This is a genomic window from Thermostichus sp. MS-CIW-23, assembly GCF_054059455.1.
The window spans coordinates 1-46,712 of record NZ_JBSSCC010000024.1; the positions used below are offsets into that span (position 1 = coordinate 1).

Genomic DNA, 46,712 nt, shown 5'->3' on the forward strand with positions numbered 1-46,712 from the left:
ACAGAAAGATCAACTGGTAGTAATCCGTACTGAACATATTATACATTATTTTCAGTATAGTTGAGCTTATTATTGACTAGAGTCATGCTCTGTTCTCTAAAAGGCTAAGGGATCCCTGGGCCTCGCGATCTGGAGTAGCAGCGGGCTATCCTTCAACTGCTTACAAAGCAGTGAAGAAATCTGGCCTAAATGGGATGTGGCCCATCCGAAGCCCTGGGATTGCCGTTGGGATCCCGTTCACCCCTGGGGATGACATCCCCCCTGGCAGGATAGGAACTCCAGAGCAGGGGATGTATGATGCCTAGCACGGCTTTTTCGGAGCAATCGCAGAGAAAGCTGTACCGACAGGTTGTCCTGGGGATCAGCCAGGGCATGTAAAGGGGAAAGTCCGGTGCAAATCCGGCGCTGTGCCGCAACTGTGATGGGCTTGGGCTAGACCTATGCCCTCAGTCAGGATGCCCGCCTGCGGTTTTGGCTCGCATTTCTTCCGCGTCGCACGGAATCAGGAGCTTCAAGAAAGAAAATGAATCCCATTCTAGGTCTCAGCCTGGCGCTGGGGGGTCTTGTTTTGGGGATCCCAGCGTGGGCGCAGCCGGCAGCTTCCCCGCCCTCAGCTCAAGAGGTGTTGGAAACCGGCGTTAGCGCCGAGATTTTAAATCAACCCGTCACCACACCTTTTCGCCGTCCTGGTTTGCTGCGGGATTCTTCCCGCCCGGTTTACGTCATTACCCGCCAGCAAATTCGAGAGCAAGGGGCAAGAACGGTTCAGGAGGCCCTGCGCTACCTGCCCGGGATCCTCAGCGACGGCACGGCAGGAACCCAGTTGGGAGCCCTTAGCTCCCAGTTTATGCGGGGAGGACGAACGGCCCAGGTGTTGGTGCTCTTGGATGGCCGCCCCATTAACGACCTGGGCTTTTTTGGCGGGTTCGATCTGTCTCAGATCACTACAGATGTGGTCGAGCGTATTGAGATCTCTCCAGGTGGGGGCTCCACCTTATACGGCTCCGATGCCGTTGGCGGGGTCATCAACATCGTGACGCTGGATCCAAAGCCGAGATCCGAGACCGTGCTGGAAGCGGCTATCGGCAGCTACGGCCTCAACGAGCAAGGGATCCAGAACCGCGGCCAGGTGCAGGATCTGGGCTGGGTGGTCAGCTATCGCCGTCTGCAGAGCAACAACGACTTTCCTTTTGAAATTAGGCGTTTGGGCAAAGCCGGCAGGCGGGAGAACTCGGCAGTGGAGTACCACAACCTACAAGCCAAACTCACCTGGCAACTGGCAGAAGGCCAAGTCCTAACCGGAAATGCCCTTTATCTCAATAAAGCGTTTCAGGTGCCCGGCAGCACCGAGTTTCCCTCCCCCGATGCAGTGCAAAACACCAACGACCTGCTGTTAGATCTCAGTTGGCTATGGGATCAAGAGAGGGGATCCCTGCAAGCTAGGGTATTTTTTGACGACCTCAACTATCGCTTCAGCGCCCCACAAAGCCAGGGATCCCGGGATGAGATCCTGCGAACGGGGTGGGGATCCCAACTGCAATACACCTGGAAGGCTGCTGAAAACCTGGAGCTTACTCTAGGAGCAGACTACCGATCCATTTCAGCTCGCAACACCACCTTCTCCTTTGCCAGGGGATCCACCAATGTCAACTACGACAATACCGTGAACCAAGGGGCCCTCTTTGCCCGCCTGGATTACAAGCCACAGCCCAACTTTTATCTCAACTTAGGTGTTCGCCAAGATTCGAGCAATCTGGTCAACGGTTCGGCCACCTCTCCTGCCGCAGGGATCCGCTGGGTTTTGGCAGAAAGCACCACCCTGAGGGCCAATTATGCCGGCAGCTTTCGCACCCCCTTGATCTCAAACTTATTCTTTCGTTTGCGGGGCTTTTTTGAGGTAGATGGGAACCCCAATTTGCGCCCGGAGCGGGGAGAGAGTTTTGACATTGGCCTGGATCAGGCTTTGGGAGATTTTGGCCTACTGCGCTTGACCTTTGCCCATAACCGCATCCGCGATGGCATCACCTTTGTCAGCACCGGCCCGCGCAGGGGAACCTACGAAAACATTGAGCTCGTGGAATACACGGGCTTGGAAGCAGCCCTGGATTTGCGATTGGGGGAAAACTGGACTCTTTTTGCCAACTACACCCTGAACGATCCCATCATCCGCTCGGCGCTGGATCCCAAAGCGGTTGGCAAACAGCTAGCCTTCGTGGGAGCAGACAGCTTCAACCTGGGCCTGAGCTACCGCGATGCAGAGGATCGGTATGCCTCAGTTTTCCTGCATCACATTGGCACTTTCTTTACCAACAACGCCAATACCCAATCTCTGCCCGGCTACACCAACCTGGCTCTGCGGGGAGGGATCCCAGTAGCAGAAAATCTCGCTCTAGAAGTGGGGGTTGATAACCTGCTGGATGAGCAATATGAGGTTTTCCCCGGCTACCCAGGAGTGGGTCGCACCGTTCGGCTCAATCTGAGAGGCCAATTTTAAAGGCTTAGCCATTTCGCTCACTGCTTGACCACTCGCTTAGATATTGAGATCATTTCCCCTTCTTCATCGCGCCCTTTACAGTCAAGTCTGGATTGCAAGTTATGCCGGTATCAAGCAGCTCTGTGTCTCAATCAACTTCCCAGTTGCCAGTTCAAGCTGGCAGCGCTGCCCAGCAACCCAGCAGCCATTGTCTTTGGGTTTGTGTCACTTGCGGATCTCGGTGGGTTAACGGCCAAAAAGAAGGGACTAGCAAGGGAGAAATGCTGCTGTCTGCCCTGCAATCCCAAACCCTCCACCCCCAACTAACTCTAAAACCAGTTGCCTGTATGAGCGCCTGCAGCCATGCTTGCGTTGTTGCGTTGGCAGCACCTCAAAAGATGACCTATGTTTTTGGAGATCTGGATCCAAAAGATGTGGAGCTGATTCTGCAGACAGCAGAGCTCTACCTAACCAAGTTGGATGGGATCCTACCCTGGGCCGAGCGCCCTCTCAAAAAAGGGGTGATTGCTCGTATTCCACCACTGCACTGAGGAGCTCTCTCATGGCCGCTTTCACGCCCTGGATAACCCCCCTCCATCAAGCTTGGCAGGAAGTTTCTCTGACGGGTTGGACAACCCTTTATGAAGGGATCCCTGCCCATATTGACTGCTTGGGGCCGTTGCTCTACGAGCTGTTTCAAGAGCACTGGGCCGAGATCCAGGTGGGCCATGTGGCGGAAGGCGGGGTGCTGGAGCTGGCTTTTAAGAAACCTCCAGCTTTGTGCGTGCTCTACGATGGCTATCTAACCGTTGCCACCGAAACTTGGCACCTGCATTTGTGCCTGGAGGAGCACCAAGGCGGCCCCCATCGCAAGACCCCACCCGAGCTGCGCCGCAAAAGGTTGGTTAGCCGTGCTGCTCTCTACCGGCGCCTCAATCCCCAAGGTCAGCCCCGCATGTGGGGGATCCAATTCTGGAATGGAGCAGAAGAACCTTTGCTGCAGATTTTTCTGCCCAGCCCCTTTTTGGGGCCAGAGGAAGACTACCTGCCGGAAGGCAAAGCTGACTACCAAAAGCTTTCTCTTTACGAGCGCATCCGCGCCATCTATGTGCAGGGGAAAGAGCGGATCCCCTATGAGGATAACCCTCTTAAACGTCCCTACCTTGCCGTCTGTCGTTCCAGCCGTTGTTATCCTTCCCGCAACTACCAACCGGTTGTGGAAGCTCTGGAATCGGCTCTTCGAGAAGCCAACCTGGACGTACAGGTTATCACCTCAGGCTGCTTGGAAGTTTGCCAACAGGGGCCCGTGGTTTTTTACTCTGGGGATCGCACCTGGTACAAGCGGGTTACTCCCCAAGTAGCTCGGCAAATTGTTTTTGAGCATTTGCTTAATAGCTGTCCTCTGAAAGACCACCTTTTTCCAGGAGATTAAAGCATGATTGGCCTGCAATCGAGTGCTCAACCTATCCCCAGATCTTGCCGCTTGATCTCAGCCCCACTTTGGATACAAGCTACTCAAGATTTGGCCCAAGGCTGGTTCTGGCCCAGCTTGTTTACCACCGTCGGCTGTCTCAGCAATATTGCTTATACATGTACCCTTCCTTTTGTAACTGTTGGTATTGTTGCAGGCACAACTTTAACCCGCCAAAGGGCAGCCATTAGTGCTTTGATGATTTGGCTGGCCAACCAAATCTTTGGCTACACCTGGCACAACTATCCCCGCACTCCCGATTCGTTTGCCTGGGGGTTGGTGCTGGGGATCGGCACGGTGGGGGTTGCTCTTGCTGCCAGCTATCGCCCTTTGTTTTTCCAGTCCAAGACCCTTCGGCCAAGGCAACTGCTGCTGAACTATCTCTGGATCCCGGCCATGCTCATCTTGGGGTTTCTGGCTTTTGAAGGGCTGATTTTGGCAGCCGGCCTGGTTTTGGGGGGAACGGAGGGCCTGACCCTGCCCATTCTGGGCAAAATCTGGTTGCACAACTGGCTGTGGACAGGACTTTGGATTGGGATCCACACCCTGCTGGTGTGGGACAGAGGACGTCGCCGGGTGTGGCTGGGAGAGGAGAAACTGCGGTGAGCTGCTCCCGTACAAGCTCTTCCCATCCCGTCAGCGGTGCGGAGCACTTTTGCAGTGATCTGGAACATCCCCAAGAGGGATCCAGGCCAAAATAGGGGCGACCTATGTGGGAGGGGATCCCTTTGCAACTCAGTCGCGTTAACAGTGAGGAGCATTCCTGCCATCCTCTGCTCTTGGCTTCCCAACGCCTCTTGCTGTTCAGCGGCAAGGGAGGAGTGGGCAAAACAACCTTGACCTGCGCGCTGGCTCGCCAACTGGCCCAGGTGGATCCCCAGCGCCGTCTGCTCCTGATGTCCACAGATCCCGCCCACTCGTTGGGGGACGTGCTGCAAATCTCGGTTACGGATGTGGCCCAACCCCTGCCGGATCGCCCCAATTTACAGGTGCGGGCTTTGCAAGCGGAGATTTTGTTGCAATCTTTTCGGCAAACCTATGGGCCGGCCCTGGAGCTCATTGCCGAGCGGGGCAGTTGGTTTGGCCGAGAGGATCTGCTGCCGATCTGGGATTTGGCGTGGCCGGGGGTGGATGAGCTGATGGCCATTCTGGAGGTCAACCGGCTGCTGGCTGGGGAGGAGGTGGATACGGTCATCCTGGATACGGCCCCCACCGGGCACACCCTGCGGCTGTTGGAGCTGCCCGACTTTTTGGATAATCTGCTGGCTGTGTTTGCCACCTTTCAGGCCAAGCATCGGGAGATCGCCCAAGCCCTGACAGGCACCTATCGACCGGATGAGGCGGATGCGTTTTTGGCCCAGTTGCAGAGGGAACTTGAGGGGGGCAAAGCCCGCTTGACCACTCCGGAGAGCACTTCTGCTTGGCTGGTGATGATCCCGGAGCAGTTGAGCGTGGCGGAAACCCGCCGCTTTTGTCAGCAACTGCAAAACCGCCGCGTGCCCATCGGCGGTCTTCTGGTCAATCAGGTGCTGCTTGCAAGAGAGAATAACAGCCAACCTTCGCTGCCCGCTGCTCTCTCCTCTCCTCTCTACTCGGCGCGGCAACAGGAACAGCGGCGCGTGCTCAAAGCCCTACAGGAGGAGCTGCCCGGATACTCTATCTGGGTCTGTCCTTATCAACTGCAGGAGCCGGTTGGGTTGGCGGCCCTAGATGGGCTGGTGCAGCAGCTTCGCCCCTTGCCAGAGGTGCTGCTGGAGTTGGAAGGGATCCCAGAGCAGAGAGCGGAGAGAGAGTCTCCCTTCTCTACCCTCTTCCCTTCCTTCAGGGGGATCCCGTCCCTACCGGATTTTTTGGCCCAAGGGATCCGACTGGTGTTGGTGGGGGGCAAAGGGGGTGTGGGCAAGACGACGGTGGCCGGGGCCCTGGCTTGGAACTTGGCCAAGCGCCATCCCGACAAGCAGCTGTTGCTGGTCTCCATCGATCCGGCTCACTCGCTGGGGGATCTGTTTCAGACGAAACTGGGTCAGGATCCCATCCCCCTGCTGCCCAACCTGCTGGGGCAGGAGGTCGATGCGGCGGCGGTGCTGGAGCAATTCCGGCAGGATTATCTGGAGGAGGTGGCGGCCATCTTGGCGGGGGAGGGGACGGCAGGGGTGGAAGTCCAATACGACCCACAGGCGTGGCGGCAACTGCTGCAGATGCCCCCACCCGGCTTGGATGAGGTGATGGCCCTGTTGAGTGTTCTCCGACAGGAGACGAGCGGGCAGTTTGACCTGGTGGTGCTGGACACGGCTCCCACAGGCCATCTCTTGCGGTTTCTGCAGATGCCCCAGGCTCTGGAAGGTTGGGTGAGCTTGGCCCTGAAGCTGTGGCTGAAATATCGGGATGTGGTGGGCAGGTCGGAATGGGCGCAGCGGATGCGGGAGCTCTTGGCCCAGGTGCGACAGCTCCGGCAGCAGCTCCAGGATCCCCAGTTTGTTACCTTTATCCCCGTCTTTAACCCCGAGCAAGCAGTTCTGGCGGAAACCGAGCGTCTCTTGGCGGAACTGGATGCTTTGGGGATCCCTCATCCCTACGCCGTTCTCAATCGGGTGTGGTTGGAGGATTCTACCCCCTTTGGAGAGGCCCTCCGCCGTCGTCACCAGACTCTTCTGGCCCAGCTCCCCCAGCCATTTTCCCAGCAGGCCATCTTGACCATCCCCTTCCTACATCCTCCCAGCTTGGAGAATATCGGCTCCTACTTGTTCGCTCCTCAGGAGCCCTAACCTAGGGGTAGACCTTGCTCACCCAAGGAGTTATGGATCCCCATCTGGAAGAACGCGCCCGCGAGCTGCGCACCCTGCTGCAGAAGGCCAGCATTGCCTACTATGTCCACGATGCTCCCATCCTGGAAGACAGCGTTTACGACCGCCTCTACCGCGAGCTGCAAGAGCTGGAGCGGGCTTACCCTGAACTGGTCACCCCCGATAGCCCTACTCAGCGGGTGGGAGAAAAACCTGCAGAGCATTTTCCCACCGTCTTCCACCGCATCCCCCTCTACAGCTTGGAAAACGCTTTCAACCCAGAAGAACTGGAGGAGTGGCAAGAGCGCCTGCTGCGAGTTTTGGGCCGTGCCCCTGTTCCCGACAGCGGGACAGAGGGAGAGCTGGAATATGTATGTGAGCTGAAGATTGATGGCGCCGCCTTGGCCCTAACCTACATCAATGGTCTTTTGGAGCGGGGTGCTACTCGGGGGGACGGACAGGCCGGAGAGGACATCACCCCCAACGTGCGCGCCATTCGTTCGATTCCCCTGCGGCTGGCGACAGCAGATCCGCCTCCCGTTTTGGAGGTGCGGGGGGAAGTCTATCTGGCCCTAGCCGAGTTTGAACGGATCAACCAAGAGCGTCGTTCCGCTGGGGATCCCCCCTTTGCCAACCCGCGCAACTGTGCTGCCGGTACCCTGCGGCAGTTGGATAGCCGCGTTGTGGCCGCCCGCAAGCTCAGCTTCTTCGCCTACGCCCTCCACTGGCCGGAGGGATGGCCCGCCGGGGATCCCCCGCAAACCCAGTGGCAGTGTCTGCAGCAGCTCAAGGAATTGGGATTTCCAGTCAACCCCCTTTCCCAGGTCTGTCGGGGCTTGGGAGAAGTGATCCAATTTTATGAGCGATGGCGGGGTGCCCAGCTCCCCTACGCCAGCGACGGGGTGGTGGTGAAATTGAACTCCTTGCAGCTGCAGGAGGAGGCCGGCTTTACGCAAAAATTTCCCCGCTGGGCCATTGCCCTCAAATACCCTGCCCAGGAAGTCCCCACCCGCATCCGCGCCATCGTGGCCAGCGTGGGCCGTACCGGCGCCGTCACTCCAGTGGCAGAGCTGGAGCCGGTTCCTTTGGCCGGCACCCTTGTCAGCCGCGCCAGCCTGCACAATGCCGATCGCCTGCGGGAGCTGGACGTGCACATCGGCGATACTGCCATCGTGCGCAAAGCCGGGGAGATCATCCCGGAGGTGGTCGGGATCCTGAAGGAATTGCGCCCTGCCGACGCTGTTCCCTACAGCCTGCCCAGCCAGTGCCCCGAATGCCACGCCCCTTTGGTTCGTCCCCCCGGCGAAGCCGTGACCCGCTGCCCCAACCCCGAGTGCCCGGCTAAGTTGCGCGGCCAATTGCAGCACTGGGCCAGCCGCGATGCTTTGGATATCGAAGGCTTGGGGGAAAAGCGGGCAGCCCAATTGGTGGAGAACTTGGGAGTGCGCACCGTAGCCGATCTCTACCGCCTCACCCCAGAGCAGTTGCAGGGCTTGGAGGGGATGGGATCCCGCTCCAGCCAAAAGCTGGTGCAAGCCATTCAGCGCTCTCGCCAGCAGCCCTGGGAACGGGTGCTCTACGGGCTGGGGATCCCCCATGTGGGGGTGGTCACTGCCCAGATTTTGGCTGGCCATTTTCCCACCCCTGAGCTTTTGGCCCAAGCCAGCGCAGAAACCATCGCCCAGATCTACGGGATAGGCGCGGAAGTGGCCGAAGCGGTGGTGGCCTGGTTTGCCGATCCCGCCCACCGGCGGCTGCTGCAGGAGTTGCAGGCGCTAGGGATCCCCGCTCTTCCTCAGCAGGAGAACCCTGCCGTCTCCCAGATCCTGGCCGGGAAAAAATTCGTAATCACCGGCACCTTGCCCACCCTCTCCCGCCAGCAGGCCAAGGCTTGGATTGAGAGTCGGGGGGGCAAAGTCACCGCCAGCGTCAGCCGCCAAACCGACTACGTGGTGGTGGGCTCTGACCCCGGCTCCAAGCTGGAGCAAGCCCAACAACTGGGGATCCCCCTGCTGACCGAAGCGGAGCTGTTGGCGCTGGATCCCACCGTGGAATCCGGTGATCTGCATCCTTGACAGGGTGGATCCCCGAAAAACTTGGGTAGGGTGGGTTGTCTTAGCGGCAGGGATAATTTATGATTCACCTGTAGTGAGGAGTGGACGCCAATAGGGGGAAGCGAACGAAACACGGACAGTTCCTTCCCCTTTTTGGTTACAAAAAGGCGCGGCCACACCTCCAAAAAGTATCCAACTTAACTGAAGGATTCCTTTGCCAGTGCCAGATAAGTTCAACTATGATGGGATCAGCGGAGACGCATGTTTCCGTTCACTCCTCACACCATCTTCCGCTCGGCGTCAAGTCGGGCGGTTTTTCTATAAATCCGTCCAAAGGATGTATGACCATTCCCGGTAGCAGCGAAACGGCTCACCCCTTCCATTTCCAGTTTTCCTCCTTGTAAGACACTTGGGGAGAACCGAGGCTGTGGCGTTTGCACGGGTAGCGCAGAGCGCTGGAGAAGCTTATGGTCACTTTGAAGCAAGAATGAAACACCTCCGTTGCATTGCTTCCCAGCTCCCTTTTGAAGAGTGGGTGGTCGCGGAAGCGGCACGGAGCGCTTGGGAAGTGTCTCAATCCAGTTTGAAATGACTATATCTCCAGTCTTTCCAGTTGATCCCCATGGGAATCTCTTGGCACCCTGCCCCCTTGGGGATCCGGAAACAAGCCCTACGAGCCCAGTGGAGATGCTAGACTAGTAGGTCAGTGAGATTCCACCAACTTCGGCCTCCTTACGCTTTCGCAGCCAATTTGCGACTGGATTGGAAGGTTTAGTTTTCTTCTGGCTTTTGCCGGATTAGGATAGCCAAGAGCAAGCAGCAACGAGGATCCCATGGCCAAATATGACTCCCATCTAAAGTGCTCCTTCTGCAACAAGTCACAGGATCAGGTGCGTAAGTTGATTGCGGGGCCGGGGGTCTACATCTGTGACGAGTGCGTGGAGCTCTGCAACGAGATTTTGGATGAGGAACTCTACGACGGCAACACTCCTCCTGCTGCCGCCCCTGCCGGCGGCCGGCGTGAAGCTCCTAAAAAATCCTCCCGCAGCCTGCCTTCTTTGGCGCAGTTGCCCAAGCCGCAGGAGATCATGCGCTATCTCGACCAATATGTGATTGGCCAAGAAAAAGCTAAGAAGGTTTTGTCGGTGGCGGTTTACAACCACTACAAGCGTCTGGCTGCCAAGGCCAACCCCGGTAGCGTCGGAGTTTCGGAACTGGATGAGGTGGAGCTACAGAAGTCCAACATTTTGATCATTGGCCCCACTGGCTCCGGCAAAACCCTGCTGGCGGAAACCCTGGCTCGCATGTTGGATGTGCCTTTTGCGGTTGCAGATGCTACCACCCTTACGGAAGCTGGCTATGTGGGCGAGGATGTGGAAAACATCCTGTTGCGCCTGCTGCAGGTGGCGGACATGGACGTAGAAGAGGCCCAGCGCGGCATCATCTACATCGACGAAATCGACAAAATTGCCCGCAAAAGCGAGAACCCCTCCATTACCCGCGATGTCTCCGGCGAGGGGGTGCAGCAGGCTTTGTTGAAGATGCTGGAAGGGACAATAGCCAACGTGCCTCCCCAGGGAGGGCGCAAGCACCCCTATCAAGACTGCATTCAAATCGACACTTCCAACATCCTCTTCATTTGCGGGGGGGCTTTTGTTGGCCTGGAAAAAGTAATCGAGCAGCGCATCGGCAAGAAATCGATGGGCTTTATCAAGCCAGGGGAGCAATTGTCGGTTACCCGCGAGCAACGTATGGCCAATGCCCTCAAGGCTTTGGAGCCTGAAGACTTGATCAAGTACGGCATGATTCCCGAATTCACGGGGCGGCTCCCGGTAGTGGCGACTTTGGATCCGCTGGATGAGAAGGCGCTGGAGGCGATCCTGACGCAGCCCAAAAACGCCATTCTCAAGCAGGCGCAGAAGCTGTTGCGCATGGACGGGGTGGAACTGGAGTTTGAACCTGCCGCCATTGCTGCCATTGCCAAAGAGGCTTATCGCCGCAAGACCGGGGCTCGCGCCCTGCGGGCCATTGTGGAAGAGCTAATGCTGGATGTGATGTACGAGGCACCCTCCCGCCGCGACCTAAAGCACATCCGCATCACCGCAGAGATGGTGGAGCGCCGTTCCACCCGCGAGCTGATTCCTCACCCCTCTACGCTGCCCAAGCCTGAGTCGGCCTAGAGTCGCGGCCCTTCCGATCCCTGCTGGATGAACTTATGATCTGTTCTTGAAAGAGGGGGCAGGAGATCCTATGGCAGGGACTGCGTTCCGCTGGCGCGAACGACAGCGGGTGGATCGTGAATATGCGGTAATTGGTCTGGGGCGCTTTGGTTCTAGCTTGGCTCTCACCTTGATGGAGCGAGGGCACAATGTCTTGGGGATCGACCGCAGCCGTGAGATCGTGCAGCGCCTGGCGGATCAGCTGACGCAGGTGGTGGCACTCGATTCCAGCGATGAAGATGCGCTGCGAGCGGTGGATATCCTCTCCTTCGACACGGTGGTGGTGGCCATTGGCAGCGATTTTGAGAGCAATTTGCTGACGACGGTGGCCCTGAAAAGTCTGGGGGTGCGCAATGTGGTCTGTAAGGCGTCGACCGAGCGGCAACGCTCTATTCTCCTGCGAGTGGGGGCAGATCGGGTGGTGTTGCCGGAGCAAGAGGCAGGGCGCCGTTTGGCTCAGGTGTTGACAGCACCGGGGATCCTAGATCAGCTAGAGCTGGAGCCGGGCTACAGTATTACGGAATTACAGGTGCCGGAGGCGTTGGTGGGCCATACGCTGGCGGAGTCGGATCTGCGTCGCCGCTTCGGCATCACGGTGCTGGTGGTGAAGCGAAAGCAATCGCTGGTGGTCTCTCCCCCCGCAGACTACCTGCTGGAAAAGGGGGATTTGCTGGTGGTTCTGGGGGCCAATACCAACATCTCGCGGCTGAATGAAATGTAGGGAGGGCTCCGATGAGAGAGGGCTCCGTCCCGCTTCCGCCAGAGGAGGGCTCTGAGCGCTTGGTTCCACCGGTACCATCCCGCGCCCGCTACCTGCCGACACCGGGCTCGGCATTGTCTCAGTCCTCTAGGGCCTTTGGGAATCGTCTGCAGTGGTTTTTCGGGGGGGACAGGCGTCGCCCTCTGCCACCGCCATTGCGCCTGGTTGTAGGGTTGGGGCTCTTGGCAGTGGTGGGAACTTTGGTGCTCATGTTGCCGGGGATCGGGCGCGGGGATCCCTTGAGCTGGAATGAGGCGCTGTTTACGGCCATGTCGGCCCTGAGCGTGACGGGGCTCTCGACGATTGTGGCGGCGGAGGATCTCACCCTGTTGGGCCAGATTGTGCTGCTGATCCTGATTCAGATTGGCGGGGTGGGCTTCATGGTGTTGGCGGTGGTGGTGTTTCAACTGATCGGGCGGCGCATTTCCCTCCTCAATCGCTTGGCGCTGTGCAATTCGCTGGGTCTAATCGATCCGGGGGCGATCTTGGAATTGACTCGGCGGGTGCTGCTGGGGGTCACCCTCATTGAGTTGGGGGGGGCTTTGCTGCTCTGGGTGCATTGGCGGGATCTCTATGGGCCGGAGCGGGCGGTTTTTCTGGCTATTTTTCACGCGGTGTCCGCCTTTTGTAATGCAGGATTTGACCTGTTTGGCCGGGAAGGGATCCCTACAGACGGTCTGTCGCTGGCGATTTTGGCCGGTCTGATTTTTATCGGCGGTTTGGGCATCCCGGTTTTGTCGGATTTGTTAACCTGGCCGCGGGGCCACCGCCCCTCTCTGCACACCCGGATTACCCTGGGCGTGGTGGTGGTTTTGCTCTGCACGGGCGGCATTGGTTTGTTTTTGGGAGAGAGCTTGCCCGGTGGATCCCTGCTGGAGGTGAGCTGGCCCCACCGCTTGGGCCTGACGTTTTTTCAGTCGGTTTCTGCCCGAACGGCTGGGTTTGCCGGGATCCCCATTGAGGATTTGACCCCGGCAAGCCAGTTGCTGCTGATGGCTCTCATGTTTATTGGGGCAGCCCCAGCTTCTATGGGGGGCGGCATGACCACCGGCACCTTGGCGGTGTTGGTGTTGGCCCTCTGGGGCTATGCCCGCGGTTTGCCCAGCGCTCAGATTGCCGGGCGCAGCTTGGATCCCTCCATGGTGCGCAAGGCGGCAGCGGTGTTAACGGTTTCTCTGTTTGTGGTATTGTTGGCGGCTTGGTTGATTTTGCTGACCCACAGTAACAGTAGGTTGGATCCGGTGTTGTTTGAGGTGATCTCCGCCTTTGCCACCTGCGGCCTCTCGACGGGCTTTACCGGGGAGCTCAACTGGTTTGGCCAACTGATCATTGTGCTGGTGATGTTCTGGGGCCGGTTGGGGGCATTGACGATTGTCTTGGCCTTGGCTCAACAACAGCCCCGCCCGTTGGTAACCTACCCTGAAGAGTCGATCCTAATCGGTTAGTCCAGAACTGAGGAGAGAGCAGCCTCCGTTAGACTGAGTAAGGGATCCCTTCGTCCCTCTCGTTACCGGGAGCCATCCGTGTCCAAGTTCCTTTTAATTGGTTCTACTGAGCCCTTCAGCGGTAAGTCGGCTGCCATCTTGGGTTTGGCCAAGCATCTGCAGCAGCAAGGGATAAAAGTCACCTATGGGAAGCCCATCGGTTCTTGCGAGCGGGAAGATTGCTCGCTGGAAGGGGGCGATCCGGATATGCGCTTTGTGGCGGAGTCTCTGCGGCTGACGATGGATCAAATGCCGCCGATGCTGCTCCGGCTCAACGAAGAGGCTTTGCTGGCTCAAATGAAGCGAGCTCCCGGGGATCCAGCTCCAGAGTGCCCGGTTGCCCCTCTGTTGGAGTTTGTCCAGCGCTCCCCTGCCGATTTGGTGCTGCTGGAAGGCCCAGCCGATCTTTACGAGGGGGAATTGTTTGGCCTGTCGCTGGCCAAGATGGCCCAAGCCCTGGATGCTCCGGTACTGCTGATCAGTCGCTACCATTCCTCCTTGGCTGTTGATTCTCTTCTCTTTGTCCATCGTCAACTGGGATCCCGCTTGGCAGGCGTGCTGCTGAACGATGTGCCACCTGACCAAATGCAACCGGCAAAAACGATCATTCGGCCTTTTTTGGAGGGACACGGGATCCCGGTGCTGGGGATTTTGCCCTCCCATCGCATTTTGCGCAGCATCAGCGTTGGGGAGTTGGTGCGGCAACTGGATGCCGAGGTGCTCTGCTGTCCAGATCGGATGGACCTGATGGTTGAAGACATTGCGGTAGGGGCGATGAACGTCAACTCGGCCTTGAAGTACTTCCGTAAGCTGGATCACAAGGCGGTGATCACCGGCGGAGACCGCACCGATATTCAACTGGCCGCCCTAGAAACTTCCACCCTCTGCCTGATCTTGACCGGCAAGCTCCCTCTGGATCCCCGCATTCAGTCTCGAGCAGAAGAGCTGGAAGTGCCGATCCTCTCGGTGGATCTGGACACCTTCACCACCATCAACCGCATCGAACGGGTTTTTGGGCAGATTCGCCTACACGAGGAGGTGAAAGTCCGCTGCATCCAAGAGCTAATGTCAGCGAATTTTGACTTTTCCCGTCTCTATGCCCATTTGGGCTTAACACAACCCCTAGTGTCGGCGGCAGGTGCGTAGGATAAAGTCATTAAGGCTTCTCTACATCTGGTGTCTAAATAGGTAGTTCTCCGAGAGCGAGCACTATACCTGATCAAGATGAAATAAGCTCAGTTTTGACGCGCTGGTCTCTAGTGTCTGATGCTTTCCAGTATCTGCAATGATTTCTGCAAAAAAACGCAGGGATCTATCGCCGGTTTGGCCTACTCACCGAATTCGAGAGATATCATGCGAGTATTCATCACCTCAACACACCACTCCTCCCCCAGATTTTCTGGGGGTTTTTGTTCGCGCCGTTTTGGCAGAATTTCCCTGTCTCTCTAACCTTACGTCACGTGAGCTGGTGTTGACGAGGTTTATACTACTGATAGTGTAAAGTAAAACTTTCCCGGAACTAGATACACTAAATAGTGGTGCTGGCACGCCCTTGTGCGGTAAGATGCAGTGTCTGTTGTCGAGCCGGGATCCCAAATCTTCCCGTTAGCATCGGATGAGCACCATGGCCAAGGTTTCACGGATGCACAGCCGCAAAGGAGCGGGCCCCAGCCGTCTGGTTGCCTGCCCCCACAGTGGCATCTTCACCGACGGGGGATGTTCTCCCAATCCGGGGCCAGGGGGATGGGCTGTGGTGGTGGTTCAAGGTGATCAAATTGTGGAAGAGTTTTGGGGAGGGGATCCCGATAGCACCAGCAACCGCATGGAACTGACCGGCTTAATTCGGGCTTTGCGGTATTGCCGTGACACCCAAGGCAACGGCGTAGATACCATCTACAGCGACTCCCACCTTTGCGTACAGACCTACAACGACTGGATGGATCGCTGGGCAGCGCAGGGGTGGCGGCGGCGCACCGGGCCGGTGGAAAACTTGGATCTGGTTCAGGAACTGTATCAACTAAAGCAGCAGTGCCCTCAGGTGCAGGTGGTTTGGATCCAGGCTCACGAAGGGTTGCGCTGGAACGAGTACGTGGATGAGTTGGTCGCTCGCGCCCGGCCAAAGTAACAATTTCTACATATTCCGATGTATGAGGCTGCGATCACAGACAGGCTCTGAGTCCATCGCCTATCCTCAAGAGGACGGCTCGTCGCAGGTGTGATATGAAGACCCAACTTCAGTGCCGGTTTCGTCCTCTCTCCCTTACGTTGATGGCGGTGGGGGGCTCTTGGCTTCTGGGATCCTGCCAACTCAGAGGGCCACAGGTACAGTTGCCCGGCGATGTTCTGCCGGAAACCGCGCTGGTTCCCCAGTCGGCGCCCCTGGTGCTGACCTTTTCTACCCAACCGGAAGAATCTTTTCGCACTCACCCTGACCTTTTGGCCCAGTGGGAGAGCTGGACGGCAGAAGCTTTGGCTGAAACCGGCAAGGAGTTCTCTCGGGAAGAGATGCAAGCTTGGGCTGGCGAGCAATTCACGATGGCAGTGGTGATTCCCAATCTGGTGCCTGGAGCTGCCGAGCCGGTGCCCGGGATCCTGTTTGGAGCCAGCACCCGCAACGCCGATTTGTCTGGGCAATTCTTGGCCCAGGTGCGGCAACAGGCAGCAGCAGAAGGGGCCAACTTCGAGCAGCGCCAGGAGCAGGGGGTCACCCTCTATGTGCAAACCAACGGGGAGCCGGGCGAGCGGTGGGTGACTGCTGAGTTTGGCAACCGTTTTGTGGCGGTGGCCAACGACCCGAGGGTGATGCAGCAGGCGATTGCTGTGTATCGCGGCGAAGCAGAGCCGATTGGCCGCTCCGAAAGTTTCCGCACCGCCGTTGGCGACCTCTACAAGAAGAGCGGCACGCTGGCCTTTGCCTACTTCAACTTCCAGGCTTTGCAGGAGGATCCCGAGTCTTTCCAAGACTGGATGCAGGATTTGGATCCAGCGACGCTGGGATCCCTGCAACCCCTGCGCTCTTTGGCCATGGCTGCCCACTGGCAAGAGCAGGGCCTACGGCTGCGCATGTTGACCCAGACCGATCGGAAAACCCAGGGGCAGGGAGGGTGGCAACCGGCTCGCGGCGAACTCATTCAGCGGCTGCCCGGCAATGCCCTGGCGGTGCTGACCACCCAACAGATCGCCCAGCGCTGGCAAGCCGTTGTGCCTGAGCTGGAGAAAGATCCGCCGGTCAAAGAGTCGTTAGAGGAGCTGCGGGCTGAGTTTCGCGCCAATACTCGCTTGGACTTGGAAAAAGATCTGCTGGCTTGGATGGATGGGGAGATGGCCCTGCTGGTGGCACCGGATGCCCAGGCCCATCCCCTGTTGCAGGGCATGGGAGCAGCCTTGGTGATCGAGACCAGCCAAAAAGACAAGGCCAACGCGGCCCTGACTCAGTTGGATCGGCTGGCCCAAGAATCCGGAGCACGGGTAACGGAAGCCGGTGGGCAGGTGATTTGGGCGGATCCCTTGTTTAACCGCCCGCTTTTGACCCGCGCCTGGGAAGGCAACTATTTGATCGTGACCAGCAGCACGGCGGCGCTGCAAACCCTCGCCCAACGCCAGGGCAATTTGCTTCCCCAAACCGAGCCGCTGAAAACCCTCTACGATCAGTTGCCCAAGCCCAACTACGGCTACTTTTTGCTGAATTGGCAAGGGATCCGAACAGTGCTGGAGGCCACACTACCGGGTGGTTTGGCAGGCTTGGAGCCGGAGGCCCGTGAGCTGCTGACCCGCATCGATGGGCTGGGGATTACCAGCTACCCTGCCGGGGATCACGCCTTTGGGGTGGAGCTGCTGGTCACCGTGCCGCCCAAGCCACAGCCGTAAGCTCTTTCCCCCCTCTCCCTTGGGGAGAGGGGCTGGGGGTGAGAGCTACAGCCGAATCAAGCCATAGGTGAGAGCATAGCGCACCAGCTCGGTGCGGCTGCTGGTGCCTGTCTTGTTCAGCAGGCGGGTGACGTATTTTTCCACGTTGCGCACGCTGGTTTGCAGCTGCTTGGCAATCTCCTTGTTCATCAGCCCTTCTGCCACCTTCTCCAACACCTGTTGTTCCCGCGGCGTCAGCTCTACCTTGATGGGTGGGGGCAGGGGGGTGGGGGCAGAGGTCTGGGCAGGCGTGGCTGTGGCAAGGGTGCGCTCCGACAGCAGGGCGCGAATCGAGGCCAGCTCGCGGGCCACCACCTCCGAAGGGCTGGCAGCGCGGGATCGCTCAATGAGATTGGAGACGATGGCCACCAGCTCCTCCGGATCGAAGGGCTTGGGCAAATAGGCATCGACACCGGCCCGGTAACCCTGGATGCGGTCGGCGGTCATCCCCTTGGCGGTGAGGAACACCACCGGCAGATGGCTGTAGGGCTCGAGTTTTCGCAGTTGGGCCAAAAATTGATAGCCATCCATGCCCGGCATCATGATGTCGGAGATGATCAACTGAGGCTGGGCCGTGCTGAGCAGTTGCAGAGCCTGCTGGGCGTTGGCCGCCGGGATCACCTCAAAGCCGCTGTCCTCGAGGTAGGCTTGCACCGCTTCCCGTAAGCCGGGTTCATCATCTACTAGCAGAATGCGGGCTGCTGGACTGGCAGCAGGGGGTTCGGGTTTGGCTTGGGGAGAAGAGGCCATCTGGAGCTCCTGGGTAGCGTTCAAGCGTTTGGCGGCACCTGCCATCCCACATCTCTACAATCTTCCTACTAACCTGTGGGCAATCTCAGGCAAAAACAGGAGCCTTGGGGGGAGCTTTCCACCTGGAGATCTCCGCCCATCCGGGTGGCCAAGTCGCGGCTGATGGCCAACCCCAGCCCCTGCCCCGGCTTAGAAAGATCTGCCCGAAAAAAGGGGTCGAAGATCCGCTCCAGGTTCTCAGGGTGGATGCCGGGGCCGTTGTCACAGACGGCAACGAACACTTCCCGTTGCGAAGCAGTTGAGGGATCTTCACCCAACTCCACCCTCAGCCGGATCTCACCCGGGGGCGGGGTGTACTTGCAGGCGTTGTCGATCAGGTTATCAAGCACCTGGCGCAGGGCACGCGGATCGGCTTGTACAGGGGGTAGGGAAGGGGGCAGAACGGCTTGAAAGTGGTGTCCCTGGGTTTCGGCCAAGGCTTGATAGATGGGAATCCACTCCCGCAGCAGGTCGGCCAAGGAGAGGGGCTGAAGCTGGAGGGGGGCCGGGATCCCGTCCAAACGCTCGAACTCCGCCAGCAGCTCCTGCAAATGCTTGCACTCCTGTTCAATGCTCAGGCCAATCCAGTGGTTGCGATCCTCGGGGGGCAAGCGTTTTTGCAATAACTTGGCCAGCGTGCTCAGGGCGGTGAGAGGATTGCGCATTTCGTGAAGCAAAGTGGAAAGCTGCTGGGCAGAAAGAGTGACCCCCTTAACCTTGGGTTCTCCGGCTCCGCAGACGGGTTCAGGCTCTGGATGGTGTTCAGCAACTTTTCTGGCTCTCGGCATGGATCCAATCTCTAGACTCTCCCGGCGCTGGCAGATCGATCCTAGCCCTACCTCCCCTGCAATCCGCCATATCAATCCTGAGACGCTATCGGGATCCCAACCGGGTGGCTTATAGCTGGCGGGGCAGGTAGATGTTGAGAACTTCCCCCCGACGGGCGCGGTGGCGCACGGTGAGGTAGCCCCCCAAGGCGCGGAACAGAGTTTGGGTGACGGGAAGGCTGAGGCTCACTGCACCGGTATCCGGCTGCACGACCAACAACTGCCCAATCGCCTGAGGGGATTTGGGCTCTGAGGCAACAGTGGCGTCGCTGCCCTCAGGTGTGTTGACCTGAAACTGAAGTTTGACCAGCTCCCCTGCGCTGACCAACTGGGCGCGAATGTGGCTGCCAGCCGGCGTGCTGCGGGCAATGCGGTCGACCATGCCAAACAGCACCGCTTCCAGCGCCTTGGGATCGCTGACCACATCCGGCAGCTCATCGGGAATCTCCAACTCCAGTTGGGATCCCCGCCGTTCCACCTGCTCCTGCCAGCGAGGCAGGTTTTGCCGCACCAAGTCCACCAGCGCAATGGGCTCTAGCTGAAGCCGACGCCCCTCCTGTGGGGTAGCAGCGGGCATCACCGTTTCTGTAGCCTGGAAAAACAGCCCGAAGCGGTTGATTTGCTCGGTACATTCGCGGTCAATTTTCTCCACGTATTCCCGTACCCGCGACGGCAGATCGTGCCGCTTCAGGATGAGACTAACCAAGGTGCGGATGGTGCTGAGGGGCGTCTGGATCTCGTGGATGAGAGCCCGCAACAGTTCTGCCTCCGAAAGGCTGTTCTGTTGGCCTTGACCGGCAGGCTGGCCATGGGAAGGAGGAGACCGCCGCTTCTGCCAATCTTCTGGCCGGGTTGTGGGCGCAGGGGAGTTCTCGGCTCTGGCGGGGGGTAAGCGAGCGGGCGGGGATCCCGACTCGGCCAGGTTTCCCAGCAGGAGAAGGCTGCTGAAGCGGGCCAGCACCCGCACATGAGGCTCCATGAGGGGATGGTGCTTGATCAGCTCCTGCCAGAAGGGCAAGCGATCCGGCCTACCCTGTTGAACCCGCTGCTCTAGGATCTGCCAAGCCCGATGCACCACTTCCGGCTCAAAAGACACCATCATCCCCCTCTGCCGCGTGTGGGGGTGATGCCCTTGGGCGGCCACCGCCGAAAAAACAGGGGTGAGCACCAGCAAAAAAGGCTCCTCCACCAGGGGATCCTGCGGCAGGAGAGGGATCACCGTCTGGCCAGGGGTCAGAATCGACTCAGGGGACAAGTCAGGGGTAAACAGCCAGGGATCTTCACGGGCCAGCTCCCGCAGCTTCAGGTTCGGTTCTGGAGCGTCAATGGGCGACGGCAGTTGAGGCAGCGGATCCCGAACCACCCAGGGGGGCCACCAAGACACCGGCCCACCGATCACCACCCCAAACTGTCCAACTTCTTGCCATAGCTGGAGCAGGGCTGCCACCGTCTGCTGCCAGGAGCGCTCTCCTGCCCCCGGCAACCATTCCGGCAAGGGCAGATCGGCCCACAAAGCTTCCATCAAGGACAGAAATCGGCGGCTGTTCACGGATCTCTTTGACCCATCCTTCCCTTGTAGGGTAGCGGTTGTGGCCCCTCTGGGGCAGGGGAAAACCTCACCTTTTCCGGGGCGGATCCCCGTCTCACTCAGGGACAAGAATCCTCGTCCTCATACGGTAGCGAGTCTGTCCAATCAGCCTACCCGTCCATCCGGCAGAGTTGCCCCGCGCAAATTGGCCCCGCTGAGGTTGGCTGTGCTCAGATCGGCTCGGGTTAGGATTGCCTCGCCGAGATCGGCATTTTCCAGGTTGGTGCGGCCCAAATAGGCATCCACCAGGTTGGCACACCGCAAATCGGCCCCGGCCAGATTGGCCCGACTCAGATCTGCCCGCGCCAGTTTGGCCGAGCACAGACAACTGGCGGAAAGATCGGCTGCGGCCAGATCCGCCTCGCTCAAGTTGGCCTCTGTCAGATTCACCTGGCGAAGTATCGCCTCCTTCAAGTTGGCCCGCGCCATCTGCACCCCTTGCAGGTCTGCCCCCAAAAAAGAAACCCCCCTCAGGTCGGTCTCGCTCAGGATGGCTCCCTGCAAACGGGCTTGCTGCAGGCTGGCCCCTTGCAAGTTGGCCTTGATCAAACTGGCCTCTTTTAGGTTGGCCCCGCTCAGGTCGGCCCGCGTCAAATCCGCTCCCGACAGGTTGGCTCCGCTGAGATCGGCGCGGCTGAGGTTGGCGTTGCGCAGTACCGCTCCCCGGCGGCTATCGAAACGGAGATTAGCCCCCCGCAAGCAAGCTCCCCCCAAGTTGGCACTGGTGAGGTTGGCCCAACGCAAATCCGCATCCAGCAGGTTGGCATCGATCAACAGAGCCAGCGTCAGGTTGGCCCCATGCAAATCTGCTCCTTGTAGGGTGGCGCCGTGCAACTGGGCATCTCTGAGATCCGCCTCGCTCAAGTCCGCCTGGCTGAGGTTGGCCCCACCAAGGTTAGCCCCGACGAGGTTGGCCTTCTGCAGCTTGGCCCGCCCCAAGAAGGCGAAGATCAAATTGGCACTGTGCAGGTTTGCTTGGGAGAGATCCACCCCGATCAAATCGGCCCGGCTCAGGTCAAGGGCGGCCAGGTTCTCGCCGGCAAAGTTGATCCGTCCTGCCCGGTAAAGCCGAAGCAGATCCTTGGCATCCATAGAAGAGAGGGGAGAGCATGACTCTAGTCAATAATAAGCTCAACTATACTGAAAATAATGTATAATATGTTCAGTACGGATTACTACCAGTTGATCTTTCTGTTTACTTTCGAGTCTGCCAACATGGTAGCCAAAGCAAAGCAGAAAATTGGTAGTAAGACGACACGGAAACTGCGCTTTGGGTATTCTACTCAAAGCTTTGCGGGATACCGCCATTCTGTTTGGAAACAAACAGAATGCTATCGCTGCATAGTTGAACAGTGATGTTCAGCAGTGTTCAGCGTAAATGTATCAGCTCAGAGAAGTGAGAGAGGAGCTGCACTGGTGGTTATTCTAGATAAGGATCCGGGCGTTTCCCCAGCACTCTGCGCAGCTGATCGCCAGTGTTGAACGAGATCCCCAAACAGCGGGTTTGAGCTTCAAACCAGCCCGAACAGACGGCGCTCTGCCTCCTCCATGCGATCCAAGAAAGCAGCAAATTTGGTGGAGATCTCCCCCACTTCCTGCAAAAAGGCGCGTAGTGTTTGGTACTTGAGAACCAAGGCTTCCTCTAGGGTGCAGGTTTGGAACTGCTCATCCAACGCCTTGCCCAACTCGCTCAGGGCCTGTTCGATAGCAGTTTTGACAGAGCCGACGCTGCGCCGCACCAAGCGCATCACCTCCTGCTCCAACTGCGGCTTTTGCTGGGCCAGCTCGCTGCTGGCCAACACCTGTCTTAGGGAAGCATAGGGATCCGCAAGGTTGGTGGGCACCTCAGTGATCGCCTCCGGCAAAGCGTATTCCCCACTGCTGACGCGCAGGGGCTGCACCAGGCGCCACTCCGATTGTTCTAGCTTTTTCAAGATCCCCATGAACATCGCAGCGGATCCCTCGACATCCCTCAAGAAGCCGCGCAGCACCTGGTGTTTGAGGGTCAGATATTGGACGGGATCCTCATCCTGCAGACCTTCGTCCAGGGCGTTGCCCAACTCGCTTAGGGTGTTCTCGATGGCAACCATCAAGGATCCGGCGCTGTGATGAAGCAGTTGGCGGCAGGACTCTGGGATCTCCTGTCGCAGGTCAGAAGAGGGGCCGGGTGGTGTTGTCCAGGTTGCAAAAGCCAGAGGATCTGCAGGTTCTTCCTCATCTTCTGGGATCCCAGCGTCAATCCAAGTCATGGGGCTGGCCAGGGACTCTGCCTCGCCCGCGCGAGCGGCATCTTCGGTATTCAGCCAATCCAGATTGGCGGAGAGAGGCTCAGCAGCCAATCCTCCGCCGGGGAGGGTCGCTGGGGGCACGTCAACGTAAAGAGGCTTCAGCATCTGCAGCACAGCATTGGCGGCTTGGCCATCCTGATCCGGCTCCTGCAACTGCTGCACCGCCTCCTTCAGCCGGGCTTCCAGTTCTTGGGGGGAGGCGCAGGCATCGTAGAGGGCTCTGAGCAGCTCGTCCAGGCTGTAGCGCCGCAGGGCCGCCAACCCCTGCAGAGTAGGCTCTACTTTGTGGTACAAAGCCGTGAACAGAACCAGCTTGGCCCGCAAAGGGCTGGTTTGCCGCATCACCCCTGCCCGCAGCTCGAAGGGATCGTAGTCTTGCTTTTGCAGTCGTGGGCTTCCATACTCCAAGGACAAGATAGGCGAGGGTGCGGCCCAAGCTGATGGCTCCTTGGTCGAGGGCATGAGTGGGCTAGAGGGATCCGCTTGGGGCTGTTGATACAGGGGCTGTAGCTTGCTTAGCAGCATCTTGGCGATGCGAGCATACTCGGCTTTTTTGTTGATGCGGCTAATGGCATCTCGAAAGCGCTGGCCCAAAGCATCAAGGGTAGCGTGCTGGCGGCAGAGCTGCTCCAGCAGAGCTTTCAGGTCTATTTGGTTCAACTTGCTGACATCGCTTTCCCAAGTGCTGGTGCAGGCAAAGTAAACCAGCTTTTTCACTCGGTCTGCGTACCCGCCCTGCTGCACTTCTTGCACAACAAGGCTAAAGGGATCCGAGACAACCATAGGGAGCTGCTAAGCAGGAGTAGGTGGATCTAAGCTTACGAGGATCTTTGCGGTTTTTGAACAAGGACGGGCACCTTGCTGGGCAGAATAGCATATCCTTCCCAGGCAGAACCCACCTGATGTTTGCCCAGGGATCCCCCAGCCATCAAGTGGGATTTAGCGGCCTATTTTTTGCAGGGCTCTTTCCACCTGTACTACATGGCGGTTCAGTCCCAAGTTTTCCGCTGGGATCCCCAGGGCCAGGCCCACCAATTGTGGCAAATGCAGGATCGGGATCCCCAGCTTGCGCCCGATCACCTCTTCCACCTCCGGCTGCCGAGAGTCCAAGTTGAGGTGACACAGGGGACAGGGGGTGACCAAACAATCCGCTCCCGCCTCTATTGCCTCTACGAGATGCCGGCCTGCCATCGAGAAAGACTGCTGCGGGGCATAGCTGGAAATGGGCCAACCGCAACACTGGGTGCGCCCGCGATACCAAACAGGGGTGGCCCCCAAACGCTCGAAGAGATCCTCCATCAAACGGGGATCCCGTGCCACATCGAAGCGGGAGATGTCGTAGGCCCGCAACAGATAACACCCGTAGAAGGCAGCGCAGCGCAGTCCCAGGAGAGGCCGTTTGACCTGTTGGGCCAATCGCTCCAGGCCGTAGTCATGAGCCAGCACCCACAGCAAATGGCGCACATCGCCTGTGCCCTGGTAGCAGCTCTCGCAGCCTCCTTTCTGGCACAGGGCCTGCACCTGGTGAAAGTACTCTGGACTCGCGGTTTTCGCAGCCTTCAACTTTTCATTCACGCGGCCCAGCACTCCCTGACAGGTGCTGCAGTGGGTAAGCATCGGCAGCCCCAGCGCTTCCGCCAAAGCCAGGTTGCGGGCATTCACCGTATCTTCCAGCAGCTCCGATTCTTCTTTGAAGGTGCCCGAACCACAGCAGGAAGCGGCTTCCAGCTCCACCAGTTCAATGCCCAGATGCCGCGCAATCTGGTCGGTGGAGTCATACAGCTCACGACAGGCCCCCTGGGCCACACAGCCGGGGTAGTAGGCGTAGCGCAAAGGTGAAGGAACAACCGCGGTCATGAGAAGACGTGAGAAGAAGAAGAGAATTGGGTTTGCGATCTCAACGGTAATAACAATCCATGGATCCATTGCCCACACAGCAGAGCACTGGCCTGCCTGCAGAGCGGGAACCCAGAGCTTAAGATCCTACACCCATGCGCTGCCACAGCACATCCGTTGCTGCCCAGGACAGGGAGTTTGTCAAAGCTTCCCTATTTATCTGCCCCTATTTTGAAACCATTCGGAGCCGATACCCTATTTTTCTCCCTGCCTAGTGCCTCCCTAGCCGATGTCGGGTAGATTTGGCGGTAGCCATCGCTGAGGAATCGGTCAACGCCTTATGAACAGCCCGATCCAGGATTGTGAGCCCCCCGTTTCACCTCGCTCTAAGCAGGGCAGTCTGGGTTGGAGCCTTCCTCTAAAAGGTTGGGGATTTGGCTTGTTTTTCGGATCCCTAGTTTGGGCAGGATGGGCAAGTCAACTCCAGCTATGGGCCCAGCCGGTCGAACAGCAACCTCAGGAAGAAGTCCTTGTGCCGGGGCGCAATCTCGATCCTGGGGCGCAAATCCGGGTGCGTAACGAGCTGGTCAAGATCTGTGGGGACTATCGTTGCGAAGGCTATCGCTTTTCGGTACGAGTACCGATCAGCCCTGAAGACACCCTGGAAACTCTGCTGGGGCGGCTGGATACGGAGATGCTGCGGGAGGTGGATCGGGTGTTTCAAACTCGGCCCGATTTGAATCGAGTCATTGTCGATGGCTACGTCTTCTCGGGTACTCCCGCTTTTGTCAGCCGGGAAGTGCTGCTGCAAACAATGTTTGTGCCCCGTCACCGTTGGGAAGTGGGGCGCTTTGGGCCAGAGCAAGATGCGATTTTCTATGCCGAGCTGTTGGGACAGGTGACGCCCTTTCTAACTCCATCCCCAACCCCCACGCCTACACCTGGGCCTGTGCCTGGAGAAGGTGTGCCCCCTCTGCCCCCGCCTCCTGGGGAAACTCCTCCCATAGAGGCAACGCCTACCCCTCAAGAAACCCCAGCCCCTCCGCCTCCGCCCCAAGGGGATGTGATCCAGCGGCAGCCGATCCAGCCCTGAGGGGGTTATGGGGTGGCTAAGTCTGGGTTGTGAGGGATCCTCAGGATCCCTTGTTTTGTGACCAGGCCGGTACCCTCCCAGTTGTCGCGGGGTTGAGTCCTGAGCCGAGGTGATCTAGGCTTCAAAAGTGGAGGGATCCCTCCAATTCATTGCTTGACTGGTGTGTGGCGGCATGGCAGGACACAGCAAGTGGGCCAACATTAAACGGCAAAAGGCCCGTGTAGATGCCAAAAAGGGCAGCCTCTTTACCAAACTCTCGCGGGCCATCATCGTGGCAGCTCGCAACGGCTTGCCAGATCCGGATGGGAATTTTCAGTTGCGGGCGGCAGTGGAGAAAGCCAAAGCAGCGGGGATGCCCAGCGAAAACATTGAACGAGCCATTGCCAAGGGAGCCGGCAACTGGAGCGACGACAGCCCCCTGGAAGAAGTTCGCTACGAGGGCTACGGCCCCGGTGGGGTGGCTGTGTTGATCGAGGCCATGACCGACAACCGCAACCGCACGGCTGCCGAGGTGCGAGAAGCCTTCAGCAAAACCGGCGGCAGCTTGGGAGAAGCCGGCTGCGTAAGCTGGCTGTTCCGGCAAAAAGGGGTGATCAGCCTGGAGGAGGTGTTGGATCCCGAAGCCCTGTTGCTGGCGGTGGCGGAAGCGGGAGGAGACGACTTCAAGGTGGAAGGCACAGGAGCAGAGGTGTACTGCGACTACTCTTTGCTGGAGCAGGTGGCCACCTACCTGAAAAAAGAGGGCTACCCAGTGCAAGATGCGGCCATCCGCTGGATCCCATCCACTGAGGTGCATGTGGAGGATCCCGATACGGCCAAGTCAGTGCTTGCCCTGATGGAGCGTCTCGACAACCTAGACGATGTGCAGAATGTCTACGCCAATTTCGAGATCGACGAGGCGGTGATGGAAAGCCTGGCCTGAGAACAGGCTGCCATCATCTTCCGAGAAAGGGAAACCTTCAACAGAAGCATCCGTCAGCGGAGCTTAACGGCGGTGCCGGCGGCGGTAACGAGGATCATTGTCGTGCTCATGTTGGTATGAATGCTAACGCCTAGGATGCCATTTGCTCCCAAACGTTTGGCTCGCTGCTCCAACTCTTCCAAAACCTTTTTCTGGGCATTCTCGAAAACTTCTTCATAGGTTCTTGTGCGTCCCCCGATGATGTTGCGGAGGCTAGCAAGGAAGTCCCGTAGAACATTGGTGCCATAAACTACCTCGGCGGTAACAATGCCCAAGTAACGCTCAACCTCTCTACCTTGGAGCACGTCTGTAGTGGTCAGCAGCATGGCTTGCTTCCTGGGTCAACACCCACCAAGATAGTCGGGATCCTCAACCTTTGGAATCGGGTTCTTGCCCTGTGTTTTCAGCAGAGTGGCGATATGTCGAAGGGCGACCAATCCCTACAGATAACCGTTCCACAACGCATAGTCATTTATCTCACCGTTGAGGTGAAACAAACGACCGGTTGCTTCCTGCTAAGGCCTCCGGCCCGCTAGCGCGATCAGTTGAAATAGATGGTAATAAAAACCACGACTGCTATCAGCCCTTGCCGCGTGGTAGGGCGCTCAAGGGGATCCCTGGCCAAGACCGGCGGCTGATACAATAGCTGCCCAGGGATCCAAACCAAAGATCTCTAGATCTCTGCTTTTCCAACAGGATTTCCCCACAAGCCCGATGGCAGGCCCGATCCGAGTGGTGGGTAGCTTGAACATGGATTTGGTGGTGCAGGTGCCCCATCATCCCGGCCCTGGGGAAACGGTGCTGGGATCCGACTACGCCACCTACCCTGGCGGTAAGGGAGCCAATCAAGCGGTGGCAGCGGCGCGGGCGGGAGCCCAGGTGGAAATGTGGGGAGCGGTGGGATCCGATGAGTTTGGGCGTCTGCTCCAAGAGAACCTGGAGCACAACGGCGTGGATACCCGCCACCTGAGGCAGTTGGAGGGGCCCAGCGGCCTAGCTTTGATCACAGTGGATCCCGGCGGGCAAAACAGAATTGTGGTCAGCCCTGGAGCCAATGGTCGCTATCTGCCGGAGCATTTGCCTCCCTTTACCCCGGCGGCCCTGCTCCTGCTGCAACTGGAAATCCCCCTGCCCACCGTGCAAGCTGCAGCAGAACAAGCCTTTGCCCAAGGGATCCCGATTTTGCTCAATCCCGCCCCCATCGCGCCATTGCCGGGATCCCTGTTGCGCCAGGTTCGCTACTTGGTGCTCAACGAAACCGAAGCGGCTGCCCTTGCCCAATCTCCTGTGGAGACGCCGGAACAAGCCCAAAAGGTGGCTCAAGAACTGCAGAAACACGGGATCCCAACCGTTATCCTCACCTTGGGAGGGGCAGGGCTGGTCTGGGCAGATGGGGAAGAAAGTGGCCATTGGCCAGCTCATCCTGTGGAAGTGGTGGATACCACCGCTGCCGGAGATGGGTTTTGTGGGGCCTTAGCTGCCTGTTTGGCTGCCGGGGGATCCCTGAGGGAAGCCCTGCGTTTTGCCAATGCCGCCGCTGCTTTGGCCGTAACCCGTGCGGGAGCCCAACCCAGCTTGCCCCAGCGCTCTGAGATTGAGGCGTTTTTGGCCTCTGCCGTAGAAACAGCTTAGACTGCCGCTTGTCAAAAGTTTTTAACATCTGCGGTGGAGAAGTTCATGAGCCGTCTGCGTGGGTGCTAGGGGAAACCGCAACCTCCACAGGACAGAGCGGGGCCAAATCCTTTTTCCGAGCTGCTACTCATCGCCGGCGGAGGGGATCCCTTGCTCCATTGAGTACTGCTCAATAGTGCCTTGTCTTCCCTTGTGGGTGTCTTTAGAGTTAGGTAGTGAAAAGAAAGTATTCGGTAATTCTGATAAAGGCCCGTGAGTACCCTCCTTGCTGAAGATGACGCTCTCTACCGTCAGCATGTTCATAGCCTGCTAACACAACATTTGCCTGAGTTCGGCCCGGTGTATATAGCCTCGAATGGTAGAGAGGCGTTGGAACTCTACCGCCAGCACCACCCCAGCTTCGTGTTGATGGATATCCGCATGCCCGAGATGGCCGGGATCGAGGTAGCACGACAGGTTTGGTCAGAGTGCCCCAGCACGCGCATCATTTTTTGGTCGCATTTTGCCGATGAAGTCTATGTGCGGGAACTGCACAAGATCGTGCCTCCGCAAACCGTCTATGGCTACCTTTTGAAAAATTGCACCGATGAAAAATTGGTCAGCGCTATCCAAGCAGTGGTGCAGGATGAGCAATGTGTGATCGACCGAGAGGTGCGCGGAGTCGATTCCCGTTCACAAAACAAAATTACCGGTCTCAGCGACGCCGAGTACGAAGTGTTGATCGACATTGCCCTCGGCCTCACCGACCAAGCCATTGCTGCACGGCGCTTTTTGTCCCGCCGAGGGGTAACCAACCGTCTGCGCAACCTCTACGACAAACTAGAGGTGAGCAACGACCAAATTGAGAGCGACGAGTGGGGAACCACTTTCAGCTTGCGGGCCAGAGCCATCCGCCTTGCTTTCAAACGGGGGTTGATCAACGCCCAACTGCTGGATGAGGAGGAAGTGCATTTGGATCACTGGCTCAGCCGCTACCGACTGGATCCGCTGGACTAGAGAGGGGGTGTTCGAGCCGTCATCGCTCTTGGCAAGCACTTGTAGTCAATTCCCTTGCCAGCGACCAAGGAGACTTGGGCTCAATGGCTGGCCACCCCGCCAAAGAACTGGGATCAAAGCTCCCTCGTACCGCTATGGAGAAGCAAGCCGGTAGGGTGGGGGGTCGCTAGCGGAAAATCATCTCGGCAACCGCCTCAAAGCCGGCATCCAACAGCCGATCCAAGACCGACTGGGCCTGGCTGCGACTGTCGTACAGGCCCGCCTGCAACACTGTTCTGCCGTTGAAAACCGTTTCCACCGCCTCGGGGATGAGCTGCCGCAATCGGTTCAAGTCATCGCTGCTTTTGGGGGTCACCAACACGCGAAATTGGGTTGCCGAGCCCACAGCAGCCACAGGGGGGGCAACTGGAGTTGTAGTGGGAGCAGAGGGAGTGGCCGGGATCCCTGCCGATGAGCGACGGGCCGGCGGGGGCAGAAGGGTGGTGATATCTGTGAGGGGAGCCGAGGGTGGCCTGGGAACAGGAGCTGCGGGGGCAGGGCCAGCCGGCTGAGCAGGTGCGGTAGAGCCATCTGGCGTGAAGGGGACGGCAACAAACTCCTGCGCTTGGGGTTGAGTGTCCGCCGGCTGGGCAGGAACGTTGGGCAAAACGCGCCCCCCCGATCCCGATAGAGAGGCAACTGGGCTGGGATCCGTCGATTGCGGCACCGTCACAACCGGTAAGGTGGAGGGGGTCTCAGCGGCTGGCCGGGGATCCCTGGGAGTAGCCGGCTGGGACGGGGCACTGGGCAGAGCCAAAGTGCCAGGAGCAATGGGGCGGGGAGCACTATCGGGGAGAGCGGCGACGGTGGTTTGACCGGACAGATCCAGATCCCCTTTGGCTTTGCCCCGCAGTTGGTTGCCGTTGGCATTGATGCGCAGGCCGCGGGTGGCGTTGTGGATGTCGTATTGGCCGTTGCCCTCAAAGATGTTGTTGCCGGGATCCGTGGCCGTGCCCAAATCCGGCTGGGCAGTGGTGATGGCGGTGAGGCCGGTCTCCAAGTTCTGGGCGATGAGATTGTTGCGCAGGATGGGCCTGGAGCTGCCCCCGACGATCACGCCGGTACGGTTCTGCAGGATGCGGTTGTTGCGCACAATAGGCGCCGAGCGCTGGTCGATGGTGAGGCCAAAGCCGGTCTCCTGGAACAGGTTATTGATGATGGTGGGCTGGGAGGTGCCCAAGACGGAAATGCCGTTGGCCCCGTTTTTATAGAAGCGGTTGCCCTCCACCCAGGGATTGGAAGCGCCGGCAATGAAGATCCCATCGTGGATGCTGCCCACAAAGCTGTTGTTGAGAATGCGCGGGGAGGCCGATTCGACCCAGAGGGCATAGCCGCGCCGCCCTTGGTTGCGCAGGGTAACTCCTCGCACTTCTGCGCCGGTTTCTGCCAGCAGAGCAACATTTTGTCGCCCCAAGGTTGGGCTCATGTAGGTACCCCCGCCGGTGATGAGATAGCCCTCTCCCAAGGTGGACTCGTCCCCACGCAAGGTGAGGCCGGCTTTCAGACGGATGGGGAAGGTTTCGCCGCTCTCCTCGCTATATACCCCGGGAAAAAGCTGAATGACGCTGCCAGCCTCAGCCCGCTGAATGGCATAAGTAATCGTCTTGAAGGGGTTATTGCGGGATCCATCCCCACGGGTATCGCTGCCGTTGGCTGCATCCACGAAAATGGCCGGGCGATTGTCCGGGAGCGGGGGAGCTTGAGGCAGGGTCTGCTCGCCGGTAATACCAGTGTCCAGGGAAGTTTGCGCCCAGCCGGGATCCAACTTTGCTGTCAGCAGTAAGGTGGTGCCAAGCATCAGAGAGGTTGCCAGCCGCGTCAGCATTGCAGAACGATGGCGCTGCGCCCGCAGGCCGGGCAGGACTGCTGTAGATTGGTGTTCGCCGGATTTCTGCAGACCAATAGGCAGTAAGGACAATAAGGAAGAGATCATGGTGGTTATCCCCACACCAGGCTGGGCTAGAGAAGGAAAGCCGAGGTCATCTTACCAAACTGAGCAGGCAGGGGCCTGCCCTATTCTCCAACTCTAAATACGGACTAACGCAGGCTTTTTTTGCAAATCTGACACTAGCCCTAGAGTATCATCCTTTCTTGCGCCATGACCTACAGAACCCTTGCCCCCGAACATCTGCCCCAAGAGCCGTCGCTGCTTGAATCCGGGATCCTGCTGTCTCCGGTCTCACCGTGGCAACCCCTGATTCATCTGCTGCTGTTGGGGATCCCGGCCTTCTTGCTGCTCTTGGGAAAGCTGATGGCTCAGCCGGTCTTGGGCTGGGGGGCGGTGCTGGCTTGGCTGGGCCTGGCGGGCTGGTGGGGGCGATCGCTTTGGGCTCAGATCGGACGCCGTCTTTGGCAGTGGCTGACCACTTGGCCTCAATTGGCCTGGGCGGGAGTGGCCCTCAGCTTGGCCCTGATGGGAGGGGTTGCTGGGAGCGGGGTGTTTTCCGCTTTGGGATCCCTGAGTTGGGAGGCGATTGGGGCTTTGGGAGAAGTGTTTGGGGCCACAGGCCAGATCTTGATCGCCATCCTGGCCGCCTACATTGCCTGGCGGCAGTACATCATCTCCCGCGATCTCACCATTCAGCAGAATATCATTACCCAGCAGCAGACCATCGACGCCTACTTTGAAGGCATTTCCAACCTGGTCTTGTCTCCCGATGGGCAGTTGGACGATTGGCCCCTGGAGCGGGCCATTGCTGCCGGGCGCACGGCTGCTTTGTTGAACGGGGTGGATCGCTTCGGCAAAGCCAAGATCCTGCGCTTTCTCTCCACCGCTAACCTGCTCAGCCCTCTGCGGCGAGACGAACACCTGGGCCGACCTATCCTGGATGGCAAGGGGGGCTACCAGCGGGATCGCGTGAACGGCATCCGAGTGGTCAACCTGGGCACGATGCTGGAGGGAGCCGACCTGCATGGCACCCTGTTGCGGGCGGTGGATTTCAGCGAAGCCAGCCTGGAGCGGGCCAACCTGAGCGGCTGCGATCTCAGCCACACCAATCTGTGCGGAGCTAACTTGCGGAATGCCGACCTGCGCGGGGCCGATCTCTACCGCGCTTTGCTGTTTGTGGGATCCCCTCAGACAGCTTCCCCTGCTCAGCCAGGGCAAAAGCCCGATTTCAAGACCGGGGCCTACACCGGCGCCATCGTGGCAGGGGCAGATTTCCGCCAGGCTCGCCGCCTTTCCCCCGAACAGCGGGCCTACCTGGTCACCTGGGGTGCCAAGCTGGATCCCGAGTCCGAACCTCCCCTCAACTCTCCTAGGCCGCGTTCGGATCCTGCCGACAAAACAGAGTCGTTTCCCCCACCTGCCCCAAGCCCTTGAGCGAGAATAAATCGATAAGCCTGGTTCAGGGCTTTTGCCGCCGATTCTTCGGCTATTGCAACTCGCCTCTCCCTTGGGGAGAAGGGCGATCCCCTTCGATTCTCAAACATGGCACGGTTGCTCACCAAGTTCTGGCTGCTGGAGCGCTATCTATTTGGGCAGATGCTCACCCCGGTGCTGACCGGTATTGCCGGGGGAACCCTGCTGCTGCTGGTGGGCCGGTTGTTTACCCTGGCCGAGCGGCTGGTCGAGGGATCCGTCCCCCCCCTGACGGTGTTGCGTCTTTTGGTTTTGGATCTGCCGGAGATGGTGGTGCTGGGCATGCCCATTGCCGCCTTCTTTGCCACCATGCTCACCTTGGGCAAGCTGAGCGGCAACAGCGAGATCACCGCTATGCGGGCAGCCGGGATCCCGTTTAGCCGGATTTTCCGACCCCTGCTGCTGGTGGGGTTGGCCATGAGCTTGAGCGCTTTTTTCATTAGCAACGTGCTGCTGCCGGCCAGCAAACAGCAAATCCGCCAGATCGATCAGCAGGCTTTGCTGGCCCAGGCCACCACCCCGGTGCAATACGATGTCTTTTTCAAAACCGAAGACAACCTCTGGTTCTTCATCCGCCAAGTGGATCCCCGGTTAAATACGATGCAAGATGTTACGATTTTGCGGGTGGATCCCTTGCCGGGGGGCAAATACCAGTTGGCGGAAGTGACCTTGGCCGCTCAGGCAGTGTGGAATGGACTGGAGTGGAGCCTGAGCGAAGGAGCGACCCACCTTTACGGCCCCACGGGTCTCAGCATTGCCGAGCAAACGTTTCATCGCAAGCCGCTGCAAGTTTCTCAGGATCTGGCTGCCCTGATGCAGCCGCCGGTTCCCCCCAGCGAGTTGAGCTTGCCGGAGCTGGCGGAGCGGATTTCCCGTTTGGCCCGCTCCAATCTCAATACTCAGGCTCTGCGCACCGAGTTCCACATGCGCTTTTCCCTGCCCCTGGCCAGCTTTTTTGCCGTGCTGATTTCGCTACCCCTGGGATCCACCACCGCGCGGCGGGTGGGACGCTACGGGGGCGTCGTCTTCGGGATCCTGTTGGTGTTTGCCTACTACGTGGTGCTCAGCGTGTCTCGCAGCTTGGGAGAAGTGGGAGCCCTTCCCCCTTGGGCGGCAGCCTGGAGCTTCAACATCTTGTTCGGCGGCATCGGACTGGTGCTGCTGGCCCGTTTCCTGCGCTAGGGATCCACCCTAGAATCCGCCAGTCTCAGTTCTCAAGGATGTCTCGAAGAAGGCAGGGATCAACTTTCCTTTCTCTCTCCTCTCGCCTCGCGTAGCTCAGGTTTCCGTCCCCTTGCGGGGAAAAGGTAGGGATCAACTGTTGTTTTATCCCTGTGAAGGGAGGTTCTGCCATGTATGTTTCCGTCCCCTTGCGGGGAAAAGGTAGGGATCAACGATCAAATCAACGAGTTCTTGAACTTAATGGCTATCGGACGTTTCCGTCCCCTTGCGGGGAAAAGGTAGGGATCAACGGCAAAATCACTTCGCCTGGCCGAAGCCCACGACCAGGTTTCCGTCCCCTTGCGGGGAAAAGGTAGGGATCAACTTTATAGCGAGTGGAGTAAACTCATGTCGGTGTGTGGTTTCCGTCCCCTTGCGGGGAAAAGGTAGGGATCAACGGCAACTTCCTGTGAACTCGAATAGCTAACCTCCCCCACTCGTTTCCGTCCCCTTGCGGGGAAAAGGTAGGGATCAACGTGGTGGTGGTGCCTGCGCCCCGACAGTAAGGGTCAGCGTTTCCGTCCCCTTGCGGGGAAAAGGTAGGGATCAACCTGAGCAGCAAGCCCGCTATGAGAAGGCCAAGGTTGAGTGGGTTTCCGTCCCCTTGCGGGGAAAAGGTAGGGATCAACCCGACCCAGGGATCTCCAGCGCTGGCCGCTGCCTCGTGAAGTTTCCGTCCCCTTGCGGGGAAAAGGTAGGGATCAACGACACACCGTCAGCGGAAGAGGGCACGTGCTTTGGCAGTTTCCGTCCCCTTGCGGGGAAAAGGTAGGGATCAACTTTGGAAGAAGTGAAGTCTTCCCTGCCTGAGATGCTGGGTTTCCGTCCCCTTGCGGGGAAAAGGTAGGGATCAACGCGAAGGTCAGCTGGCTAGATGCTGGCCGATTTATTCGGGGTTTCCGTCCCCTTGCGGGGAAAAGGTAGGGATCAACCGTTATTTCTGGCACCATATGGTGTCAGGAAGGTTGGTTGTTTCCGTCCCCTTGCGGGGAAAAGGTAGGGATCAACTTATCGATAGTACCTTCGACGCCGTCTCCCCTGTAACTCGGGGTTTCCGTCCCCTTGCGGGGAAAAGGTAGGGATCAACGTCCCATTCGGGCAGAGCGCACATAGCTACGTAATCGTGCCAGTTTCCGTCCCCTTGCGGGGAAAAGGTAGGGATCAACCTTGGAGGATGATATCGCAGATATTGAGTTTGTAGAAATGTTTCCGTCCCCTTGCGGGGAAAAGGTAGGGATCAACGAAAGAAGACAAGAAATACTACCAAGCCCTCGTTGAAGTTTCCGTCCCCTTGCGGGGAAAAGGTAGGGATCAACTTCCCGCCAAGAAGTACATCGAACCACCAAAGCTGGTGGTGTTTCCGTCCCCTTGCGGGGAAAAGGTAGGGATCAACCCTAAGTGAATACCTGTCTCAATGCTCTTTGAGGGAGGGTTTCCGTCCCCTTGCGGGGAAAAGGTAGGGATCAACGTGATTTTGCCCAAGGATATGTTGGATCGTGCGGGGCTGCTGTTTCCGTCCCCTTGCGGGGAAAAGGTAGGGATCAACACTGCGCTTGAAAGCCGCCTGGCTACCTCAGTTAGAGTTTCCGTCCCCTTGCGGGGAAAAGGTAGGGATCAACCTGCATTGGTATAGCAGTTAGCTGCCTAAAGAACTGGTTTCCGTCCCCTTGCGGGGAAAAGGTAGGGATCAACGTTCATCCGGTCTCGTTTGGTTACCAACTCAATTCGCGAGGTTTCCGTCCCCTTGCGGGGAAAAGGTAGGGATCAACGTTGCGGAAGCAGCTCAAAGAATTCGGAGTAAAAGCGTTTCCGTCCCCTTGCGGGGAAAAGGTAGGGATCAACGGGACATTGTCGACGGCATCCCTCAGCCCGACTGGGCAGTTTCCGTCCCCTTGCGGGGAAAAGGTAGGGATCAACCAGAGTCCCAGCGTCACGGACTCTAATCAATTGACGCAAGTTTCCGTCCCCTTGCGGGGAAAAGGTAGGGATCAACGGCCGCCTATTGACTGCCGGAACCTTCTTGGTGAAGGCACTGTTTCCGTCCCCTTGCGGGGAAAAGGTAGGGATCAACCCAAATTCCTCATTGTCGAGGAGAGCAACGGTAGCGAGGTTAGTTTCCGTCCCCTTGCGGGGAAAAGGTAGGGATCAACACTCGCGAAGGTATCCTATTTGGATGCTCTCCGTTTCCTGAGGAAGTTTCCGTCCCCTTGCGGGGAAAAGGTAGGGATCAACGTTGAGAAACAGATTTATTACCAAAGTGTCTTGTTTCCGTCCCCTTGCGGGGAAAAGGTAGGGATCAACAGACCTCTCCCTTAACAGGGGATAAAGAACACCCAGGGTTTCCGTCCCCTTGCGGGGAAAAGGTAGGGATCAACGAACTGTGTAGCCAGGTGAATTCCTGGCTGGACTCTGTCCAAGTTTCCGTCCCCTTGCGGGGAAAAGGTAGGGATCAACGCGAATACTCCACCGTAAAAACGTATCGTTCTCATAGTTTCCGTCCCCTTGCGGGGAAAAGGTAGGGATCAACACTAGGTTATGTGTTCACAGCCCCACACTACCCTTCAGTTTCCGTCCCCTTGCGGGGAAAAGGTAGGGATCAACCTGAACGCCGGTACGAAGTGTACCGGAAAGTGAAGGTTTCCGTCCCCTTGCGGGGAAAAGGTAGGGATCAACATTCAGCCCGCTGCCTAAGAAGTACTACGAGGAACCCAAGTTTCCGTCCCCTTGCGGGGAAAAGGTAGGGATCAACCGAAGGAGGTGAATGCGAAGAATATTCGCATGACGGTGTCGTTTCCGTCCCCTTGCGGGGAAAAGGTAGGGATCAACGGGATAGCCTTAATTAAGGCTAGAGCATCGTTCCAAGTTTCCGTCCCCTTGCGGGGAAAAGGTAGGGATCAACATATTAGGAATTAAGTTCTTACCATTAGATTGGAAGTGTTTCCGTCCCCTTGCGGGGAAAAGGTAGGGATCAACCTTGCTGGCGGGGCGCGGACACCACCAGCATGCCCACGTTTCCGTCCCCTTGCGGGGAAAAGGTAGGGATCAACGGCGTTCTACTCCAGCGCCATCGCCCAGAACTTGGAGTGTTTCCGTCCCCTTGCGGGGAAAAGGTAGGGATCAACATCGAAATCACCGCCCATCTGACTTACGTCTTCAGGGTTTCCGTCCCCTTGCGGGGAAAAGGTAGGGATCAACGAGTTAGTGCGAGGGGGCGAGCGCCCCGCGGGAAGGATTACTCAAGTTTCCGTCCCCTTGCGGGGAAAAGGTAGGGATCAACCCTGGGCTTCACAGGTGCGGACTTTGTCCAAGCCTGTGTTTCCGTCCCCTTGCGGGGAAAAGGTAGGGATCAACAGTCAACTTTTTCATCCCAGTAACCAAGTAGTCTGACCTCGTTTCCGTCCCCTTGCGGGGAAAAGGTAGGGATCAACTAACGGGACTTGAAATACCACCGTCGGGGACAGTAGCGTTTCCGTCCCCTTGCGGGGAAAAGGTAGGGATCAACTCGCATTTCTCGTATAATCCTAGATTTTAGGTCCATTAGGTTTCCGTCCCCTTGCGGGGAAAAGGTAGGGATCAACTTGCAAGTTTGTACTTCTAGTCTAGACACTAACAGCAACGTTTCCGTCCCCTTGCGGGGAAAAGGTAGGGATCAACCCTACCCCCGGAAAAGCTTGAATCCATGCAGTTTTCAAGGTGCGTTCGCGAGGGAGTACGGAGACTTCGTGACATAGATATTAACATTGCTCTTGGGGATAAGCGCAAGCAAGAAAATTGGGCTTTCTGAGGCTGTTATGTCTTGTTTTCGTGCCAATCATGGCAAGAGATCTAGGTTTGCCCTTGAAATCTTGAGCTAACAAAATTAGCCTGGCGATTGCTTGCCCCGACAGATCGCGCACAAAACTTTACAATTTTCGCTCTCCTGCTCAGGCCAGGGATCCCATTGCGGGGAGAGTCTGTCTAGACTGGAAAGCAGCCCTACGGGGATCCCTATGCGAATTGGCGTGCCCAAAGAGATCAAAGAGCAAGAGTTCCGTGTCGGGCTGACACCGGCGGCGGTGCGGGCCTTAACCGAACAGGGGCATCAGGTGTGGGTGGAAACCCAAGCAGGCCAGGGGGCGGGCTTCACGGATGAGGACTACCAAAAAGCGGGGGCCAAGCTGGCTGTCACTCCTGAGGAGATCTACCGGCAGGAGCTGGTGGTGAAGGTAAAGGAGCCCTTGCCTGCCGAGTATCCTCTGCTCCATCCCGACCTTATTCTGTTCACCTATTTGCACTTGGCCGCCAGCCGCGAGCTGACCCAGGCGCTGTTGCAATCGGGGGCCACCTGCCTTGCCTATGAAACGGTGGAATTGGCAGATGGATCCCTGCCCTTGTTGATGCCCATGAGCATGATCGCTGGGCGGCTCTCGGTGCAATTTGGCGCCCATTACCTGACCCGACAGCAGGGGGGGCGGGGCGTGTTGCTGGGTGGGATCCCGGGGGTGCCGCCGGGGCGGGTGGTGATCCTGGGCGGGGGAACCGTGGGCACCGAGGCGGCCAAAATGGCCGTAGGCTTGGGGGCGCGGGTGCAGATTTTGGACATCAACCTGCAGCGGCTGAACGAGCTGGAGCTGCTCTTTGGATCCCGTGTGGAGCTGCTCTACAGCACGGCCCAAAGCGTGGAAGAGTGTGTTCGCGAGGCCGACCTGGTGGTAGGGGCAGTGCTGGTGCCGGGAAGGCGGGCGCCGGTCTTGGTGGGAGAAGAGTTGGTGGCCCAAATGCGTCCTCGCTCCCTCATTGTGGATGTGGCGGTGGATCAGGGGGGGTGCATCGCCACCACACGGGTTACCACCCATGCCCAGCCGGTTTACGAAGCCCACGGGGTGCTACACTACGGCGTTCCCAACATGCCCGGAGCCGTTCCCTGGACTTCGACCCAAGCGCTGGTCAACGCCACACTCCCCTACATCCTCAAGCTGGCCAATCTCGGCCTGGCCGCTGCTTTGGAACAAGACCCGGCCTTGGCCAAAGGGCTCAACATCAGGGCAGGCAAGCTCATCCACCCGGCGGTGCGAGCCACCTTTCCAGACCTGGGCTAGCTCAGGCAGGGGTTGGCTCCCCGGGGAGAGATGCTACTGTCGCCAGGACAGGACATAGCGCTCCAAAGCCGCGAAAAAGGTGTAGAGCAAGACACCCATGAGGCCGAGGGCAGCCAAACCCGCAAAGGCCAAAGGCACATCAAAAGAAGAACTGGCCGACACGATCAGGTAGCCCAGCCCCTGGTTGGAAGCCACCGTCTCCGAGATCACCGAGCCGACAAAAGCAAAGGAGATGGCCACTTTCAACGAGGCAAACAGGTAGGGCATGCTGTGAGGTAGCCCCACCTTGGTGAAGATCTCCCAAGAGCTGGCCCCCAGCGAGCGCAGCACATCTCGCATCTCGGCTTCCACCGTCTCCAGCCCCACCGCCACATTGACTGCAATGGGGAAAAAGGCCAGCAAAAAGGCCGTTATCACCGCCGGGATCAGGCCCAAGCCAAACCAAATCGCCAGCAGCGGCACCAAAGCCACCTTCGGGATGGTGTTAAACCCCACCAGCAGCGGGTACAAACACAGATGGGCCAGGCGGGAGCTGCCGATGATCGATCCCAGCAATATCCCCCCCACCAAAGCCAGCGCAAAGGCCAGCAGCGTCGAAGTGAGGGTGGTTAGGGAGTGACGCAGAATCACCGGGCTCCACTGGTTCATGGCTGCGAGGATCTGGGTGGGCGCCGGCAGAATGAAGCGAGGAACGTTGAACAGCCCCACCCCCACCTGCCAGAGCACAAGGGTCAAAACGATGGTGACAGCGGGCAAGACCACAGAAGCCGTTTGGGTCTGCAAAAATCGGTCAAATGATTTTTTCATGGGATCCCTCGGCAGAAATGCGCGGTAACCTGTCCAGCAAACCTTTCCAGATTTTTTGGATCAAGGGCTCTTTGGCCTAATAGCTGCGCCGAATGTGCTGGCGCACTTCCGAGACCAAGCGGTGAAACTCGTCCGTCAGGCAGATCTCCAGCGGGCGTGGACGGGGCAGATCCACTTTGAGGGAAGAGATGATCTCGCTAGGCCGTGGCCCCATCACATAAATGGTATCGGAGAGGAAAACCGCCTCCCGCAAATCGTGAGTGATCAAAATGGCGGTGCAGCCGGTGCGCAGCCACAGCCGCTGCAACATTTCCCACATATCCTCGCGGGTAAAGGCATCCAAAGCGGCAAAAGGTTCGTCCAACAACAACAGCTCCGGCTGATGGATCAAAGCGCGGCACAGGGAAGCCCGCTGCCGCATTCCCCCAGAAAGCTGCCAAGGATAGGCTTTCTGAAAACCCTCCAAGCCTACGGTGGCCAGCAGCTCCAGCGCCGACTTCTCGTGCTGGGCCAGGTTTTGCTTGAAGGTACGCTTGTAAGGCTCCACCACCTCCAACGGCAGCAACACGTTCTCCAGGGTTGTGCGCCAGGGCAGCAGCACCGGGTTTTGAAAGGCCATGCCCACACTCTTCAGGGGGCCGGCGATGGGCTGCAACTGAAAGTAGAGGGTGCCGCCATGGTCAGTGTTCAGGCCGGCCATCATCTTCAAAAGAGAAGTCTTGCCACAGCCGCTCGGCCCAACAATGGAGACAAACTCCGAGTGGGCAACAGAAAAGCTGACGTCGCGGATGATCGTGACTGGGGATCCCTTGGTGGGGTACTGCAGCGAGACGTGGCGCAACTCCAGAACGGGCTTGCCCGAAACAGCGGGGGAAGATAACCCACTTTGAACCACCCTCTGCGACTCCAACATTGACTCAACTCCAATGATTTTCATAGTGGCCCAAGTGAGGGCTGACCCCCCTGATCCAGACAGATGATGGCGGGAGCAATGAGGGTTGCAGGCCGGTTTATCTCGATTGGTATGGCCAACCCCATCCCCACTACATCAGAGAGAGGGGCAGCCAGCTGTGTTGCCAGATACTTTGTGGGCCGGTGAGGTCCCCCCATGTTCAGCTTCAGGAGATGTGGGATCCCCGAGGGCCCGGTCATCGAAGACAGTAAACTACCCGACACCCGTGCTATGCGCAGGGTGCGGGCTTTATCCCAATCCCTAGCGGCCCCAGAGGACAGCTAAGTTTCGGAATTTCAGGCGAGTTTACAGTCGCCCCAAGGAGAGAGATTACTTGAGCAGCGTTATGGTCAGCATCCCCTTCCCACCCGCAGTGTCCACACTTGAACGACTTACCATTGCGGTAGGACTTACCCCGCTCAGGGTGGATGTGCAGGCATTTGTGGCAGGTCTGACTGGTGTAGGCAGGCGGCACCAGCACCACAGGCACTCCAGCAATGGCAGCCTTGTAGGCTACAAACATCCTGAGCTGGTAGAACGCCCAGTTGTTAGTCCTGCGCCGCTCAGTCTTGCTCCGAGGCTTCTGATTCAGGCGCTCTCGAATGCCCGTCAAGTCCTCAAAAGCCAGTGCCGCACCAATAGCCTGGGCATCCCTGACCAAGGTTTTGCTGATGTTGTGGTTCAGCCATGTCTGGTAGCGTCGTTCTCTCCCAGAGAGCCTTCTCAGCAGCCTCCTAGAGCTGCGAGTGCGTTTGGATTGAACCTTGGCGCGTACACGGCTGAACCGGTCACGGACGGCCTGGATGTATCCTCCGCCCCAAGAGCGTCCGTTGCTAGCGGTGGCGATATCTCGCCTGCCCAAGTCAACTCCGATCACCCTTGGAGTCTTGCCAGTCGGGGGAGTATCCAGCTCAACAGCAATGTTGATGTAGTAGTCCCCTTGCTTGGTCTTAGACAGGGTTGCGCTTGTTGGCTTCTGGCCTCGCAGAAGCGCTATCTGGTAGCCACCGATCTTGAGCTTGAGCCAGACTCGCCCGCTCAACAGAGTCACACCAACAGTCTGTTCAGACTCTCGGTACCTAAAAGTACGCGCATCCAAGGTCAGGCTGGTGGGGCGAAACTTGTGGACTTGCTTCACCGCCTTGGCATTGCTAATCACCCGACGGAGCGCCTGACAGACGTGGTTGGCTTTCAGCCCCGTTGCTGCTCTTACCGGTCGATAGACCAAGTGGTGCAGCTTGGCGGTGTTCCAGCACTTCTCGCGCTTGGCGGTATCCAAGATCTGGTTACAAGCGTCAGCAAATCTCTGCAAGGTGCGGTCAATCTCTTGACGCAACTCTACAGGGACTATCAGCTTGCAACGTACCGATATAGTCTGGCTCATGGGCCTATCGTAGCTCATCCAGACTTTGACCAGCAAACCTATATAGAGGAGGACTTTCCTCCCGACACCAAGCCTGCGGCTATGGTGCGGGCCTCCAGCCCGAAAATTCGGTGACTGTCTATCAAGTAAAGCCCCGCCTACTGATGTTCGAAGACGTTACTGAAGCCCAACAGATCCAGCTCTACCAAAGTAGGCAAATGTTGGAAACACTGCTGCGCCAACTCCCAGCGTTCTTCCCGCCGTAACATCTCCGCCAACTTGTGGCGCACCGGGATCAAATAGCGAACATCGTTGGCGGCATATTCCAGCTGTTCGGCGGATAGCGCGTGGACGGCCCCCCAGTCGGAGCTTTGGGCAGCTTTGTTGAGTTCGACCCCGCACAGCTCGCTCACCACATCTTTGAGGCTGTGTTTGCTGGTGTAGGTGCGGGCCAGTTTGCTGGCAATTTTGGTGCAAAAGACGGGCCACGCCCGGATCCCCAGGTGATAGCGCAGCATCGCCAGGTCAAAGCGGGCGTAGTGGAAAATCTTTTCAATGTTGGGATCCGTCAGCAGCCCCGCCAAAAAGGGGGCCTGCTTTACCCCGCGGCTCAGCCGCAACAGCACCACCTCACCGGCGGAGTTGGCGATTTGCACCACGCAAAGCCTGTCCCGCTGCGGGATCAGCCCCATCGTCTCCGTATCCACGGCCAAGTGGGGTTCCCCGGCCAGGGCCTTTGCCATTGCAGGGGTGAGATCTTCGTCGCAGAGCTGGAAAGGTTGCAGGCCCACTCAGGATCTCTCAAAAGGGTGTTTTGGCTGCATAACCAAGCGGCGAAGGCCAGGCAACTACCAGCTAGACTTGACCACACCTGGCAATAAGCCTCTGTGGGCCATTTCCCGCAGGCTGTTGCGGCACAGGCCGAAATCGCGGAAGTAACCCCGGGGACGCCCGGTTTTCCAGCAGCGGTTGCGCAGGCGTGTGGGCGAGCTGGCCCGAGGGAGTTTTTGCAGTTGGGCGTGCAGCTCCATGCGGGTGGCCTGGTCGATGTTGGGATCGGCCATGGCCGCTTTCAGTTGTTGGCGCTTCTCCCGATACTTCTCGACCAAGCGTTGGCGCTTCTTCTCCCGCTCGATCATGCTCTTTTTAGCCACGGCTCACTGTTTCCCCAGATTTTTCAGCTTTACTAGAATAACGGGGAGCAGCGGCCCCAAGCAAGGGGATCCCAGGCCCGCCCACGGCCATCCTCGCCAATGTTCATCCCTCTTTTCCGCTCTCCGTAGGATCCCTGAGGCCAGCCCCTCGGCTTGGGGGCAACCTACCTCTATAGGCGAGGTTGGTGTTGGGTGATGGCCATTTCCAGAGTGATCCCGTTTATCGCCACCAAGTTTAGGGTTTCCCCAGAGCAGATTGAGGCCACGCGCGTGATTCTCCACAAGCCGCCGGCTCTGTTGGCAGTGCTGAAGTCGGCCTCTCCACTGCCCAAAGAGGTTTTGCAGGATCCCAGTTTGGCCTATATCTATCCTGCCGCCTTCATTCAATGGTCGAAGTGCATGCATGGCTTGGCGGATTGGGACACTGGGCCGGCACTGAGCTACGCCGATTATGTGGCGCAACTGAAGCTGGCCTTCATGCCGACGGATATTGCCCTGAGCGGCCATTAGGGATCCCTTGGGTTGGCCATCCCATTTCGGAAGATGCGCCGGGAAGCCTCGCGGACAAACTCTTTGAGCCAACCGGATTTTTGGGTATTTTGCACCTGGGCTTTGACCACCGCCTGCATCCCCCCTTCTCCCCAGCTTTGGTTGTGCTGGAAATACTCAATGAAGCTCTTGCCGGCAATGCGGGTGAGATAGCCAGCACTGGCTGCCTGAATGGGGGCTGTCGCCAGAAAACCGACGACGCTCACTTCGGCAACGGTGGCCAAGATCCCCGTGGTCAGTTGGATCGCCCCTTCCACCAAGCCCAAGCCCGCTAGGGTTTTGGCCAGAGACAAGGCCAGCTCCCGCCCCTGCTGCAGATCCATCTTGCAGCCGTAAAGGGATCCCAGTTCCACCACCATCTGGGCGTTGATGGCGGCAATGGCCAGCAGATCCACCGCCGGGATGGGGTTGGCAAATACCACCCCTGTAACAATCCACTGAAAGCGATCGATCACTTCCTCGGCTTGGCGGCGCAGTTGGGCTTGGAGAATCCGCTTGGCCTCTTCCCCCAACTGTTGCGATTGCAGCAGGGCATTGTCCAAGGCCAGGGATCCCCCCTCGGCATAGAGCACCGCCTGCACGCGATCCCGCACCGCCGCCACATCCGGCTCCGGTCGCCAGGTTTGGGATCCCACCCGCACAGGGGCTGGAGCAGCGGCAGCTATCAACACATCCTGAGGTGGAATCAGGGGGTAGACCCGCTCCCGCAGGCGTTGCAAGAGGATCTGCCGTTCTTCTGAGGTGTAGCGATCCGCTTTGTTCAGGATCAGCAAGGCCCGCTTGCCCAGGGCGATCAACCGGCGCAAGGGATCCACCTCTGACTGGCGCAGATCCCCATCCACCACCACCAGCAGCAGATCGGCAGCTTGGGCTTGGGCTTGCGCCTCCTGTTCCCGCATCACCCCTGCCGGGCCGATCTCCAAAATGCCGGGGCAATCCAGGATCTGCACCGGCTGCGGGATCCCGGGCAAGTTCCAATCGTAACAAGCTACCGCCTGGGTGGTGCCCAGAGTGGCCCCCACCGCCCCCGCCCGCCGCCCCAGCAGCGCGTTGACCAAAGAAGTCTTGCCCGCCGACCCGGTGCCGAAGACCACCACCTTCAGCTGGGGCTGGGCCAACTGTTGGGCCAGCAGAGCCGACCGCTCCGCCAGCGCTGCCCGCGCCACTTCATCCTGGATTTGCGCTAGCTGCGCCTCCAGTTGAGCCAAGTTCTGTTGCGCCGCTTTCCGCTTGTCCAAGGCCGTCTCCGGCAAGGCAAGGGGTTGGGTAATTTCCCTCCTGCTGGGGGCGGGTTGGCGAAACAGAAACAAGTAGTAGATGGCAGCGGCCAAAAACACCAGCAGCAGCAGCACCAGCACCCCAATCAACAGCCCCCCCAAAATCGGGTGGTAACGGGTGGCGTAGTACAGATCGAGAAACGATTGGATCAGCCAGACGATCAGCCCGGTGAACGAGGCCAACAGCGCCAACAGCAGCAGCAAGCGCAGGTAAGGGAGCGACCGCATAGGGATCCAACAAGGCCACAACCGTTCGCGTCAGCGGGACGGAGTCCTTTTGACTCTACCCGCGGCTGAGCCTATTCGGCTACCTAGATGTCGCCCTCTGGCTGCAGGGGCAGGGCTTCTCCATCCGGCTCTTCCTCTTCACAGCGGGATCCCCCCTCGATGATCGGAATGGCCTGCGGATCCCCGTCAACTTTCACTTGCAGATGGCGCAACTGCCATGCCGAGCCGGCCATGCCCCGCTCCGATTCCACCACCACATCGCCGGTGCGCTGGGCCCCTGTAATCAAAAAGAACAGACACACCCAACCGGCTTCCTCATCTTCCTGAAAGCTCAGCCGCGAGGGCCATCCCGGCTTCAGGGGCTCTCCCAAACGTTCCACCACCACGGCATTTTGTTCGAGCTGCTCCACCGCCAACTGGTAGGTGCGATAGGCACCCGAAGTGCGGATCCCATTCCAGACTAGGATCCCTGCCCCCGCCAGCCCCAGGCCCAACACCGCCAGCAGGCCCAAACAGCCGCAGCCACAGCAGCCCAGAGGGACAGCACAGCCGACTTTTTGTGGAGTTTCTGACACAGCCCATTGCCACCCTAGAATGCCCCCACCCTAACACAAGGCTGTTGCTCATCCTCTATGCCTGCGTTGCCGACAAGGTACAGACAAAAAGCCGAGCAACCCTACGCCATTTGTCGGTGACGAACATCGCTTCTCAGTTCCGTATTGCCACAGATATCTGTTACGGCCTCAAACAACAGCTCGAAAAATCATGGGATCAGCACCTCTTTGGCAAGTTCAAGCAACTCACTGTTGAGTCTAATTTTGTACTGCAGTGAGGATGGGATCCCTACGTATCCAATTGTTGGCTCTGCTCCCACTTCGATTGGAAAGGCTTGTGAAGCAAGGATTTCAAGCTTTTCGCCTGAATAGGATCTGGATGGATCAGAAAGTCAATGGATACCTGGAAAGCCCTATTTCCTGAACATTGGGAAAGATGACAAAGCGCGCATATCGAATCCGCTATTTGGCGGAGTCAATATCAGAGGGATTTATCGAGAATAAGAGCAGCAAAAGGTCTCCATCCAATCGCCTAAACCTATGGATGAAGCGACGACCGTGACCGTGCAGCAGATCATTCAAACCGCCATGATGACCGGTTTGCTCACTACTGCTCAGGAACACGAACTTAACGTAAGGCTATTTCGAGAGGAGTGCTCCGAAGCCGACCTCTTCCTGCTGCGCCGTCTACACCGCTGCCTACGCCAGGGATCCATCCGCCAGATCCCGGCCCTGAACAACACTGTAGCGGTTGGCCGCTTTGGCCCGCCCCTGCGCCTGGTACCGGACAGAGCCGAGACAACTCAGTCCCAGCCGACTGGGTTAAGCCTGGCGAGGGATCCCAAGACCGGGTAGTCAAGCAATTACAAGCAATTAGTAAACTACCCGACACCCGCGCTATGCGCAGGGTGCGGGCTTTATCCCAATCCCTAGCGGCCCCAGAGGACAGCTAAGTTTCGGAATTTCAGG

At 58.4% G+C, this 46,712-nt stretch carries 36 protein-coding genes, 1 CRISPR repeat array and 1 riboswitch; of the genes, 21 read left to right on the forward strand and 15 right to left on the reverse strand.

What is annotated here, in order from left to right; translation table 11 throughout:
• Positions 1 to 329 precede the first annotated feature (329 nt).
• A riboswitch (cobalamin riboswitch) is annotated at positions 330 to 481 on the forward strand.
• A gap of 42 nt (positions 482 to 523) precedes the next feature.
• The 12 genes from ACVW0B_RS09465 to ACVW0B_RS09520 all read left to right on the forward strand — a co-directional run bounded on the left by ACVW0B_RS09465 (position 524) and on the right by ACVW0B_RS09520 (position 17,111).
• On the forward strand, positions 524 to 2,494 hold the full coding sequence (locus ACVW0B_RS09465) for a TonB-dependent receptor plug domain-containing protein (protein WP_457491539.1): 1,971 nt from the start codon (positions 524 to 526) through the stop codon (positions 2,492 to 2,494).
• 101 nt (positions 2,495 to 2,595) lie between these two features.
• The gene (locus tag ACVW0B_RS09470) at positions 2,596 to 3,024 is read left to right on the forward strand and encodes a DUF1636 domain-containing protein (RefSeq protein WP_457491540.1); all 429 of its coding nucleotides are present in this window, start codon (positions 2,596 to 2,598) and stop codon (positions 3,022 to 3,024) included.
• Positions 3,025 to 3,035: 11 nt separating this feature from the next.
• Positions 3,036 to 3,905, forward strand: coding sequence for a (2Fe-2S) ferredoxin domain-containing protein (locus ACVW0B_RS09475; protein WP_457384514.1), 870 nt, complete (start codon positions 3,036 to 3,038; stop codon positions 3,903 to 3,905).
• A 234-nt stretch (positions 3,906 to 4,139) separates the two neighbouring features.
• Positions 4,140 to 4,550: a hypothetical protein gene (locus ACVW0B_RS09480; protein WP_457491541.1), complete on the forward strand. Its 411-nt coding sequence runs from the start codon at positions 4,140 to 4,142 to the stop codon at positions 4,548 to 4,550.
• Between the two features lie 122 nt (positions 4,551 to 4,672).
• A complete protein-coding gene (locus ACVW0B_RS09485) occupies positions 4,673 to 6,709 on the forward strand; it encodes an ArsA family ATPase (protein WP_457491542.1) in 2,037 nt (678 codons plus the stop codon).
• 32 nt (positions 6,710 to 6,741) lie between these two features.
• Complete coding sequence (gene ligA, locus ACVW0B_RS09490; RefSeq protein WP_457491543.1) at positions 6,742 to 8,802, forward strand: NAD-dependent DNA ligase LigA; 2,061 nt, start codon at positions 6,742 to 6,744, stop codon at positions 8,800 to 8,802.
• 812 nt (positions 8,803 to 9,614) lie between these two features.
• Entirely contained in the window at positions 9,615 to 10,961 is a 1,347-nt protein-coding gene (clpX, locus tag ACVW0B_RS09495; protein ID WP_457491544.1) for an ATP-dependent protease ATP-binding subunit ClpX, read from the forward strand.
• 70 nt (positions 10,962 to 11,031) lie between these two features.
• Positions 11,032 to 11,721 (forward strand): potassium channel family protein, encoded by a 690-nt coding sequence (locus ACVW0B_RS09500; RefSeq protein WP_414329043.1) that lies wholly within the window; start codon positions 11,032 to 11,034, stop codon positions 11,719 to 11,721.
• Between the two features lie 11 nt (positions 11,722 to 11,732).
• Positions 11,733 to 13,205 carry a TrkH family potassium uptake protein gene (locus ACVW0B_RS09505; RefSeq protein ID WP_457491545.1) on the forward strand — a complete coding sequence of 491 codons (1,473 nt, stop codon included), beginning with the start codon at positions 11,733 to 11,735 and terminating at the stop codon, positions 13,203 to 13,205.
• 78 nt (positions 13,206 to 13,283) lie between these two features.
• On the forward strand, positions 13,284 to 14,390 hold the full coding sequence (locus tag ACVW0B_RS09510) for a phosphotransacetylase family protein (protein WP_457491546.1): 1,107 nt from the start codon (positions 13,284 to 13,286) through the stop codon (positions 14,388 to 14,390).
• A 478-nt stretch (positions 14,391 to 14,868) separates the two neighbouring features.
• Complete coding sequence (locus ACVW0B_RS09515; RefSeq protein ID WP_457491547.1) at positions 14,869 to 15,369, forward strand: ribonuclease H family protein; 501 nt, start codon at positions 14,869 to 14,871, stop codon at positions 15,367 to 15,369.
• 95 nt (positions 15,370 to 15,464) lie between these two features.
• Positions 15,465 to 17,111, forward strand: coding sequence for a DUF3352 domain-containing protein (locus ACVW0B_RS09520; RefSeq protein ID WP_457491548.1), 1,647 nt, complete (start codon positions 15,465 to 15,467; stop codon positions 17,109 to 17,111).
• A 45-nt stretch (positions 17,112 to 17,156) separates the two neighbouring features.
• On the opposite strand, the gene ACVW0B_RS09525 is transcribed toward ACVW0B_RS09520, so the two are convergent.
• The 6 genes from ACVW0B_RS09525 to ACVW0B_RS09550 form a co-directional block, all read right to left on the reverse strand.
• Positions 17,157 to 17,900 (reverse strand): response regulator transcription factor, encoded by a 744-nt coding sequence (locus ACVW0B_RS09525; protein ID WP_414329441.1) that lies wholly within the window; start codon positions 17,898 to 17,900, stop codon positions 17,157 to 17,159.
• A 68-nt stretch (positions 17,901 to 17,968) separates the two neighbouring features.
• Positions 17,969 to 18,727, reverse strand: coding sequence for a sensor histidine kinase (locus ACVW0B_RS09530; protein ID WP_414400573.1), 759 nt, complete (start codon positions 18,725 to 18,727; stop codon positions 17,969 to 17,971).
• 109 nt (positions 18,728 to 18,836) lie between these two features.
• Positions 18,837 to 20,315 carry a sensor histidine kinase gene (locus ACVW0B_RS09535; RefSeq protein WP_414407180.1) on the reverse strand — a complete coding sequence of 493 codons (1,479 nt, stop codon included), beginning with the start codon at positions 20,313 to 20,315 and terminating at the stop codon, positions 18,837 to 18,839.
• A gap of 144 nt (positions 20,316 to 20,459) precedes the next feature.
• The gene (locus ACVW0B_RS09540) at positions 20,460 to 21,446 is read right to left on the reverse strand and encodes a pentapeptide repeat-containing protein (protein WP_414407181.1); all 987 of its coding nucleotides are present in this window, start codon (positions 21,444 to 21,446) and stop codon (positions 20,460 to 20,462) included.
• A gap of 419 nt (positions 21,447 to 21,865) precedes the next feature.
• Positions 21,866 to 23,425, reverse strand: a complete 1,560-nt coding sequence (locus tag ACVW0B_RS09545; protein ID WP_457402643.1) for a hypothetical protein — start codon at positions 23,423 to 23,425, stop codon at positions 21,866 to 21,868.
• Between the two features lie 156 nt (positions 23,426 to 23,581).
• Entirely contained in the window at positions 23,582 to 24,499 is a 918-nt protein-coding gene (locus ACVW0B_RS09550; RefSeq protein ID WP_457402642.1) for a CoB--CoM heterodisulfide reductase iron-sulfur subunit B family protein, read from the reverse strand.
• Between the two features lie 319 nt (positions 24,500 to 24,818).
• Here ACVW0B_RS09550 and ACVW0B_RS09555 point away from each other — a divergent pair, with 319 nt between their 5' ends.
• Together ACVW0B_RS09555 and ACVW0B_RS09560 are read left to right on the forward strand one after the other, a co-directional pair.
• Complete coding sequence (locus ACVW0B_RS09555) at positions 24,819 to 25,571, forward strand: hypothetical protein (protein WP_457482383.1); 753 nt, start codon at positions 24,819 to 24,821, stop codon at positions 25,569 to 25,571.
• A 172-nt stretch (positions 25,572 to 25,743) separates the two neighbouring features.
• On the forward strand, positions 25,744 to 26,493 hold the full coding sequence (locus ACVW0B_RS09560) for a YebC/PmpR family DNA-binding transcriptional regulator (RefSeq protein ID WP_011432973.1): 750 nt from the start codon (positions 25,744 to 25,746) through the stop codon (positions 26,491 to 26,493).
• A 53-nt stretch (positions 26,494 to 26,546) separates the two neighbouring features.
• Here the strand turns inward: ACVW0B_RS09560 and ACVW0B_RS09565 are convergent, their stop codons facing one another.
• Positions 26,547 to 26,858, reverse strand: coding sequence for a YbjQ family protein (locus tag ACVW0B_RS09565; RefSeq protein ID WP_457482384.1), 312 nt, complete (start codon positions 26,856 to 26,858; stop codon positions 26,547 to 26,549).
• 388 nt (positions 26,859 to 27,246) lie between these two features.
• Between ACVW0B_RS09565 and rbsK the strand changes: the two genes are divergently transcribed.
• Positions 27,247 to 28,164 (forward strand): ribokinase, encoded by a 918-nt coding sequence (gene rbsK, locus ACVW0B_RS09570; protein WP_457482385.1) that lies wholly within the window; start codon positions 27,247 to 27,249, stop codon positions 28,162 to 28,164.
• 252 nt (positions 28,165 to 28,416) lie between these two features.
• Entirely contained in the window at positions 28,417 to 29,160 is a 744-nt protein-coding gene (locus ACVW0B_RS09575; protein WP_414424424.1) for a response regulator, read from the forward strand.
• Between the two features lie 166 nt (positions 29,161 to 29,326).
• Here the strand turns inward: ACVW0B_RS09575 and ACVW0B_RS09580 are convergent, their stop codons facing one another.
• On the reverse strand, positions 29,327 to 31,132 hold the full coding sequence (locus ACVW0B_RS09580) for a DUF1565 domain-containing protein (protein ID WP_457491549.1): 1,806 nt from the start codon (positions 31,130 to 31,132) through the stop codon (positions 29,327 to 29,329).
• 165 nt (positions 31,133 to 31,297) lie between these two features.
• Here ACVW0B_RS09580 and ACVW0B_RS09585 point away from each other — a divergent pair, with 165 nt between their 5' ends.
• From ACVW0B_RS09585 to ald, 3 genes are all read left to right on the forward strand, one after another.
• A complete protein-coding gene (locus ACVW0B_RS09585; RefSeq protein ID WP_457491550.1) occupies positions 31,298 to 32,521 on the forward strand; it encodes a pentapeptide repeat-containing protein in 1,224 nt (407 codons plus the stop codon).
• Between the two features lie 108 nt (positions 32,522 to 32,629).
• Positions 32,630 to 33,742 carry an LptF/LptG family permease gene (locus ACVW0B_RS09590; RefSeq protein ID WP_457491551.1) on the forward strand — a complete coding sequence of 371 codons (1,113 nt, stop codon included), beginning with the start codon at positions 32,630 to 32,632 and terminating at the stop codon, positions 33,740 to 33,742.
• A 100-nt stretch (positions 33,743 to 33,842) separates the two neighbouring features.
• A CRISPR array of direct repeats spans positions 33,843 to 37,435; the repeat unit is 37 nt; unit sequence GTTTCCGTCCCCTTGCGGGGAAAAGGTAGGGATCAAC.
• A 335-nt stretch (positions 37,436 to 37,770) separates the two neighbouring features.
• Positions 37,771 to 38,859, forward strand: a complete 1,089-nt coding sequence (gene ald / locus ACVW0B_RS09595) for an alanine dehydrogenase (RefSeq protein ID WP_457491552.1) — start codon at positions 37,771 to 37,773, stop codon at positions 38,857 to 38,859.
• A 33-nt stretch (positions 38,860 to 38,892) separates the two neighbouring features.
• Here the strand turns inward: ald and ACVW0B_RS09600 are convergent, their stop codons facing one another.
• The 5 genes from ACVW0B_RS09600 to rpsN all read right to left on the reverse strand — a co-directional run bounded on the left by ACVW0B_RS09600 (position 38,893) and on the right by rpsN (position 43,135).
• Positions 38,893 to 39,666: an ABC transporter permease gene (locus ACVW0B_RS09600; protein WP_414407516.1), complete on the reverse strand. Its 774-nt coding sequence runs from the start codon at positions 39,664 to 39,666 to the stop codon at positions 38,893 to 38,895.
• 76 nt (positions 39,667 to 39,742) lie between these two features.
• On the reverse strand, positions 39,743 to 40,579 hold the full coding sequence (locus ACVW0B_RS09605) for an ABC transporter ATP-binding protein (protein ID WP_457491553.1): 837 nt from the start codon (positions 40,577 to 40,579) through the stop codon (positions 39,743 to 39,745).
• Positions 40,580 to 40,847: 268 nt separating this feature from the next.
• Positions 40,848 to 42,002, reverse strand: coding sequence for an RNA-guided endonuclease InsQ/TnpB family protein (locus ACVW0B_RS09610; protein WP_457491554.1), 1,155 nt, complete (start codon positions 42,000 to 42,002; stop codon positions 40,848 to 40,850).
• Between the two features lie 137 nt (positions 42,003 to 42,139).
• Positions 42,140 to 42,772 (reverse strand): ribonuclease D, encoded by a 633-nt coding sequence (locus ACVW0B_RS09615; RefSeq protein WP_457490032.1) that lies wholly within the window; start codon positions 42,770 to 42,772, stop codon positions 42,140 to 42,142.
• A 57-nt stretch (positions 42,773 to 42,829) separates the two neighbouring features.
• Positions 42,830 to 43,135, reverse strand: a complete 306-nt coding sequence (rpsN, locus tag ACVW0B_RS09620) for a 30S ribosomal protein S14 (protein ID WP_011432985.1) — start codon at positions 43,133 to 43,135, stop codon at positions 42,830 to 42,832.
• 195 nt (positions 43,136 to 43,330) lie between these two features.
• On the opposite strand from rpsN, the gene ACVW0B_RS09625 reads away from it, so the two are divergent.
• Positions 43,331 to 43,645 (forward strand): hypothetical protein, encoded by a 315-nt coding sequence (locus ACVW0B_RS09625; RefSeq protein WP_414344672.1) that lies wholly within the window; start codon positions 43,331 to 43,333, stop codon positions 43,643 to 43,645.
• On the opposite strand, the gene ACVW0B_RS09630 is transcribed toward ACVW0B_RS09625, so the two are convergent.
• Both ACVW0B_RS09630 and ACVW0B_RS09635 read right to left on the reverse strand, forming a co-directional pair.
• A complete protein-coding gene (locus ACVW0B_RS09630) occupies positions 43,642 to 45,189 on the reverse strand; it encodes a YcjF family protein (RefSeq protein WP_457491555.1) in 1,548 nt (515 codons plus the stop codon). The genes ACVW0B_RS09625 and ACVW0B_RS09630 overlap by 4 nt on opposite strands.
• Positions 45,190 to 45,272: 83 nt before the next feature.
• On the reverse strand, positions 45,273 to 45,764 hold the full coding sequence (locus ACVW0B_RS09635) for a cytochrome c oxidase assembly factor Coa1 family protein (protein ID WP_457491556.1): 492 nt from the start codon (positions 45,762 to 45,764) through the stop codon (positions 45,273 to 45,275).
• 519 nt (positions 45,765 to 46,283) lie between these two features.
• Between ACVW0B_RS09635 and ACVW0B_RS09640 the strand changes: the two genes are divergently transcribed.
• Positions 46,284 to 46,598 (forward strand): hypothetical protein, encoded by a 315-nt coding sequence (locus tag ACVW0B_RS09640; protein WP_457491557.1) that lies wholly within the window; start codon positions 46,284 to 46,286, stop codon positions 46,596 to 46,598.
• The last annotated feature ends 114 nt before the right edge of the window (positions 46,599 to 46,712 follow it).

What these genes read in the sequence shown, in the direction of transcription:
- ACVW0B_RS09465 (WP_457491539.1), top strand. Translation starts at nt 524, where the DNA reads ATGAATCCCATTCTAGGTCTCAGCCTGGCGCTGGGGGGTCTTGTTTTG.
- ACVW0B_RS09470 (WP_457491540.1), top strand. Translation starts at nt 2,596, where the DNA reads ATGCCGGTATCAAGCAGCTCTGTGTCTCAATCAACTTCCCAGTTGCCA.
- ACVW0B_RS09475 (WP_457384514.1), top strand. Translation starts at nt 3,036, where the DNA reads ATGGCCGCTTTCACGCCCTGGATAACCCCCCTCCATCAAGCTTGGCAG.
- ligA (WP_457491543.1), top strand. Translation starts at nt 6,742, where the DNA reads ATGGATCCCCATCTGGAAGAACGCGCCCGCGAGCTGCGCACCCTGCTG.
- clpX (WP_457491544.1), top strand. Translation starts at nt 9,615, where the DNA reads ATGGCCAAATATGACTCCCATCTAAAGTGCTCCTTCTGCAACAAGTCA.
- ACVW0B_RS09500 (WP_414329043.1), top strand. Translation starts at nt 11,032, where the DNA reads ATGGCAGGGACTGCGTTCCGCTGGCGCGAACGACAGCGGGTGGATCGT.
- ACVW0B_RS09505 (WP_457491545.1), top strand. Translation starts at nt 11,733, where the DNA reads ATGAGAGAGGGCTCCGTCCCGCTTCCGCCAGAGGAGGGCTCTGAGCGC.
- ACVW0B_RS09515 (WP_457491547.1), top strand. Translation starts at nt 14,869, where the DNA reads ATGGCCAAGGTTTCACGGATGCACAGCCGCAAAGGAGCGGGCCCCAGC.
- ACVW0B_RS09520 (WP_457491548.1), top strand. Translation starts at nt 15,465, where the DNA reads ATGAAGACCCAACTTCAGTGCCGGTTTCGTCCTCTCTCCCTTACGTTG.
- ACVW0B_RS09525 (WP_414329441.1), bottom strand. Translation starts at nt 17,900, where the DNA reads ATGGCCTCTTCTCCCCAAGCCAAACCCGAACCCCCTGCTGCCAGTCCA.
- ACVW0B_RS09530 (WP_414400573.1), bottom strand. Translation starts at nt 18,727, where the DNA reads ATGCCGAGAGCCAGAAAAGTTGCTGAACACCATCCAGAGCCTGAACCC.
- ACVW0B_RS09540 (WP_414407181.1), bottom strand. Translation starts at nt 21,446, where the DNA reads ATGGATGCCAAGGATCTGCTTCGGCTTTACCGGGCAGGACGGATCAAC.
- ACVW0B_RS09545 (WP_457402643.1), bottom strand. Translation starts at nt 23,425, where the DNA reads ATGGTTGTCTCGGATCCCTTTAGCCTTGTTGTGCAAGAAGTGCAGCAG.
- ACVW0B_RS09550 (WP_457402642.1), bottom strand. Translation starts at nt 24,499, where the DNA reads ATGACCGCGGTTGTTCCTTCACCTTTGCGCTACGCCTACTACCCCGGC.
- ACVW0B_RS09555 (WP_457482383.1), top strand. Translation starts at nt 24,819, where the DNA reads ATGAACAGCCCGATCCAGGATTGTGAGCCCCCCGTTTCACCTCGCTCT.
- ACVW0B_RS09560 (WP_011432973.1), top strand. Translation starts at nt 25,744, where the DNA reads ATGGCAGGACACAGCAAGTGGGCCAACATTAAACGGCAAAAGGCCCGT.
- ACVW0B_RS09565 (WP_457482384.1), bottom strand. Translation starts at nt 26,858, where the DNA reads ATGCTGCTGACCACTACAGACGTGCTCCAAGGTAGAGAGGTTGAGCGT.
- rbsK (WP_457482385.1), top strand. Translation starts at nt 27,247, where the DNA reads ATGGCAGGCCCGATCCGAGTGGTGGGTAGCTTGAACATGGATTTGGTG.
- ACVW0B_RS09580 (WP_457491549.1), bottom strand. Translation starts at nt 31,132, where the DNA reads ATGATCTCTTCCTTATTGTCCTTACTGCCTATTGGTCTGCAGAAATCC.
- ACVW0B_RS09585 (WP_457491550.1), top strand. Translation starts at nt 31,298, where the DNA reads ATGACCTACAGAACCCTTGCCCCCGAACATCTGCCCCAAGAGCCGTCG.
- ACVW0B_RS09590 (WP_457491551.1), top strand. Translation starts at nt 32,630, where the DNA reads ATGGCACGGTTGCTCACCAAGTTCTGGCTGCTGGAGCGCTATCTATTT.
- ald (WP_457491552.1), top strand. Translation starts at nt 37,771, where the DNA reads ATGCGAATTGGCGTGCCCAAAGAGATCAAAGAGCAAGAGTTCCGTGTC.
- ACVW0B_RS09600 (WP_414407516.1), bottom strand. Translation starts at nt 39,666, where the DNA reads ATGAAAAAATCATTTGACCGATTTTTGCAGACCCAAACGGCTTCTGTG.
- ACVW0B_RS09605 (WP_457491553.1), bottom strand. Translation starts at nt 40,579, where the DNA reads ATGTTGGAGTCGCAGAGGGTGGTTCAAAGTGGGTTATCTTCCCCCGCT.
- ACVW0B_RS09610 (WP_457491554.1), bottom strand. Translation starts at nt 42,002, where the DNA reads ATGAGCCAGACTATATCGGTACGTTGCAAGCTGATAGTCCCTGTAGAG.
- ACVW0B_RS09625 (WP_414344672.1), top strand. Translation starts at nt 43,331, where the DNA reads ATGGCCATTTCCAGAGTGATCCCGTTTATCGCCACCAAGTTTAGGGTT.
- ACVW0B_RS09630 (WP_457491555.1), bottom strand. Translation starts at nt 45,189, where the DNA reads ATGCGGTCGCTCCCTTACCTGCGCTTGCTGCTGCTGTTGGCGCTGTTG.
- ACVW0B_RS09640 (WP_457491557.1), top strand. Translation starts at nt 46,284, where the DNA reads ATGGATGAAGCGACGACCGTGACCGTGCAGCAGATCATTCAAACCGCC.